At 67.0% G+C, this 43,275-nt stretch carries 35 protein-coding genes; 18 read left to right on the forward strand and 17 right to left on the reverse strand.

Annotation, left to right across the window (positions count from 1 at the left end; translation table 11 throughout):
• Positions 1-141: 141 nt before the first annotated feature.
• From OJI97_RS08565 to OJI97_RS08580, 4 genes are all read left to right on the forward strand, one after another.
• On the forward strand, positions 142-1,386 hold the full coding sequence (locus OJI97_RS08565; RefSeq protein WP_297662639.1) for an MFS transporter: 1,245 nt from the start codon (positions 142-144) through the stop codon (positions 1,384-1,386).
• 98 nt (positions 1,387-1,484) lie between these two features.
• On the forward strand, positions 1,485-2,396 hold the full coding sequence (locus tag OJI97_RS08570; RefSeq protein WP_297662640.1) for an aldo/keto reductase: 912 nt from the start codon (positions 1,485-1,487) through the stop codon (positions 2,394-2,396).
• On the forward strand, positions 2,393-3,460 hold the full coding sequence (locus tag OJI97_RS08575; protein ID WP_297662641.1) for an LLM class flavin-dependent oxidoreductase: 1,068 nt from the start codon (positions 2,393-2,395) through the stop codon (positions 3,458-3,460). Before OJI97_RS08570 ends, OJI97_RS08575 begins: the two co-directional genes overlap by 4 nt.
• Before the next feature lie 186 nt (positions 3,461-3,646).
• Positions 3,647-4,039, forward strand: a complete 393-nt coding sequence (locus tag OJI97_RS08580) for a hypothetical protein (protein ID WP_297662642.1) — start codon at positions 3,647-3,649, stop codon at positions 4,037-4,039.
• Here the strand turns inward: OJI97_RS08580 and OJI97_RS08585 are convergent.
• Positions 4,015-5,211, reverse strand: a complete 1,197-nt coding sequence (locus OJI97_RS08585; RefSeq protein ID WP_297662643.1) for an iron-containing alcohol dehydrogenase — start codon at positions 5,209-5,211, stop codon at positions 4,015-4,017. The two genes, OJI97_RS08580 and OJI97_RS08585, sit on opposite strands and share 25 nt — an antisense overlap.
• Positions 5,208-6,542: an MFS transporter gene (locus OJI97_RS08590; protein WP_297662644.1), complete on the reverse strand. Its 1,335-nt coding sequence runs from the start codon at positions 6,540-6,542 to the stop codon at positions 5,208-5,210. Before OJI97_RS08590 ends, OJI97_RS08585 begins: the two co-directional genes overlap by 4 nt.
• A 180-nt stretch (positions 6,543-6,722) precedes the next feature.
• Here OJI97_RS08590 and OJI97_RS08595 point away from each other — a divergent pair, with 180 nt between their 5' ends.
• Entirely contained in the window at positions 6,723-7,589 is an 867-nt protein-coding gene (locus tag OJI97_RS08595) for a hypothetical protein (protein WP_297662645.1), read from the forward strand.
• 122 nt (positions 7,590-7,711) lie between these two features.
• Here OJI97_RS08595 and OJI97_RS08600 read toward each other — a convergent pair whose 3' ends face one another.
• The 3 genes from OJI97_RS08600 to OJI97_RS08610 all read right to left on the reverse strand — a co-directional run bounded on the left by OJI97_RS08600 (position 7,712) and on the right by OJI97_RS08610 (position 12,209).
• Positions 7,712-9,139: an FGGY-family carbohydrate kinase gene (locus tag OJI97_RS08600; protein WP_297662646.1), complete on the reverse strand. Its 1,428-nt coding sequence runs from the start codon at positions 9,137-9,139 to the stop codon at positions 7,712-7,714.
• A 105-nt stretch (positions 9,140-9,244) separates the two neighbouring features.
• Entirely contained in the window at positions 9,245-10,648 is a 1,404-nt protein-coding gene (locus OJI97_RS08605; RefSeq protein WP_297662648.1) for an FAD-binding oxidoreductase, read from the reverse strand.
• 1 nt (position 10,649) lies between these two features.
• Positions 10,650-12,209, reverse strand: a complete 1,560-nt coding sequence (locus tag OJI97_RS08610; RefSeq protein ID WP_297662650.1) for a glycerol-3-phosphate dehydrogenase/oxidase — start codon at positions 12,207-12,209, stop codon at positions 10,650-10,652.
• Positions 12,210-12,274: 65 nt separating this feature from the next.
• On the opposite strand from OJI97_RS08610, the gene OJI97_RS08615 reads away from it, so the two are divergent.
• Positions 12,275-13,192, forward strand: coding sequence for a LysR family transcriptional regulator (locus tag OJI97_RS08615; protein WP_297662651.1), 918 nt, complete (start codon positions 12,275-12,277; stop codon positions 13,190-13,192).
• Here the strand turns inward: OJI97_RS08615 and OJI97_RS08620 are convergent.
• The 3 genes from OJI97_RS08620 to OJI97_RS08630 form a co-directional block, all read right to left on the reverse strand.
• Positions 13,138-15,147: an alpha-glucosidase gene (locus OJI97_RS08620; RefSeq protein ID WP_297662653.1), complete on the reverse strand. Its 2,010-nt coding sequence runs from the start codon at positions 15,145-15,147 to the stop codon at positions 13,138-13,140. The two genes, OJI97_RS08615 and OJI97_RS08620, sit on opposite strands and share 55 nt — an antisense overlap.
• 162 nt (positions 15,148-15,309) lie before the next feature.
• The gene (locus OJI97_RS08625; protein WP_297662655.1) at positions 15,310-17,628 is read right to left on the reverse strand and encodes a TonB-dependent receptor; all 2,319 of its coding nucleotides are present in this window, start codon (positions 17,626-17,628) and stop codon (positions 15,310-15,312) included.
• Positions 17,629-17,987: 359 nt separating this feature from the next.
• A complete protein-coding gene (locus OJI97_RS08630; RefSeq protein ID WP_297662657.1) occupies positions 17,988-18,908 on the reverse strand; it encodes a LysR substrate-binding domain-containing protein in 921 nt (306 codons plus the stop codon).
• A gap of 100 nt (positions 18,909-19,008) precedes the next feature.
• Here OJI97_RS08630 and OJI97_RS08635 point away from each other — a divergent pair, with 100 nt between their 5' ends.
• Entirely contained in the window at positions 19,009-19,773 is a 765-nt protein-coding gene (locus tag OJI97_RS08635; RefSeq protein ID WP_297662659.1) for a phytanoyl-CoA dioxygenase family protein, read from the forward strand.
• A complete protein-coding gene (locus OJI97_RS08640; RefSeq protein ID WP_297662661.1) occupies positions 19,770-20,387 on the forward strand; it encodes an NADPH-dependent FMN reductase in 618 nt (205 codons plus the stop codon). The genes OJI97_RS08635 and OJI97_RS08640 overlap by 4 nt, the downstream gene beginning before the upstream one ends.
• A gap of 6 nt (positions 20,388-20,393) precedes the next feature.
• On the opposite strand, the gene OJI97_RS08645 is transcribed toward OJI97_RS08640, so the two are convergent.
• Both OJI97_RS08645 and OJI97_RS08650 read right to left on the reverse strand, forming a co-directional pair.
• Positions 20,394-22,079, reverse strand: a complete 1,686-nt coding sequence (locus OJI97_RS08645; protein WP_297662663.1) for an amidohydrolase family protein — start codon at positions 22,077-22,079, stop codon at positions 20,394-20,396.
• A gap of 29 nt (positions 22,080-22,108) precedes the next feature.
• The gene (locus tag OJI97_RS08650; RefSeq protein WP_297662664.1) at positions 22,109-22,732 is read right to left on the reverse strand and encodes an XRE family transcriptional regulator; all 624 of its coding nucleotides are present in this window, start codon (positions 22,730-22,732) and stop codon (positions 22,109-22,111) included.
• A 162-nt stretch (positions 22,733-22,894) separates the two neighbouring features.
• On the opposite strand from OJI97_RS08650, the gene OJI97_RS08655 reads away from it, so the two are divergent.
• The 7 genes from OJI97_RS08655 (at position 22,895) to OJI97_RS08685 (ending at position 33,111) form a co-directional block, all read left to right on the forward strand.
• The gene (locus tag OJI97_RS08655; protein ID WP_297662666.1) at positions 22,895-24,850 is read left to right on the forward strand and encodes a serine hydrolase; all 1,956 of its coding nucleotides are present in this window, start codon (positions 22,895-22,897) and stop codon (positions 24,848-24,850) included.
• Positions 24,850-25,857 (forward strand): dipeptide epimerase, encoded by a 1,008-nt coding sequence (locus OJI97_RS08660; RefSeq protein ID WP_297662668.1) that lies wholly within the window; start codon positions 24,850-24,852, stop codon positions 25,855-25,857. The genes OJI97_RS08655 and OJI97_RS08660 overlap by 1 nt, the downstream gene beginning before the upstream one ends.
• A 124-nt stretch (positions 25,858-25,981) precedes the next feature.
• Positions 25,982-28,171: a TonB-dependent receptor gene (locus OJI97_RS08665; RefSeq protein ID WP_297662669.1), complete on the forward strand. Its 2,190-nt coding sequence runs from the start codon at positions 25,982-25,984 to the stop codon at positions 28,169-28,171.
• A gap of 29 nt (positions 28,172-28,200) precedes the next feature.
• A complete protein-coding gene (locus OJI97_RS08670; RefSeq protein ID WP_297662670.1) occupies positions 28,201-29,232 on the forward strand; it encodes a DUF1611 domain-containing protein in 1,032 nt (343 codons plus the stop codon).
• On the forward strand, positions 29,229-30,362 hold the full coding sequence (locus OJI97_RS08675) for a hypothetical protein (protein ID WP_297662671.1): 1,134 nt from the start codon (positions 29,229-29,231) through the stop codon (positions 30,360-30,362). Before OJI97_RS08670 ends, OJI97_RS08675 begins: the two co-directional genes overlap by 4 nt.
• Entirely contained in the window at positions 30,359-31,936 is a 1,578-nt protein-coding gene (locus OJI97_RS08680) for a serine hydrolase (RefSeq protein ID WP_297662672.1), read from the forward strand. The genes OJI97_RS08675 and OJI97_RS08680 overlap by 4 nt, the downstream gene beginning before the upstream one ends.
• Entirely contained in the window at positions 31,933-33,111 is a 1,179-nt protein-coding gene (locus tag OJI97_RS08685; RefSeq protein ID WP_297662674.1) for a dipeptidase, read from the forward strand. The genes OJI97_RS08680 and OJI97_RS08685 overlap by 4 nt, the downstream gene beginning before the upstream one ends.
• A 36-nt stretch (positions 33,112-33,147) precedes the next feature.
• On the opposite strand, the gene OJI97_RS08690 is transcribed toward OJI97_RS08685, so the two are convergent.
• Both OJI97_RS08690 and OJI97_RS08695 read right to left on the reverse strand, forming a co-directional pair.
• The gene (locus OJI97_RS08690) at positions 33,148-33,426 is read right to left on the reverse strand and encodes a hypothetical protein (protein ID WP_297662676.1); all 279 of its coding nucleotides are present in this window, start codon (positions 33,424-33,426) and stop codon (positions 33,148-33,150) included.
• Positions 33,426-34,478, reverse strand: coding sequence for a Glu/Leu/Phe/Val dehydrogenase dimerization domain-containing protein (locus tag OJI97_RS08695; RefSeq protein WP_297662678.1), 1,053 nt, complete (start codon positions 34,476-34,478; stop codon positions 33,426-33,428). The genes OJI97_RS08690 and OJI97_RS08695 overlap by 1 nt, the downstream gene beginning before the upstream one ends.
• Positions 34,479-34,602: 124 nt before the next feature.
• Here OJI97_RS08695 and OJI97_RS08700 point away from each other — a divergent pair, with 124 nt between their 5' ends.
• Positions 34,603-35,064, forward strand: coding sequence for an Lrp/AsnC family transcriptional regulator (locus OJI97_RS08700; RefSeq protein WP_257548234.1), 462 nt, complete (start codon positions 34,603-34,605; stop codon positions 35,062-35,064).
• A 3-nt stretch (positions 35,065-35,067) separates the two neighbouring features.
• On the opposite strand, the gene OJI97_RS08705 is transcribed toward OJI97_RS08700, so the two are convergent.
• From OJI97_RS08705 to OJI97_RS08720, 4 genes are read right to left on the reverse strand one after another with little or no spacing between them, the layout of a single operon-like run.
• Positions 35,068-35,739, reverse strand: a complete 672-nt coding sequence (locus tag OJI97_RS08705) for an MnmC family methyltransferase (protein WP_297662679.1) — start codon at positions 35,737-35,739, stop codon at positions 35,068-35,070.
• Positions 35,740-35,746: 7 nt separating this feature from the next.
• A complete protein-coding gene (locus tag OJI97_RS08710; protein WP_297662680.1) occupies positions 35,747-36,997 on the reverse strand; it encodes an N-succinylarginine dihydrolase in 1,251 nt (416 codons plus the stop codon).
• A 1-nt stretch (position 36,998) separates the two neighbouring features.
• A complete protein-coding gene (locus tag OJI97_RS08715; RefSeq protein WP_297662682.1) occupies positions 36,999-38,012 on the reverse strand; it encodes an arginine N-succinyltransferase in 1,014 nt (337 codons plus the stop codon).
• A complete protein-coding gene (locus OJI97_RS08720) occupies positions 38,009-39,217 on the reverse strand; it encodes a hydrolase (RefSeq protein WP_297662684.1) in 1,209 nt (402 codons plus the stop codon). The genes OJI97_RS08715 and OJI97_RS08720 overlap by 4 nt, the downstream gene beginning before the upstream one ends.
• A gap of 513 nt (positions 39,218-39,730) precedes the next feature.
• Between OJI97_RS08720 and OJI97_RS08725 the strand changes: the two genes are divergently transcribed.
• Positions 39,731-40,885: a GGDEF domain-containing protein gene (locus OJI97_RS08725; RefSeq protein WP_297662686.1), complete on the forward strand. Its 1,155-nt coding sequence runs from the start codon at positions 39,731-39,733 to the stop codon at positions 40,883-40,885.
• Between the two features lie 18 nt (positions 40,886-40,903).
• Here the strand turns inward: OJI97_RS08725 and OJI97_RS08730 are convergent, their stop codons facing one another.
• Positions 40,904-41,317 (reverse strand): helix-turn-helix domain-containing protein, encoded by a 414-nt coding sequence (locus OJI97_RS08730; protein WP_297662688.1) that lies wholly within the window; start codon positions 41,315-41,317, stop codon positions 40,904-40,906.
• A gap of 140 nt (positions 41,318-41,457) precedes the next feature.
• Here OJI97_RS08730 and OJI97_RS08735 point away from each other — a divergent pair, with 140 nt between their 5' ends.
• The gene (locus tag OJI97_RS08735; protein WP_297662690.1) at positions 41,458-43,200 is read left to right on the forward strand and encodes a chloride channel protein; all 1,743 of its coding nucleotides are present in this window, start codon (positions 41,458-41,460) and stop codon (positions 43,198-43,200) included.
• The last annotated feature ends 75 nt before the right edge of the window (positions 43,201-43,275 follow it).

The following is a 43,275-nucleotide window of genomic DNA, read 5'->3' on the forward strand; positions in this document are numbered from 1 at the left end:
GGTTCCCGCTTTCGCGGGAATGACGAAGGTGGGGAAACGGCAGCTCCCCACCCCATTCCTGCCGTAGTGAAAAAACGTCTGTCCTTTCGGATATGACAGCGTTATCTGATCATAACACGAAAAGAGATTCGGGGAGAGACGATGGTGGCGCAAATCGCCGATAAACGCCGCTGGCTGCTGGTGGGGCTCGTCTTCGTCGCCATCGTCCTCAACTATGTCGATCGCCAGATTCTCGCGCTCCTGAAACCGACCCTCCAGGCCGAGTTCGACTGGACCGACCGCAATTACAGCCACATGGCCTCGGCCTTTCAATTCGCCGCCGCGCTCGCCTTTCTCGGCACCGGCTGGTTCATCGACAAGGTCGGGCTGCGCCGCGGCTTCGCGATCGGGGTGGGGGTGTGGAGCCTCGCGGGCATGGCGCACGCCTTCGTGACCACGGTCGCGGGCTTCGTCACCTCGCGCGCGGTGCTCGGCGCCGCCGAATCGATCGGCACCCCGGCGGCGGTGAAGACCGCCGCGACCTATTTCAACGCCAAGGAACGCTCGGTCGTCCTCGGCCTCGGCGGCATCGCCCCCAATGTGGGGGCGATCCTGACGCCGTTGCTGATTCCGCTGATGGCGCTGATGTGGGGGTGGCAGTCGACCTTTCTAATCGCGGGCGGGCTCGGGCTCGTCTGGGTCGCGGTGTGGCTGATGGTGCGCATCCCCGAACAGCCCGGCGCCGCCGACGCCGCCGCGACGAAGATCGCATGGGGCAGCCTGCTGCGCGACCGCCGCCAATGGGCGGTGATCCTCGGCAAGGCGCTCACCGATCAGGTCTGGTGGTTCCTGCTCTTCTTCATGCCCGACCTCTTCCACCGTGTCTTCGGGCTCAGCCAGGGAACGCTCGGGCTTCCGGTCGCCTTCGTCTATTTCATGGCCGCGCTCGGCGGCATCACCGGCGGCTTTCTGCCGTCGCTGCTGATGACCCGCGGGTGGAGCGTCAACGCCGCGCGCAAGGCGTCGATGCTGATCTATGCCGTGCTGATCCTGCCGGTGCCTTTGCTCGTCCACGCCGACAGCGCGTGGGTCGCCGCCGCGATCCTCGGCCTTGGCCTTTTCGCGCATCAGGGGTTCTCGACCAATCTCTTCGGCCTCACCACCGACGTTTTTCCAGCAAAGATCGTCGGTTCGGCGATCGGCATCGGCGCCTTCGCGGGGAACCTGTCGGGCATGGCGATGATCGAGTTCGCGGGCTGGTCGCTCGACACCGGCCGTGGCTACATGCCGATGATGCTCGTCTGCGCTTTCACCTATCTCGCCGCGCTCGCCGCGATCCACCTTATCCTGCCGCGCATCGTCGCGGTGGACGAGGAGGATGGCGAGGCGCAGGTGTTGGCGCATTGAAGGTAATTCTCGTCATCCCGCGAAAGCGGGGATGACGACGTAAAAGATTAGCTGCACCGTATAGAAACCCGCTTCCCATCCATTCGATCATGGAGTATATGACAGCGATGTCAGATTATCTACCCGCTCCCGCCACCGTGTCTCTCGCCGGCCATGAGGTCGCTCCGATCGCCTGGGGCATGTGGCGCTTCGCCGGTGCCGATGTCGGCACCGCCCGCGCGCGCATCGACGCGGCGTTGGAGGCGGGGGTGACTCTCTTCGACACCGCCGACATCTATGGTTGCGACACCCCCGGCGGCTTCGGCTCGGCCGAGGCGCTGCTCGGCGAGGTCTTCGCCGAAGCGCCGGCCTTGCGCGACAAGATGCTGCTTGCGACCAAGGGCGGGATCATCCTCGGCGTTCCCTACGACAGCAGCGCGCCCTATCTCGGCTCGGCGATCGACATTTCGCTGAAGCGCCTGCGCACCGATCATGTCGAGCTGTGGCAGATCCACCGCCCCGACCTGCTCACCCATCCGCAGGAAGCGGCGCGCGCGCTCGAGGAAGCGCATCGCGCGGGCAAGATCGGCGCGATCGGCGTCTCCAACTTTACGCCGTCGCAGACGGCGGCGCTCGCCAAATTCCTGCCGGTTCCGGTGGTCAGTCACCAGAGCGAATTTTCGCCGCTTCACCTGAACCCGCTGTTCGACGGCATCTTCGACCAGTCGATGGCGGAGGGCATGGCCTTTCTCGCCTGGTCGCCGCTCGGCGGCGGCCGGCTCGGCGATCCGGCCGACGAACGCACGCGCGCCATCGCCGCGCTGCTCGACGCCAAGGCCGCCGAATATGACGTCTCGCGCGCCGCCGCGACCTATAGCTGGGTGATGGCGCATCCCGCGCGCCCGATCCCGATCGTCGGCACCCAAAATCCGGACCGCATCCGGGAAATCCCGCAAGCCTTCGCCCCGCGCTGGACGCGCGCCGAATGGTACGCGGTGCTGCAAATTTCGATGGGGGAGAATCTGCCATGACCGATCGCACGTGCGAAGTTAGCTGGTTTTCGGCGCTTTGCGATGACGACTATGAATTTCTCGGCGTTCCGGACCCGATGCTCAAATCGAGCTGGGAGCATTGCCGCGATATCGTGATGCAGGCGGACAGCCTTGGCTTCGACAATATCCTGCTCCCCTCGGGCTATGCGCTCGGCATCGACACCACCGCCTTCGCCGCGGCGATCGCGACGCTGGTCAAGCGCATCCGCCTGCTGATGGCGGTGCGCATCGGCGAGACATGGCCGCCGCAGCTCGCGCGCCAGATCGCGACGATCGACCGCATTCTGGGCGGCCGGCTGACCGTCAACATCATCTCGTCGGACATGCCGGGCGAGACGATGGAGTCCGAGCCGCGTTACCGCCGCACGGTCGAGGCGATGCATATCCTGAAGACGCTGCTGAACGGCGAGGCGCTCGACCATGACGGCGAGTTCTGGAAGCTGAAGCTCGATCCGCCGCGCATCGGCATGGTGTCGGGCAAGGCGCCGCCGCTCTATTTCGGTGGGCTGTCCCCCGCCGCGCGCGACGCTGCCGCGAAAGGCTGCGACGTCTTCCTGATGTGGCCCGACCGCGAGGAGGTGGTGAAGGAGATCATCGCCGACATGACCGCGCGCGCCGCCGCTTATGGCCGCACGCTCAAATTCGGCTATCGCGCGCACATGATCGTCCGCGATACCGAGGCCGAGGCGCGCACTGCCGCCGACCGCCTGCTCTCGAAGCTCGATGCGGAGAAGGGTGCCGCGATCAAGGCCAAGTCGCTCGATTCGCAAAGCTTCGGCGTCAACGCGCAGGTCGCCTTGCGCGAAGCCGCGTCGGACGACGGCTATGTCGAGGATAGTCTGTGGACCGGCGTCGGCCGCGCCCGCTCGGGCTGCGGCGCCGCGATCGTCGGCGACCCCGACCAGGTGCTTGCGAAGCTCGCCCGCTATCAGGACATGGGGATCGAGGCGTTCATTCTCTCGGGCTACCCCCACGCGGCGGAGGCCGACCTCTTCGCCCGTCATGTGCTGCCGAAGATGCAGCACGGGCCGCTGATACTCTGAACCCCTCCAATGCCCTCGCTTCGTCACCCCGGACTTGATCCGGGGTCCCGCTTCGCTGCATTGCTGAGCGGGACCCCGGATCAAGTCCGGGGTGACGTCGACTTGGGATGCCCCGCCTCCACATCGAGACGTAGGAGAGCGGGAAGCGGGGCGAGCGCGCTTAAGCAGGGCGCGGATTGCCTGTCGATGAACGGGATCAAGGTTGTGGTGCTGGTCATCGCACCGTCACTGTGTAACAACATATCCATGCGGGCCCGCCAAATTGTGATTTTCGCCTCATGCATGGCTCTTCTCTCGTGCGGAGAAGCGCCATCGCCACATGCCGAAAGCTATTGGAGGCTGTCGGTTGAAGGAAGTCCGGAATGCTTGGCGCAACTGACCCGTGCCATGGAACGGAAGGGAATAGCTGTTGCCCGGTTTCCTGAATGGAATGATGGTAGCGGCATAATGGATTTTGGCCCCGTCGCGACGGGTGCGATCGGCGATCTGAGGACGATCATTCGGGCGTCGGGTTGTGCCACGCTGCGCGGAAAGCAATCCAGCTGTTCAGGCGATTATTCGGACGTCGCTGTTTGCTGACGGCTTTCTCCCGCCCATACTTGCGCATAGAGCATCGCCATCTCCTCCTCATCCGGCACCCGCGGGTTGTTCGCGGGCGATCCCGACGCCGCCGCCTGCGCGCACATCGTCGGGACCAGCGCCTCCCAGCGCGCCGCGTCGATGCCCCATGCGGCCGGCCCCGGCACCTCTAGCTCGCGGTTGAGCGCCGCCAGCTCGTCGAGCAGCCGCGCCACCGCCGACTGGTCGCCCTCGGCCTCGTCCGCCACCCCCATCGCCCTTGCGCAGTCGGCGTAGCGGTGGAGCGCCGCGGGCGCCGACCAGGTGGTGACCGCGGGGAGCAGCATCGCGTTCGACAGGCCGTGCGGGACATGGAAATGCGCGCCGATCGGGCGGCTCATCCCGTGGACCAGCGCGACCGAGCTGTTCGAAAAGGCGATCCCCGCCTGCGTCGCACCCAGCATCATCGCTTCGCGCGCCGCCGCATCCATCGGGTCGCGGCATACGCGGCGCAGGTTCGGCGCGATCGCGCGCATCGCGAGCAGCGCCATGCCGTCGCTGAACGGGTTCGCGCGCTTCGATACATAGGCCTCGATCGCGTGGGTCAACGAATCGATCCCGGTGTCGGCGGTCAGCCGCACCGGCTTGGTGAAGGTGAGTTCGTAATCGACCAGCGCCGCGACGGGCAGATAGGCGAGGCCGGGGCACAGCATCTTCTCGTCGGTCGCCTCGTCGGTGATGATCGTGAAGCGCGTCGCTTCCGACCCCGTGCCCGCGGTGGTCGGGATCGCGATCACCGGCAGTCCGGCCTTGTCCTGGACATGCGGCGCCTTGTAATCGGCCATCGCCCCGCCATGCTCGCCCAGCACCGCGATCGCCTTGGCGCTGTCGAGCGGGCTGCCGCCGCCGAAGCCGACGATGCAGTCATGGTCGCCCTCGCGCAGACAGGCGACGCCCGCATCGACCGACGCCACGGTCGGGTCGGGCACCGTGCCGGCAAAGACGCGCGCGGTGATTCCCGCCGCCGCCAGCCCGCCTACCAGTTCCTCGACGCGCCCGCTGCCAAGCAGAAAGGCGTCGGTGACGATCAGCGGCCGCGCCAGTCCCAGCGTCGCCAGCACCTCGGGCAGCTCTTTCGATGCGCCGCCGCCGATGCGCAGGATGCGGGGCAGGGCAATGCTGGCGATACTCAACTGACCATCTCCTCACGGATCGAACTGCGCGCCATCCAGAACAGCGCCGAGGCGAGCGCGCCGAACAGGATGAAGATCATCAGCGACCATCGCACGCCCTCCGCCGACCCTAGCCCCATCGGCCCGCTTAGAAAATCGCTGACCGCGCCGACGCCGAGCGGGCCGAGCCCCAGCCCGATCAGGTTGATGATGAACAGCAGCACCGCCGACGCGGTCGCGCGCGTCTGCGGCCGCACCAGCCCCTGCACCGCGGCATAGCCCGGCCCGTACCAGAGCGTGTTGAGGATCGGCGGAAAGGCGAAGAGGATCAGCGCGGTCACCGCCGAATCGACGAGCAGCGCGGCGACATAGAAAGGGATGCCGAGCAGGGTCGAGATCGCCGGGATGCCGACATAGGCGCGCAGGTCGCGCGCGCCGTAGCGGTCCGCCAGATACCCGCCCATCCACGTCCCGACCGCGCCGGTCAGCCCGAGTACGACGCCGAGTGCGACGCCGAGGAAGCCGGTCAGCCCGAGTCCGAAATCACCCGCGATCGCGGTCAGCTCCTCGGCATGATTGCGAAAGAAGAAGGGCGCGATAAAGGCCGCGGCGCCATAGCCGATGAACGCCTTGATCGCGGCGGCAAAGGCGATCAGCCAGAAGGTGCGCTTGCCGCGGATCTCCGCCATCGCGGTCTTGAAGTCGGGGCGCGCTGCCTTCAGCACGGCGAGGTCGACATGCATCTGCCGCCGCGGCTCGCGCAACGTCGTCCAGGCGACGACCGCCATCAGCAGCCCGGGCAGCCCGGCGACCAGAAAGGCGGTCCGCCAGCCATGAGCGTCGGCGATCAGCCCGCCGAGCGCGAGCCCGAGCAGCCCGCCGAGCGGCGTCCCCAGCGAATAGAAGGCGAGCGCGGAGGCGCGCTTTTCGCGCGGCGTATAATCGGTGATCAGCGAGTGGGCGGGCGGCGTGCAGCCCGCTTCGCCGATCCCGACGCCGATACGGCACAGCGTGAGCTGGACGAAATTCTGCGCATAGCCGCACGAGATGGTGAACAGGCTCCACAGCCCCGCCGCCGCCGCGATGATTCGCGGCCGGTGCCCGGTCTCGGCATGGCGCGCGATCGGAATGCCGAGCACGGTGTAGAAGAGCGCGAAGGCCAGCCCCGTCATCACCCCGAGCTGCCAGTCGGCGAGATGGAGATCGTGCTTGATCGGCTCGGCGAGGATCGAGACGATCTGCCGGTCGAGGAAATTGAGGATATAGATGACGAGCAACACCGTCAGCGCATAGCGCCGATAGGCGGGCGACACCTGCGGAGGGGCGGGTGGGGCGGGGGATTCGCTACTCATGACATCCTCTCGTAATCGTTTCTTATTTCGTCACCCCGGACCCTTCGACTGAGCTCAGGACAGGCTTGATCCGGGGTCCCGCTTTGCCCTTGACGTCAAAAAGCGGGATGCCGGGTCAAGCCCGGCATGACGAAGATTTTGCCTTTTTTAAAGTCAATTGACTCCCACCCCCATCACGATATGACAACGCTGTCTGAAAGGGAAGTCATGCCGCAACTGCTCGTCCTTCAATCGGTCTGGGGGCTCGACAAATGCCCCGGCTTCGACATCGAAAACCGCCTCGACGATGCGCTCGAACGGGTCGTCGCGGCGGGGTTCGACGGCGTCGGGACGAACCTCGCGCGCATCGCGCGCACCGACGGCGTCGCGCGCGTCATGAACCCGCGCGGCCTTGCGTGGGAGGGGCAGGTACTCGTCCATGACGCCGATCAGCTCAGCCATTGGATCGGCGAGGCGGAGCGGCTCGGCGCGCATCATCTTAACGTCCAGATCGCGGGTCCGACGGCCGATTTCGGCGCCGCATTGCGGCTCGTCGATCGCCTCGCCGCCGCGGCGAAGGATGCGCCGCTGCCCGTCTGGTTCGAAACCCACCGCGGCCGCCTCACCAACGATCTCCTCTTCACCCTGCGGCTGATCGAGGAGCGCCCCGGCCTGCCGCTGACCGCCGACCTGTCGCACTATCCGGTCGCGGGCGAGATGGAATTGCCGCTGCGTGATGACCAGCTCGCGGCGATGGAGACGATCCTGCAGGGGAGCCACAATTTCCACGGCCGCGTTTCGACGACGCATCAGGTGCAGGTCGCGCTGGACGCGCCGCAGCACAAGGGCTGGCTCGACCAGCATGTTGCCTGGTGGCGCCGCGGTTTCGAGCTGTGGCTCGAACAGGCGCGCGAGGGCGACGCGCTGACCTTCATGTGCGAGCTCGGCCCGCCGCCCTACGCGATCACGACGCCCGACGGCCGCGAGCTGACGAACCGCTGGGACGAGGCGCAGAGGATGCGCGACATCGTGCGCGGGCTGTGGCGCGAGGTGAGCGGGGCAACATAATAGCCCCTCCCCTTCAGGGGAGGGGTTGGGGGTGGGGGCCATCGGCCTTGCGCAAGGTTTCGAGCCCCCACCCCAACCTCTCCCCTGAAGGGGAGGGGCTTGATATGGCCCAGACGCAAGCATCACACCGTCACCGCCGCCCGCCACCGCGCGAACGCCGCATCGGCTTCATCGCGCCCGACGTTCGGCCAGAACTCGGCATCGTATCGCGCCAGCCTCTGAAGATCGCTTTCCCCGAACAGCCCCGCGCCCATCCCTGCCGCCAGCGCCGCGCCATAGGCGCTCGCCTCGCGCACCGCGTGGCGCCGCACCGGGCGCTGCAACGCATCGGCCTGCAACTGCATCAACGTATCGCTCGCCGACAGCCCGCCCGCGACGGGCAGCGCCTCGGGCACCGGCAGCGCGTCGGCGATCACCTCGGCGATCTCGCGAAAGCGGAAGGCGATGCCCTGCAACGCCGCCCGCGCAACCTCGCCCGGCCCGTCGGCAAAGCTCAGCCCGGCGATCAGCCCGCGCGCTTCGAACTTCCCATGCGGTGCGCCCATGCCCGCCAGCGACGGCCGCACCACGACATTCCCTGCCGTGCTCACCGAAGCCGCCGCTACCTCCATCGCCGCCGGCGACACGAACAGCCCCAGCGTGCCGCACAGCCACTCGATCAGCGATCCGGTCGTGTTCACCATGCCTTCGACGCAGAAGCGCCGCTTGCCGCCCGCAAAGGCCAGCGCCTCGGCGGGCATACTTTTATGCACCTCCTGCGGCGCATCGCCGGTTCCCGCCATCAGCACGCCCGACGTGCCATAAGTCGCCTTCCAGTCGCCGCGCGCCAGTGCGCCGTGCGCGACCATCGCCGCCTCCTGGTCGGCGATCAGCGCGGTGATCGGCACCCGCGCGCCGAGTATGGCGGGGTCGGTCTCGGCAATCGCGCCCCAGCTTTGGGTCTGCGCCGGGAACAGGCTCGCGGGCAGGCGCTGGTGCGCCAGCAAGGCCGCGTCCCACCCGCTCCCGCGCGCAAAATCATAATAGCCCGTCAGCCAGCCCGCCGAGGCATCGGTGACATGCGCGCCGCTCAGCTTGTAGGTCAGCCAGCTATCGAGCGTCCCCCATTGCAAGTCCTTGGGATCGCGCCCCGACAGTGCGATCGCCGCGGGCAGCTTGGCGGAGGGCACCTGCGGCCAGGCGGTGAAGCCCGCCGCGCGCAGCGCCTTATATTCGTCCATCCCGCGCAGGTCGCTCCACACGAGCATCGGCGCGACCGGCTCGCCGCTGGCGCGGTCCCACAGGACCACGCTCGCGCGCTGCGTCGTCACGCCGATCGCCGCGACGTCGGCGATGCTGCGCCCGGCGGCGGCCAGCGCGCCATCGATCACCGCGCGGCAGATGTCCCACACCGCGCCCGCATCCTGCTCGACCAGCCCGGGGGCGGGGAAGCGGTTGGCGATCGGCCTCTTGTCGATACCCAGCACCGCCCCCGCCGGATCGACGAGCATCGCGCGGGCGCCCGTGGTGCCCGCATCGAGCGCGAGGAGGAGAGGGCCGTGGCTATTCACCTGAAATCCCAGCAAGCGTCATTGCGAGCGGCGAAGCCGCGCGGCAATCCAGAGGTGGCGTAAACCGCTCTGGATTGCTTCGCTCCGCTCGCAATGACGGCATGCTCACGCATCGGGTATCAGATTGCCCGGATTCATCATCCCCTCCGGATCGAGAGCATCCTTCACCCGTCGCAGCAACGCCACGCCATTCTCGCCCAGATCATGGTGCAGATAAGGCTTCCTCAATCGCCCCGCGCCATGATGGTGCGCGACCCCGCCGCCATGTTTCGCGGTCGCTTCCATGATCGCGCGCCAGCCCGCGAAATAGGCGGGCTCCATCTTCGCGCTATCCTCGAAGGTCGCGGCGAAGCTGAAATAGAGGTTGATCCCCGATCGATAGACATGGCTGCTGTGCGCCGACGCGTTGATGACGCCGGGGATCGCGTTCAGCGCCGCGATGCTGTCGTCATAGATCGCGCCGATCTCGCTCCAGCGCCCCGAAATCTCGACCGTGTCGGCGACATAGCCGCGCTCGAACATGTCGCGCCAACTCGGCACATGGTTGCGCTTTTCGATCCATTGCTTCGCCGCCATCGGATCGCCCGCCTCGAGGCCCGCGCTCGCGCAAATCTCGCGCATCGCCGCAAGCTCGGCCTCGACGCGCGCCTGCGGCCCTTCGTGAACCATCAGCAGCATCGCCTTGCCGTCGCGTTCGTAATCGCGGAACAGCCGCCGCACCTCGCGCCCGTCATATTGGCGCATCACCGGCGGGCGCCAGTCGGCGCGGACGATCCGCCGCTGCGCCTCGAACCCGGCGCGCATGTCGTTCGCATAGAAGATGCTGTAATCGCGGTGCGGCGCCTTCGCGCGCAGCGAGAACGTCACGCCGGTGATGACGCCCATCGTTCCTTCGGCGCCCATCAGCAGGTGGCGGAGGTCGGGCCCGGCGGCGGCGCGCACCGCCTTGCCCAGCGTCACCAGTTCGCCGTTCGGCAGCACCGCCTCGATCGAATGGATGATGTCCTCGATATTGCCATAGGCGGTCGAAAATTGCCCCGACGCGCGCGTCGACACCCAGCCGCCGACGCTGCTGATCGCGATCGACTGCGGCCAATGCCCGATCGTCAGGCCGTGGGCCGCGACCGCTTCTTCGGCTTCCATGCCGTTGAGCCCGGCATCGAAGCTCGCCAGCAGATCGTCGCTGTCGATAAACCGCACCCGGTTCATCGCGCTCATGTCGAGCAGGATCGCGTCCGGCGTCGGCTCGATCCCGCCGCACACCCCGCTGCCGAGGCCGTAGGGGATCAGCGGCACGCAGCGCTCGGCGGCAAGGCGCACGACCTTCTGCACATCCTCCACCGATTGCGGCCGCACGACGCAGCCCGGCGCGGGCACGGCTTCGCCGCGCCAGTCGCGCAGATGCTTGACCGCCCACTGGTCGTAACGCCGCGCATTCAGTGTATCGGCGTCGCTCGCGACGCGGTCGGCGCCGATGGCGCTGGCAAGGGCTTCGGCAATCGAACTCATCTCACTCTCCCAAAAGCCTGCGGCTTTCATCGTTGATCCGCTGGCAATGCGCGATCTCGGCCGCCCTGGCGGCATCATCCCATCCGAGCAGCGCCCCCATCGCCTCGGCGGCGGGCGCCAGCGCGGCAAGGCCCGCGTCCCGGTCGAACCAGGCGCGCGCGCTGCGGCGCACCCAATAATCCTCGAGCCTTGCCGCGCCTTCGTGCGTCACCGCGCGCGCCGCTTCGGCCGCGACATCGCCGCCCGCGATCAGTATCTCGCTCGCTTCGTCGCCATAAAGCCCGGCCAGCCGCTCGGCGGCGCGCGGATCGAGGCGGCTCAGGCTGTCGCCGACGCTCCGCGATCCGCCCGGCAGCGGGGCGTCGGCGGTCGAGCAGGGCAGGGCGTTCCTGCCCAGCCGGCCCGCGACCAGATCGACCACCCGCTCGGCCATCGCGCGATAGGCGCTGAGCTTGCCCCCCGCGATCGAGACCAGTCCGCTTGGCGAGGTCCAGATCTCATCCTTGCGCGACACCTCGTTCGCTTTCTTCCCCGGCTGCGCGATCAACGGTCGCACCCCCGACCAGAGCGAGACGATCTCGGCATCCCCGATCGGGTCGATGCTCAGCGCCGCTTCGGTGGCGCGCAGCAGATAGTCGATGTCGTCGCGCGTCGGCGCGGGCCAGTAATCGGCGCCGTCGTGGAACACGTCGGTCGTACCGATATAGGTGAAGGCGCCGCGCGGCACCGCGAAGATACTGCGCTTGTCGGGCGCGCGGATGATCAGGGTGGCGTTGATGGGGAGCCGCTCGCGCGGCAGCACCAGATGGATGCCGCGGCTTAGCGACAGCCGCGCATCGCCTTCGCCCGCTTCGAGCCCGCGCACCGCGTCGACCCACGCGCCCGCGGCGTTCACGACCAGCTTCGCCCTGATCCGCGCGCCGAGATTATCGCCCAGCGTCGAGGTTGCGACCAGGCCGTCGCTCGTCAGGTCCGACGCCGCCGCATGGTTGACCACCACCGCGCCCGCACCCTGCGCGCTGCGGATATTGGCCAGCACCAGCCGTGCGTCGTCGGTCAGGAACTCGGGATAGAGCACCGCGCCGTTCAGCCGGTCGGTGCGCATCAGCGGCTCGCGCCGCTGCAATTCGGTAAGGCCGATCACCTCATGCTTCTCGGCCTCGGGCACCCCGCCGAGCTTCTCGAAGGTCCACAGCCCCGTGCGCAGCTTCGCGGTCATCGCCATGTTCGTTGTCGGGATCAGGAACGGCGACAGCCGCGTCAGATGCGGCGCGATCCGCCGTAGCACCTGCCGTTCCGACGCCGCTTCCTTGACCAGCGCGATGTCGCCCTGCGCCAGATAGCGGAGGCCACCGTGTATCATCTTGGAGCTTCGGCTGCTCGTCCCGCTCGCATAGTCACGCGCCTCGACCAGCGCCACCGACAGCCCGCGCATCGCGGCATCGCGCGCGATCCCCGCGCCCGTAATCCCGCCGCCGATCACCGCAAGATCGAACGTCCGCGATTCCAGCTCGGCAAAGATTTGCGCACGCCGCCGCGCATCGAGTTGGGTGCTGCTCATGGCGTCACGCTATGCGAATGACCGGGGCATTGGTATTGCATAATGGGAATGATATGGTGCGCGGCATGAACCTCCGCCGCCTGCGCCATTTCGACACGCTCTACCGTCTCGGCAGCTATGCGCGCGCCGCCGACGAACTCGGCCTGACGCAATCGGCGCTGACCCGGTCGATCCAGAAGCTCGAGGGGGAGTTGGACGCCACGCTGTTCGACCGCACCACCCATTATGTCCGCCCGACGAGCGACGCCGACCGCCTGATCCGCTCGGCGCGCGATGTCATCGCCGCTTCGGCGAACCTCGAACAGGAAGCGCGCGGGCTCGGCCAGCCGAGCAGCGGCACCGTCGCGGTCGGCGCCGGTCCCTATCCGCTGCAACCTTTGCTCACCGACGCGATCGCGCGCTTCGCCGAAAGACACCCCGGCGTCCGCGTCACCGTCACCGGCGGGCCGTCCGAGCAATTGCTCGAAACCCTCGTCGACCGCCGCCTCGATCTCGTCGTCTGCAACCGCGCGAAATTCGCCACGTCCGCCCACGCCGACGAAGTGCTGTGCATCCCGCTGCCGCCCGAGCCGCTGGTGCTCGTCTGCGCGCCCGATCACCCGCTCGCGCGGGGGGAGGGCGACAGTGGCGATTTTCCCTGGGCGCTCCCGCGCCCCGCGCCGGGCAGCAATTTTCCGCGCGCGATCCGCGCCCGCTTCGCTGCCGGACGATTCCCCGATTACGAGCTCGATTCCACCGCCGCCTGCCTCGACATGGCAAAGAGCGGTCGCGCGATCACCGTCGTGCCGCGGCGTCTGGCGCTGCGCAGCGGCCTCGCGATGATCGCGCTCCCGCCGTCGGAGGTCACCCGCGACGCCATCCACCTCCTGCGCAACCGCAGTCGCAGCGCGCTGGTCGCCGCCTTCGTCGCGGTGCTGAAGGATGCCGCTCAGGCCGACGGGATCGCGTCGAACAGCGCCGCATCCGGCGACCCGGCGCGATAAAAGACCGGCGGCTCCCCGAACGGCGCCGCCACGGTCACGTCGCCGCCGCCCGCATAGGTCTGCTTCGACCAGACATGCACCCACTCGGCCCCCGCGGGTAGATAGGTCGTCCACTCGCTTTTCCCCGCCGCGATCACCGGCGCGACGAGCAGGTCGGGGCCGAGCAGATACGACGTCTGGATCGCATAGGTTTCGGGGTCGTCCTCGAAATGCAGAAACAACGCCCGCTGCACCGGCAGCCCGGTCTCCGACGCTTCCCGCGACAAGCGCCGGATATAGGGCGCCAGATGCGCGTAAATCCGCGTCATCTTCGCGAAATGCGCGAGCAGTTCGGGACTGTCGTCATATTGGACATTCTGCCGCGGCCGGTTGCCTTCATGGGTGCGGATCATCGATGTGAAGGCCGACATTTCGGCCCAGCGCATCGCCAGTTCGGCATGGCGCACCGTGTCGAACAGGCTGGTATAGCCGCCGCAATCGCTGTGATGATGCGCGTTGCCGAGCATCCCCGCCGACAGCGCCGCGCAGATCACCGTGCCGATCCCGTCGTGACGGCTGAAATCGACCGCCTGGTCGCCCGCCCACAGCATCGGACAATGCCCCTGCACCCCGGCGGCGCCCGAGCGCATGAACACCATCATCTCGCCCGTCTGGCCGCGTCCTGCGATCCCCTTCGCATTCACCTCGCCCCACAGCGCCGGCCAGCGGTTGTGCGCGGTCATCCCGCTCTCGCCGTTCGCCAGCCGGACATCGACGGGCAGATATTCGCCGAAGTCGGCCATCCAGCCCGACAGGCCGAAATCGATCATCTTCTCGCCGATGATCGTGTCGGCGAACCAGTCCGCCGCCGCCGGATTGGTGAAGTCGACATGCGCGCAATCGAATTCGCCGAAATCGATCACATAAGGCTCGTCGCGGTCGGGCCGCATCACCAGCAGGCCCAGTGCTGCCGCCTCGGCATAGAGCGGTCCGTCGACCGCGAGATAGGGATTCACATAGCCGAGGAAGCGAATGCCGCGTTCGCGCAATTCCGCGATCCGTGCAGGCAGATCGGGATAGCGCTTCGCATTCCATTGCCAGTCCCAGAACAACCGGTTGCCGAAGCTGGTGATGCGCAGGCCGACCCAATCCTCGCACCACAGCCCCGACACTGCGACCCCGGCGTCCTCAAAGGCCTTGAGGCGCGTAAAGCTCTCGTCGCCGTCCTTGAGCCCGATCACCGCGCCCTTGAGCAGCCATTCGGGCAGCGGCGGCTGGCGCCCGAAGCGCGCCGACAGCGCCGAGACGAGATCGGTGAAACGCGGCCGCGCCCACAGCTCGATCCGCGCCGGAATCTCCCAGACCTCGACTTCGTGATAATCGGCATTGCGAAAATCGAACGCCGCATAGGCGAAGCTGTCGACATGCAGCGCATAGCGCCGCGAACTCACATAGGTCGGCTGCGGATAATTGGTGTGGGCATAGCTGCCGCCGCCGCCCTTGCGATGCGCCTCGACCTGCCGGAACAGCGGCGAGGACGGGTCGCGGCCGTTGCCGGGTTCGCTCGACCACAAAGGAAAATGCCGGCCGCGAAGGTCGAAATAGGAAAATTGCTCGCCGCCGCCCCAGACATGCTCGCCCGCCTCCGCGGGAACGCGCAGCCACAGCCGGTTGAGCGCCGGGTCGAGCGCTTTCAGGGTGATCGTAGCATCGTCTCCGTCGCCCGACACCGCCGCTTCGAGCAGGCAGGGCGCGCCTTCGCTTTCGGCAAAGCGCACGACATCGCCTTGAACCTCGGCATAGGCCAGCGCGCGCCGTTCGATCACGTCCTGCGTTACGTCGAAATGGCCGAGCGCCCCGTGGACATGCGGCTCGCCGCGCCCGACGAAAAAACAGGGGGCGTCCTCGCGGTGCGACAGGATCGTCCGCCCGCCGAGGCGGAGGGCAAAGCCTGTGTCGAGCGCGTCGAGCGCCATGGGCGAATTTCCTTTCATCGCGAATCTTTGATCGCCGCCCCGCCCTCCCCCGCCGCCGGCGGCGGCGCCCTTGCTGGGGCCGACTTTTAAACTTTTCCTGGGGGTCCGCAAAACTCCCCCCCGCCGCGGGGTGGGCCCGCCCCGCGCGCCGGGGCAGGGGGCTTAGAAGTTCACCCGCCCGGTGACGCCGACATAGCGTTCGGCATCGCGCGGGGTGATCTGGCGCATGAACGAGGTGCCGTTCGGGATGCGCTGGATGACGAACTGCTTGTCGGTGATGTTCTTGACCAGGAACGACAGCGCATATTTGTCGTCGGCGGTGCGCAGCGTGATCCCCGCATCCCAGATCGCATAGGGGCTCTGGAAGGCGTTGGGGTTCTGGTTGATGTCGAAATTGGTCTTGCTCTGATAGGTGAGCGAGCTGTTCAGATCGACATTGAAGCCGTCGAGGTTCAGCGGCAGGCGCCAGTCCATCGTCACCGTGCCCTTGTATTTGGGGGCAAAGGGCAGCGGCTTGCCGTTGATCGCGTCGGCGCAGGTGACCGCCGCGCCGGTCGGGCAGATGAAGGTGTTGATGTGGGCGTCGGTGTAGTTGAAGCCGCCCGAAAGCTGGAAATCGTCGGTGATCGCGGCGTTGAAATCCATCTCGATGCCGCGCGTCGACACCGAACCGGCATTGGTCAGGCGGGTGACGACCTGTCCCGCGACGATGTCGAGGAAGTTCGCCTGATAATTATTATATTTGGCGTAGAAGGCCGCGAGGTTCAGCGTCAGCTTGCGGTCGAACAGCCGCATCTTGAGCCCCGCCTCATAGGCATTCGACTTTTCGGGATCGATGCGGCCGGTGTCGCGCGCCTGCATGTTGAAGAAGACGTTGAGCGCCGGTCCCTTGTAGCCGCGGGTATACATGCCATAGGCCATGATGTCGTCGGACACGTCATATTGCAGGCCGGCATTGCCCGACCAGCCATGATCCTTGATCGACCCGTCTGCGCTGAAGGCCGGATTCACCCCGCTGAACGCGGTCGTCTGGGTCGAGGTGCGGGCGAAGTCATAGCTGACCTTGTCCTCGGTATAGCGCAGGCCCAGGATGCCGCGGAAGGCGTCGGTGAAGTTGAGCGTGCCCTGGCCGAACGCCGAATAGCTGGTCAGCGTCGTGGTGAAGTCGGCGTTGCCCTCGTTGGTCGTATAGGTCGACGACCCGGCGGCGCACGGCGTCAGCCCGCCCACCGTCGGCAGCGTCGAGGCGGTGCAGGCGGTGACCGTGCGGTTGAAGAAGTCGACTTCCTTCGTGTGGTAATAATAGAGGCCCGCGACATATTCGAAGAATTGCGGGTTCGACGAGGCGATGCGCAATTCCTGCGTGAACTGGTCGAACTTCAGGTCGCCGCGGTCGTGCGAGCGCACGTCGCCCGACGCGGTGCCGGTATTGACGTAGGACGGCGCGTCCGAGCGGAAATCGCCGTCGCGGACCTGGAAATTATACCAGTGGCGATAGGCGGTGATCGAGGTCAGCGTTACGCCGCCGAAATCATAGTCGATCTGCCCCGACACACCGCTGTTCTTGTCCTTGGTATAGGGGTCGAGGTCGTTGTCGATGTCCTTGTTCTTGCCGTCGAGCGTCAGCGGCGCGAGGCTCGGCTTGAACACCGCATCGTTGAACGCGGAGGAAAAGACGGTGCCGATGCTGTCGGCATAGCCATTGTCGCTGTTCTTCGAATAGTCGGCGATCAGCGTGATCTTCAGCGCGTCGGTGGGTTCGGCGATCAGCTTGCCGCGCACGCCCCAATGTTCATAGCCGTTGACCTTGTGGCCGTTGAACACGTTGCGGCCGTTGCCGTCATATTGCGACCAGAAGCCGGTGAGCGACGCCTTGACGCCGTCGCCGAGCGCGCCGCCGACGCTGCCGCGGATGCGATATTCATTGCCCTCGTACCAGGCGGCATCGACATAGCCGCCCAGCGCGTCGTCGGGTTCGCGCGTCACGATATTGATGACACCGGCCGATGCGTTCTTGCCGAACAGGCTGCCCTGCGGCCCGCGCAGCACTTCGATGCGCTCGACATCAAGGAAGTCCGACGTCTGCTGCCCGGTGCGGGCATAGACGACGCCGTCGATCACCGTCGAGACGGAGGGTTCGACCCCCGACGAGAAACTGATCGTGCCGACGCCGCGGATCGACAGCGCCGAATCCTTGTTTGTGTTGCCCTTGCGGAAGGTCAGCGTCGGGACACGCTGGAAAAGCTGTTCGGCCGAATTGACGTTGGCGCGCTCGAGCATGTCGCCCGACACGACCGAGATGGCGACGGGCACGTCCTGCAGATTCTGCGCGCGCTTCTGCGCGGTGACGATGATGTCGTTGTTGGCGAAGGGCGCGTCGGCCGCTGCCGCGGCGTCCTGCGCGACGGCGGGCGCGGCCAAGGCGGCGGCGCCCAGCACCGATGACAGGAGCAGCGATTTTTTGAACGGCGAAAACTTCATTTCATCCTCCCCAAGAAGCGGCAGCGGATCTGCGTCCGCTCATGCATCGAGTAGGAGGCTCGGCACGCCTCCTAATATCTACTCATTCAATTGACAATGCGGTCAATCTGCCAGCCTAGGGATGACCGCTAAAATCATTGCAGTCCAATCGAGAAATATCGGTGAATTATGTCCAAATGCTATGGCTTGGATGAAAGGCGGCTATTGACCGATTGCGGACGCCCGGCATCTCCTAACTTTGTCATCCCCGCGAAAGCGGGGACCCAGAGCGTGCGTCGGCTAATCCCACGCTGGGTTCCCGCTTTCGCGGGAATGACGAAGGTGGGGAACGACGGCTTTCCACCACAAACCTGCCCCCACTACCGCGCCGCCACCACTTTCCGCACATGCGCCAGGCACGCCGCGGTCTCGCGCGCGACGTCGGCGTTCAGCCAGGCGACGATCTCGGGCGTCGGGCCGATGTCGGGTTCGAGCAGACCGAAGTCGAGTTCGACCGGCGGGGTGAAGGGACGAATCGCGACGCCCAGCCGGTGGAACAGCGGTGCGCTGAACGGTTCGGCGATCGATACGCCCAGCCCCGCTTCGATGAAGGCATAAAGGGTGTGCGACTGCTGCGTCTCGAGCCGGCGTGAGATCGCGATGCCCGCGGTTTCGAGCACGACGTCGATCCTGTTCCACAGCGCATCGGCCTCGTGCATCGGGCCGATGAATTCCTCGCCCGCCAGATCCTCGACTGTCACACGCTCGCGCGCCGCCAGCGGATGATTGGCCGGAAGCGCGCAGACATATTCGGCGCGTGCGAGCGGAGTCGATCTTATGCCCTCGCGGCCCGGCACGTCGATCCCGATGCCCAGGTCGGCCTGCCCCAGGAACACCCGCTCCTCGATCGCGCGCTGGCCGAGCGCTTCGACCGTGATCTTGATCTCGGGATAAAGGATGCGAAAGCGCGCGATCACCGCGGGCAGGATCGCCGTCGCGATCGCCGCCAGCGCCGCGATCCGCACCGTGCCGACCGGGTGCGCGCGGATGCGCCGCGCCGCCTGGTCGAGCAGGTCGAGCCCGGCATAGCTTCGCCGCACCGCTTCATAGAGCGCCTGCGCCTGCGCGGTCGGGTGAACGCGCGCGCCGCGCCGGTCGAACAGGCGAAAGCCGACCGCGCGCTCCATGTCGGCGATCAGCCGGCTCACCGACGGCTGGCTGATGTTGAGCATCGTCGCGGCGGCGGTAATGCCCCCGCTCATCATCACGGCGCGAAACGCCTCGACCTGTCTCATTCGCATAAGCCATAGTATAGACGTATGATCGATGGATGCAATTCGATTGGATGCGATGGATGACTCCGCGCTATGGGACACGTCAGACAAGATCGGGAGAGTGAAGATGGATTTCTCCGCCCAGCGCGAACACTATGCCGCCGAAGGCTATGCGGTCTTCGAACGTATCCTCGAAGGCCCGCTGCTCGATCTGCTGCGCGAGGAATGCGGCCGCGTGATCGAACGCGAAGATGCCCGCCTCGACGCGCTCGGGGTCGAGGTCGACGGCATCAGTCACAAGGGCAAGCGCTATTTCGCCGGCGAATGCCAGCGCCGCGAGCCTGACCTGCGTAAGATGCTGTTCAGCGAGACGATGGCCGCCGTCTGCCGCGCGACGCTCGGCGACGACGCCTATTTCTTCTACGACCAATATGTCGTGAAGGGCGCCAGCGAAGGCATGCCGTTCAGCTGGCATCAGGATTCGGGTTATGTCGTCGGCAACGGCGGCCCCGCCGATCACAAGCCCTATCTCACCTGCTGGTGCACGCTCGACGACACGACGGTCGCGAACGGCACCGTGCGCATCCTGCCTTTTTCGCAGGCGCCCGGAACGCGCGAGGGCATCGTCCCGCATAGCCGTCAGCCGGGCAGCAACGACCTCGTCGGCTACACCGGCGACAGCGAGGGGGTGACGCTCGAAGTCCCGGCGGGCAGCGTCGTCGCTTTCTCCAGCCTCGCGCTCCATGCGACGGGATCGAACTCGACCCCGAACATGCGCCGCGTCTATCTGGCGCAATATTCGCCCGAGCCGATCCTCAATCCCGGCACCAACCACCTGCGCCGCAACGCGATCGCCTTCCTGCGCGGCGGCAGCCAGGTCACTTTCAGTTGACAGGGCAGACGACCGGCGCGCGCCCGCGCATCGTCGCGCTCGGCGGCAACGCGACCGCCGGCGGTTCGGCCGAGCGGCTGCTGCGCCATGCGCTCGCGTGCTGTGAGGCGCGGGGCGCCGACAGCCTGCTGCTCGCGGGCGATGCGATCGACCTTCCGCTCTATGCGCCGCATCTCAGCGACCGCTGCGACAAGGCGCGGGCGCTGGTCGCGGCGCTTCGCGGCGCCGACGGGGTCATCGTCGCGTCGCCCGCCTATCACGGCACCGTGTCGGGGGTGGTGAAGAATGCCCTCGACTATGCGCAGGATCTGGTTGCCGACGCGCAGCCCTATTTCGACGGCCGCGCCGTCGGGCTGATCGCGGTCGCGGGCGGATGGCAGGCAGCGGGCAGCACGCTCGCAACCTTGCGCTCGATTACCCACGCCCTGCGCGGCTGGCCGACGCCGATGGCGGTGACCGCCAATTCGAGCCAGCTGCTTTTCGATCCCGACGGCCTGCTCGCCGATCAGGCGATCGCGGCGCAGCTCGACATCATGACCGGCCAGGTCGTCGACTTCGCGCGGATGAAGCGCGCTTATGCCGCCAATCGGGACAAGGCGGCGGTCTTCGCCTGAGCGTCCTCAGCGGCAATGATTCCACGCCGGACCGCGCACCGCGCGCCCGGGGGTCGCGCCGCTGTGCTCGCCATCCTTGAGCACCGCGACGCCGTTCACATAGACGTCGCGCATCCCGACCGCATATTGCTGCGGTTGCTCGAAGGTCGCGCGGTCGGCGATCGTCGCCGGATCGAACACCACGACATCGGCATAATAGCCGGGCTTCAGCGCCCCGCGCCCGGCAAGGCCGAGGTTCGTCGCGGGAAGCGAGGTGAGGCGGCGCACCGCTTCCTCGAGCGGGATCAGCTTCTCGTCGCGGACATAGCGGCCGAGCAGGCGCGCGACATTGCCGTAAGCGCGCGGATGCGTGCTCGATTTCAGAAACACGCCCTCGGGTGCCTGCGATTCGGCGTCCGAGCCGAAGCTCATCCATGGCAGCTGGATCTGCTTGCGGACATTGTCCTCGGACATCAGGAAATAGATGGTGCCGACGCGCGAGCCGTCCTCCACGACCAGGTCCATCGCGGTTTCCTCAGGGGACTTGCCGCGCATCGCCGCGACTTCGGCGAGCGTCTTGCCGGTCAGCGGCTTGAGCGCGTCATTCTTGAAGCCCGCAAGGATCATCTTGTCGGCGCCCGCGCCGAGATAGAGATTTTCCCAGTCGCTGCCGGGCTTCTGCATCTCGGCGGCGACGCGCGCGCGGATCGCGGGGTCTTTCAGCCGCTCGATCCACGCTTCCAGCCCGCCCGCCTGCACCCAGGTCGGCATCGCGGCGTCGAGCCCGGTCGCACCGGCGGTATAGGTGTACATGTCGGTGGTGATCCGCAGCCCCTCGGCGCGGGCATCCTCGATCTTCTTCACGATGGCGTCGAGCTTGTCCCAATTGCCGCGGCCCGCCATTTTGAGGTGATAGATTTCGGCGGGCGCCCCCGATTGGCGCGCGATCTCGATCAGCTCGTCGACCGCTTCCCCGATCCGGTCGCCCTCCGAGCGCATGTGGCTGATATACATGCCGCCGCATTTTCCAGCCTCGGTCATCAGCGCGACCAGTTCGGGGGTCTCGGCATAGGAGCCGGGCGCATAGATCAGCGAGCTGCCGACGCCGAGCGCGCCCTCGTTCATCGCCTGCCGGACGAGCAGTTTCATGCGGCCGAGCTGCTCGGGGTTCGGGTCGACGTCGCCTTCGCCCAGTTCGTGGACGCGCACCGTCGCGGCGCCGACGAAACTCGCGATGTTCGTCGCGATGCCGCGCTTTTCCAGATAGGCGAAATAATCGCCGAGGCTGGTCCATTCGATCGGATATTTGATGTCGCCCTGACGCCGGGTTTCCAGCGTCTTCATCGTTGCGCTCAGCGGTCCCATCGACCAGCCTTCGCCCATCACCTCCAGCGTGACGCCCTGCCGGATATCGCTCTGGCTGCGCGGGTCGGCGATCAGCGATTCGGTCGCCCAGCTCAGCATGTTGATGAAGCCCGGCGCGACCGCCATGCCCTTGGCCGCGACTTCGGTCCGGCCTTTGCCCGCGACCTTGCCGACCGCGACGATGCGGTCGCCCTTGATCGCCACGTCGCCGACGACCGGCGCCTGGCCCGACCCGTCGTAAAGTGTGCCGCCGCGGATCACGACGTCATAGGCGGGCTCGGCGGCCGCTGCGGTCGCCGCGCCGGCGAGCAGCGCCAGCGCGAGGGTGAAGGTCCGACCGGGTGGCATGCGTCTCTCCTGTGCTTTTTCCGAAAATCTCAGCCGTGCAGGCTCATCAGCGAATCCATGAGGCCCTCGTCGGCGCTCGAACAGACCCCCAGCACCAGCGCTTCCTCGCAGCCTTCGGCGACGACGTAGGCGTGACCCATCGATGAATCGATGTAGATGCCCTGGCCGACCTCGAGCGTGACGGGGTCATAGAATTCGCTGTGAACCTCGATCCGCCCTTCGAGGACATAGATGAATTCCTCACCCTGATGGCGGACGAGATCGCCGAACTCGCGCGCGCTGTGCGCGCGGATGCGGGTGACGATCGGGATCATCCGCTTCTGGCGAAGGTCGGTGCAGAGATAATGATAATCGTAATTGTCGGTCGTGACGCGCGCCGCCCGGTCGATCGTTCCGATGCTGCGGCGGCCGGTGACGCGCGGCGCGCTCTCTTCCTCGTCCTCGGCGAACAGGTCCGACATGCGAATCTGGAGCCGCTGGCTGAGCTGCTGGAGCTTGTCATAGCTGAGCGTCAGCCGGTCGTGTTCGACCTTCGACAGCGTCGATACCGGAATCCCCGACTTCGCGCTCATCTCCTTGAGCGTCCAGCCGTTTCGCGAGCGGATGCCGCGCATCACCGCGCCGAGCGTCGGTGGGCTGGGACGGTCCGCCATCAGTTCTTCCATTCCATATTTGACAATTTTCTAATCAGGATCATTATGTCCCCATTGGGTCAAGAGGTGCCGTCCCTTGGTAAGGGGTCGCGCGGCTTGCCGCAAGGGTCAGCAGACCCGCCTGACAAAGAGGGGAAGAGGATGCGTTTACTCCATAAAGCCATGATCGGGCTTGCCGCGATCGCGGCGGTTCCGCTCGCGGCGCAGGGCCCGGTCCCCGCGCCCGCCGCCAGGACGGTCGAGGCACCGCCCTTGCCGCCATCGAAACCCACGCAGGCGGCGACGCTCAACGCGACCGATCTCGAAGCCTTTCTCGACGGCTTCCTGCCCTATGCGCTCGACCGCGCGCGCATTCCTGGGGCGGTCGTCGTCGTCGTGCGCGGCGACGGGGTCGTGCTCGAAAAGGGCTATGGCTATGCCGACGTCGCGACGCACAAGCCCGTGTCGGCGGAAACCACGCTGTTCCGGCCGGGATCGGTGTCGAAGCTCTTCACCTGGACCGCAGTGATGCAGCAGGTCGAGGCGGGCAAGCTCGACCTCGACAAGGATGTGAACACCTATCTCGACTTCAAGATTCCGCCTTTCCAGGGCAAGCCGGTCACGCTGCGCAACATCATGACGCACACCGCAGGTTTCGAGGAATCGGTGCGCTACCTGATCAGCAACGATCCGAAGGCGGCGATGCCGCTCAAGAAGCTGTTGCCGATTGCGCTGCCCGAGCGCGTGTTCGCGCCCGGAACGACGCCCGCTTACTCGAACTATGCGACCGCGCTCGCGGGCTATATCGTCGAGCGCGTCAGCGGCGAGCCCTTTGACGATTATATCGACAATCATATCTTCAAGCCGCTCGGCATGGCGCATGCGACCTTCCGCCAGCCGCTTCCGAAGGCGCTCGTTCCCGATATGGCGAGCGGCTATCCCGACATTACGCAGAAGGCGCGGCCGTTCGAAATGGTGATTCCGGCGCCCGCGGGCAGCCTGTCGGCGAGCGGCGCCGACATGGGCAAGTTCATGATCGCGCATCTGAACGACGGCGCGGGGCTGCTGAAGCCCGAAACCGCGAAGCTGATGCACGATTACAAGGCGCCCGGCGTCGGCCCGCTCAACAGCATGGCGCTCGGCTTCTACGAACAATGGGTCAACGGCCACCGCGCGATCGCGCACGGCGGCGACACCGTCTGGTTCCACTCCTATCTGTGGCTGTTCCCCGACGCGGACGTCGGCGTCTTCATCTCGATGAACAGCCCGGGCAAGGAAGGCGGCGCGGGCGCGGTGCGCAGCGCGCTGTTCCATGAATTTGCCGACCGCTACCTGCCCGGCCCCGCGCCGACGGGGCGGGTCGACGCGAAGACCGCGAAGCAGCATGCCGAAATGATGGTCGGGCATTATGTCACCAGCCGCGGATCGTTCACCAATTTCATGAGTCTGTTCGGCCTGCTCGGCCAGCCGACGGTGACGCTGACCGAGGACGGCAAGATCAGCGTGCCGGGGCTCGACGGCCTCAGCGCCGGCGCGCGCGACTGGGTGGAGGTCGAGCCCTTCGTCTGGCGCGACACCGGCACCGGCGAACGCCTCGCCGCCGACGTCAAGGACGGCAAGGTCGTGCGCTGGAGCCTCGACGCCGGATCGCCCTTCATGGTCTTCGATCCCGCGCCAGCCGGCACCAATGCGGCGTGGCTGATGCCCGCGCTGATCGCGGCGCTCGGCATCGCGCTGCTCGCCGCGCTCGCCTGGCCGGTGCGCGCGCTGGTGCGGCGCCGCTTCGGCGCGAGCTTCGCGCTCGAGGGCAAGCCGCTCCGCGCGTATCGCCTGTCGCGCGTCTTCGCGTGGCTGGCGCTGGCCGCGGTCGCGGGCTGGTTCGGCCTGATCGCGGCCTTCTCCGCCGATATCGGCAGCATCGGCGGGCCGCTCGACTGGCTGATCCAGCTGCTGCGCGTCCTGACGCCGCTCGCTGCCTTCGGGCTGCTGGCGACCGCCGCCTGGCACCTGTGGCTCAGCATCCAGGGCAAGCGCAAATGGACGATGAAGCTCGGCGCGGTGCTGCTCGTCCTCGCCGGGCTGGTCCTCGTCTGGGTGACGCTCGCCTACCATCTCTATGGCTTCGGGATGGTCTATTGATGGCGGCGCAGGGCCTTCGCGGATTGACGCTCGACCTTCGGGTCGAGCGTTTTCCCTATCACCAGCCGTTCCGCATCGCGGGCCATGTCTTTACCGAGACGGCGCTGCTCGTCGCCGAGCTTTCGGACGGGACGCACGCCGGGCGCGGCGAGGGGGCCGGGGTCTATTATCTCGGCGACGATATCGACCATATGGTCGCCGAAGCGGCCGCAGTGCGCGGCGCGATCGAGCAGGGGGCGACGCGCGCGGACCTTCAGACCTTGTTGCCGCCCGGCGGTGCGCGCAACGCGCTCGACTGCGCTTTCTGGGATCTCGAGGCGAAGCAGCAGGGGCGGCCGGTGTGGGAACTGGCGGGGCTGAATGCGCCGCAGCCGCTGCGCTCGACGCTGACGCTCGGCGCCGACGACCCGGATATCATGGCGAAGGCCGCGCTCGCGATCGATCCGGAGGCGCCGGTGAAGGTCAAGCTGACCGGCGACCTCGGCGACGATATCGCGCGCGTCGCCGCGATCCGCGCCGCGCGCCCCGATGCCTGGATCGGCGTCGATGCGAACCAGGGCTATGATGTCGGCACGCTCGCCGACCTGCTGCCGGTGCTGGTCGAGGCGCGCGTCGCGCAGCTCGAACAGCCGTTGAAACGCGGGCGCGAGGCCGATCTCGACGGGCTCAAGCGACCCTTGCCCTTCGTCGCCGACGAGAGCGCGCTGTCGCTCGCCGATACCGCCTCGCTCGTCGGGCGCTTCGACGTCGTCAATATCAAGCTCGATAAATGCGGCGGGCTGACCGAGGGGCTCGCGATCGCGCGGCAGGCGAAAAGGCTCGGGCTCGACGTGATGGTCGGCAACATGATGGGCACCAGTCTGTCGATGGCGCCCTCTTATCTCGTCGGGCAGCTTTGCGACATCGTCGATCTCGACGGGCCGACCTTCCTTGCGTGCGACCGCGACCCCGGCGTCGTCTATCGCGGCGGCATGATCGACTGTCCCGACGCGGTGTGGGGGAATTAAGTTGTATGTCCTAATCGGATTGACAATTTTCTGATTAGGACAATAAATACTCCATCGGCAATTTTTGAAGCATGGGACTCGCTTTGCAGAGCCCGGCGCTCAGCGGAAAAATTGGGGGCACGTCATGAAACAAGATTTTCTGGTCGCCGGCAGCATCATCGCCCTGGTCATCAGCCTGCCGGCGCAGGCTCAGGAGCGCGACGAGGCCGAAATCGTCGTTACCGCGCAAAAGCGCGAGCAGGCGCTGATCGACGTGCCGCAATCGGTATCGGTGGTGAGCGGCGCTACGCTCGAGAAGCAGCAGGCGGTGACCTTTCAGGATTTCGCAAAGCTCGTTCCCGGGTTGCAGCTCGAACAGAGCAATGCCGGCGAGGGGCGCCTGGTGCTGCGCGGCGTCAACACCGGCGGCGTTGCCTCGACCGTATCGACCTATATTGACGAGACGCCTTTCGGTTCGTCGAGCGGCCAGAACAACGGTGCGATCCTGGCGGGTGAGTTCGATACCTTCGACGTCGATCGCGTCGAAGTGCTTCGCGGACCGCAAGGCACATTGTACGGAGCGAGCTCGCTGGGCGGGGTTCTCAAATTCGTGACCAACCGGCCCGATCCCGGCGCCTTCGAGGCGCGGGTCAGGGGGACGGCCGAAACCACCGACGGCGGCGCCATGTCCTATATGGGGCAGGCGCTGATCAACCTGCCGCTCTCCGACAAGGCGGCGCTACGCGCATCGGGTTTCTATCGATCCTATGGCGGATACATCGACTCGGTCGGGACGGCCGGGTCCGATGTCGAAAAGAATATCAACGGATCGAAGAGCTACGGTGGCCGTATCTCCGCATTGATCGCGCCCAGCGAACGCTTCTCGATCCGGCTGACGGCGCTGCTGCAGGATTTCGACAGCGATAGCGGAAGCACGATCGATGCCGATCCGGCAACGCTCAGCCCGCTTTACGGCGGCCTGACCAAATCGCAATATGTGCCAGAGTTCACCAAGGTCAAATATCGCCTCTACAACGGCACCCTTGACTGGGATTTCGGATTCGCCGAACTGCTATCCTCGACCAGCTATGCCATCCAGGACGTCACGCTTCGTGACGATCTGACCACCGCTTATGGCGCGGCGCTCGGTGTTCCAAGCGACATTGGTCTGGCCCAGATGACCAACCTCACCAAGTGGACGCAGGAAATCCGGCTCCAGTCGCCGGTCGACGACAGCTTCGAATGGCTCGTCGGCGGCTATTACACCCGCGAGAAGGGCGGTATCTTCCAGCGGATCGATCTTTTCGAACCGGGGACGCTCAATGTCGATCCGTTGATGCCGGACGTCGCCGACATCTTCACCACCTCGACCTATAAGGAATATGCGGCCTTCGGTAACGCGACGGTCCACATCGGTCCGCGCTTCGATATCACGCTGGGCGGGCGCTACAGCCATAACAAGCAGTTCGCCGACCAGGGCGGCACCGGGCTGCTTGCGCCCCCGCCGCTCGAATCTACCTCGTCCGAGAATGTTTTCACCTGGTCGGGTTCGGCGAAATACAAGCTGTCGAGCAATATCGCGCTCTACACGCGGGTCGCGAAGGGGTTTCGCCCGGGCGGACCCAACCTGCTGCCACCCAATGTGCCGGCCGGCACGCCGCGAACCTATAGTTCGGATTCGCTGATCAGTTACGAAGCCGGCATCAAGGCGGAGACGGCCGATCGCAGCTTTTCGATCGATGCCGCTGCTTTTCATATCGACTGGACCGACATTCAGCTATTCACGGTGATCAACAATTTCGGCCTCAATGCGAATGGCGGTAAAGCGAAGAGCGACGGGTTCGAATTGACCGCCACGTTCAGGCCGACGCGTGGCTTCGTCTTCTCGCTCAACGGGGCTTATACCAACGCCCGGCTCAAGACCGATACCGATCCCAACGTCGGCGGTCTCGCGGGCGACCGCTTGCCGTTCACGCCGAAGTTTAACGTCAACGCCAATGTCGATTACAACTGGAGCCTCGGCGCCGACAGCGAGGCCTTCGTCGGCGCGTCGCTGCGATCACTCTCGAAGCAGCGCGCCAATTTCGACGCTGGTTTTGGGGCGCTATATGGTCTTGATCGGCCCGTCGTCCCTTCCTACGAAGTGATCGACCTGCGCGCAGGCGTCGATTTCGGGCGTTTCTCGGTCGAAGTCTTTGCGAAAAATCTGGGTAACAGCCGCGGCATCACCGATGTCGGCACGGGCGGCGGCTTGCCCGTCGCACCGAATGGTGCGATCACCACCGGCGTCATCCGGCCACGGACCGTAGGTGTGACGCTGGGGGCCGGATTCTAGATATGTCCATTCCGAAGATCGAGCTATCGATGTCTTCCGGGCCGGAGGGCGTTCCCGCCCTGCCGCAGCCCTATCTCCTCTTCCTCGGCGATACGGTCGAGGCCGGCTATGCCAAGACCGCCTTCGGGCTGGCCGACTGGGCGGCCGACCGCTGCGTCGGCGAATGGTCGGTCGCGGGCTGCACCGTCACCACCGGCCTGCCGCCGATGGCGCCCGCCGAAGCGCGGGCGGCGGGAGCGCGGTCGCTGGTGATCGGGGTCGCCAACCAGGGCGGGGTGATCGGCGAAAGCTGGATCGCAGCGCTCGTCGAGGCGATGGAGGCGGGACTTGACATCGTCAGCGGGCTCCACGCTCGCCTCGCGAGCGTGCCCGCGCTGGCCGAGGCGGCGCGGCGCACCGGACGGCGGCTGATCGACGTCCGCACCCCGCCGCCATCGATCCCGGTCGGCAATGGGCGGAAACGCAGCGGCAAGAGGTTGCTGACGGTCGGCACCGACTGCGCGCTGGGGAAGAAATATACCGCGCTCGCGCTGCACCGCGCTTTCCTCGAACGCGGGATCGCCGCCGATTTCCGCGCGACCGGCCAGACCGGCATCATGATTGCGGGCGGCGGGATGCCGATGGACGCCGTGGTCTCGGATTTCGAGGCGGGCGCGGCGGAGATGCTGAGCCCCGACGCGGCGGCGGACCATTGGGACCTGATCGAGGGGCAGGGGTCGATCTTCAATCCCGCCTATGCCGCGGTGTCGCTCGGCCTGCTTCATGGCAGCCAGCCAGACGTCTTCGTCGTCTGCCATGATCCGACGCGCAAGGTGATCCTGGGGATGGAGAGTTTCGCGCTGCCGACGATCGAGGAGGTGATCGACCTGACGATCCGCCTCGGCAGCCGGACGAACCCGGCGATCCGCTGCGGCGGGGTCTGCCTCAATACCGCGAGCTTCGACGCCGACGGCGCCGAGGCGCTGATGGCGGCCGAGCGCGCGCGGCTCGGGCTGCCGGTCGCCGATCCGATCCGCGGCGGCGCGGGGTTCGACGCGCTCGTGGATGCCATCCTCGCATGACGGCCGGCGCGGCGAACCCCAGCCGGTTCCAGCGCTTCCTGCTCCCCGGCTTCGCGCTGAAGGCCGTGATCATCGGCGGCGGCTATGCGACCGGCCGCGAGCTCGCCGAATATTTCGTGCCCTCGGGGCCGTGGGGCGGGCTTGCCGCGATGCTGCTCGCGACCGGCATCTGGAGCCTCGTCGCCGCGCTGACCTTCGCGCTCGCGCGCCAGCTCGGCGCTTATGACTATCGCGCCTTCTTCAAGGGGCTGCTCGGCCCCGGCTGGATCGCGTTCGAGGCGGCGTATATCATCTTCGTCATCCTGATCCTCGCGGTGTTCGGCGCGGCGGCGGCGGCGATCGGCGCTGCGACCTTCGGCTGGCCCGAATGGGCGGGCGCGCTGCTGCTCGCCGTCCTGATCGTCGCGGTGACCGCGCGCGGGACCGGCGTCGTCGAGCAGATGTTCAAATATGTCTCGATCCTCCTCTACACCGTCTATGCGCTGTTCCTGATCCTCGCGCTCGCGCGCTTCGGCGGGCCGATTGCGGAGGGGTTCGCCGCCGCGCCGCCGCCTTCGGGCGACTGGATGGCGGGGGGCGTCACCTATGCGAGCTATAATATCGTCGGCGCGGTGGTGATCCTGCCGGTGCTTCGGCACCTGACCAGCCAGCGCGACGCGGTGGTCGCGGGGCTGATCGCGGGGCCGCTGTCGATGCTGCCCGCGGTGCTCTTCTTCGTCGCGATGATGGCCTTCTATCCCGCGATCGGCGCCGAGACGCTGCCGTCCGATTTCCTGCTTCGCCAGATGAACGTGCCGGGCTTTCACATCCTGTTTCAGGTGATGATCCTCGCGGCGCTGCTCGAAAGCGGCGCGGGCGCGGTGCACGCGATCAACGAGCGTATCTCGGGCGCTGTCGAGAGCCGTGGGCGCCCCGCGCTCGGCGCCGGGGCGCGGGCGCTGATCGGCGCGGCGATCCTTACCGGCTGCATGTTCGTCGCCGGCGAAATCGGCCTCGTCGACCTGATCGCGAGCGGATATCGCTTCCTTGCCTGGCTGTTCCTCGCCGTCTTCGTCGTGCCGCTGCTCACGCTCGGCACCTGGCGCCTGCTGCGCCCTTCGTCCGCTCCCCCATTGGAGGCCCTGCCATGAAAGTGCTTCGTCTGCTCGCCCTGCCGCTGCTGCTGTCCGTTGCCGCGCCCGCCTGGGCCGACCCGCCCGCCGACATCGGCGAAAGCGTCGAGGCGCTGCGGCAAAAGGTCGGCGCGCCCGGCGTGTCGATCGCGATCGTCGAGGACGGCAAGACCACGCTCGCGCGCGGCTGGGGCGTGCGCAAGCTCGGCGAGAGCGCGCCCATCGACGGCGAGACCATCTTCCAGACCGGGTCGACCGGCAAGGCGATGACCGCCGCGGTGCTGGCGGTGCTCGTCGACGAGGGCCGGATCGCGTGGGACGATCCGGTCATCAAGCATATGCCCTGGTTCCGCATGTACGACCCGTGGGTGACGCGCGAGATCACGATCCGCGACCTGCTCGTCCATCGCAGCGGGCTAGGGCTGGGGCAGGGCGACCTGATGTTCGTGCCGCGCACCAACCTCACCCGCAAGCAGACCGCCGAGCATGTCGCTTTCCTCAAGCCCCGGACGAGTTTCCGTTCGGCCTATGCCTATGACAATATCCTCTACGCCGTCGCGGGGCAGCTCATCGAGGAGGTCACGGGGCAGCGCTGGGAGGATTTCATCCGCGAGCGCGTGCTGCGCGCGGGCGGCATGAAGAATGCGACGAGCGACAGCGAGGATCGCTTCCGCATCCCCAACCGGAGCTGGCCGCACGCGCGCCTGTCGGGCGTGCTGCGCGGGATCGGGCCGCAGCAGGTGCTCGACGAGCGCGACGAACTCGGCCGCAACGGCGCGCCCGCGGGCGGGCTCGCGCTCAGCGCCGAGGATATGGCGGCGTGGCTCAAGATCCAGCTCGCGCACGGCGCGCTCCCCGACGGCAAGCGATTGTTCAGCGAGAAGCAGGCGGCCGAAATGTGGGCGCCGGTGACGCCGATGCCGATCACCCCGCTGCCTGACGCGCTGAAGCCCGCGCAGCCGACGCAGCAGGCCTATGCGCTCGGCTGGCAGGTGCAGGATTATCGCGGCCACCGCATCATCCAGCACGGCGGCGGCGTCTTCGGATCGATCACGCGGGTCGTGATGATCCCCGACAAAAATGTCGGCTTCGCGATCATGATGAACAGCGAGGACAGCGGCATGCTGCTCGGCCTGACTTACGAACTGCTCGACCATTATCTGGACCAGCCCGACTATGGCTGGACCCGGAAATGGGAGGATTGGTATCAGGCGCGGCTCGCGGGCGGGGTCGAATATCTCAAGCAGGCGAAGGCGTCGCCCGCCAAATCGGGGCCGTCGCTGCCGCTCGCGGGCTATGCGGGGCGCTACCGCGATCCCTGGTACGGCGATGTGGTGATCGGGTCGGGGGCGAAGGGGCTGACGATCGATTTCACCTCGACGCCGCGCATGGCAGGGCGGCTCAAGCATTGGCAATATGACAGCTTCATTACCGATTTCGACGATCCGGCGATCGAGCCCGCCTATGTGACCTTCGCGCTCGACGCCGAGGGCAAAGTGACTGGCGTGACGATGAAGGCGGTCAGCCAGATCGCCGATTTCAGCTGGGACTATCAGGACCTCGACCTGAAGCCCGTGGAGGACAAGAAATGAAACGCATCGCCATTCTGCTCGCCGCGACCGCGCTCGCCGCCTGTTCGAGCGGCGGCGACAAGCCGAAGCCGTCCGAAGCGCCGCTGCACAGCCGGATGCTCGTGCTCGACACCCACCTCGACACCCCGCTCCATTTCGAGCGGCAGGGGTGGAATTTCGCCGATCGCCACGACCTCGCGACCGACCTGTCGCAGCTCGACATCCCGCGGATGAAGGACGGCAATCTCGATGGCGGCTTCTTCGCGATCTACACCGATCAGGGACCGCTGACCGCCGCAGGCTATGCGGCGGCGCTCGCCCATGCCCGCAAGCGGTCGGATGCGATCGACAAGATGATCGCCGACAATAGCGGTGCGATCGGTGCCGCGCGCACCGCCGACGATGCGCGACGGCTGAACAAGGAAGGCAAGCTCGTCGCCTTCAAGTCGATCGAGAACAGCTATCCGCTGGGCGAGGATCTGTCGCTGCTCAAGGAGTTCTACGACAAGGGCGTTCGGCTCGCGGGGCCGGTGCACGGGGCGAACAACCAGTTCGCCGACAGCGCGACCGACAAGCCGCGCTGGAACGGTCTCAGCCCGCTCGGCAAGCAATGGGTCGCGGAGATGAACCGGCTCGGCATCGTCATCGACGCGAGCCATTCGTCCGACGCGACCTTCGACCAGCTTCTCGCGCTGTCGAAATATCCGATCCTCCTCTCGCACTCGAGCCTGCGCTCGGCGCATAATCACCCGCGCAACCTCGATGAGGGGCGGCTGAAGGCGCTCGCGGCGAAGGGCGGCGCGATGTGCATCTCGACCATCTATATGTCGGAGATGATCCTGTCGCCCGCGCGCGCGAAGCTGTTCGCCGACTATGAGCGGATCGGCGAGTTGAGCCCCGCAGCGCAGGCCGACCTCACCCGCCAATGGCGCGAACTCGACAAGACCGAAACGATGTGGGCGGCGGACTTCGAGGATTATATGAAGATGGTGCTGCGCGCGATCGAGGTCGGCGGCGTCGATCATATCTGCTTCGGCGCCGACTGGGACGGCGGCGGCGGCCTCAAAGGCATCGAGGACATCACCGCGCTCCCCAAGGTCACCGAGCGGCTGAAGGCGGCGGGCTATTCGGACGCCGACATCGAGAAGATGTGGAGCGGCAACATCCTCCGCGTCCTCGCGGCGCAAGGGAAATAACTCTCATCCGCCGAAAGGCCGATGACTCACCGTGTTTCAAGCGGCTGCGGCGAGATTCCGGCCTTCGCCGGAATGACGAATATCGTCTTCCGTGCACAGCTCTATTGTGACGACCGCGACCGTCTCGCCCAGCTTGGCGGCGATGACGGCGGCGCGGGTGTCGTCGAGACCGGCGACGGCTACCTCGATTTGCAGGCACCCGCTGCCTGCCTCCATCCGCATCACCGACGGCACGATCGCCCGCTGCGCGAAGACGCCCGCGATGCGCGGAAGCGATTGCGGATCGGGAAGCGCGTCGATCCGAAACCGATGCATCAGGCCGCGACCCGCTCGGCGCCCGCGATGACCTCTTCGGCCATTTCGTCGGCGACCGCCGCGGGCGAGCGGCCCTCGCGCACGGCGCGGTCGAGCAGCGCGGCGACGCGCGGCGCGATCTGTCCCACGCGGGCTTCGACGTCGCTTTCGTCCTCGCCCAGATATTCGGCCGATACGCTGATGATCCCGCCCGCGTTGACGACATAGTCGGGCGCATAGGCGATGCCGCGGTCGCGCAGCATGTCGCCGACTTCGGGCGCGGCGAGCTGGTTGTTCGCCGCGCCGCAGACGAGCTTCGCCTTCATCGCGCGGACGCTGTCGCGATTGAGCACGCCGCCGAGCGCGCAGGGCGCGAAGATTTCGGCCTGCACCGACGCGATCGCATCGACGTCGACGACCTTGGCGCCCAGGATTGCGGCGAGCCGGTCGCGGCGCGCCGGGTTCGGATCGGCGATCACCAGCCGCGCGCCCGCATCGGACAGGCGGCGGCACAGGTCGGCGCCGACATTCCCCGTTCCCTGCACCGCGACCGTCAGCCCGGCGAGGTCGGTGTCGAGCGCGAAACGCGCCGCCGCGCGCATCGATTCGAAGACTCCGCGCGCGGTCCACGGCGACGGATCGCCCCCGGCGCGGCCAGCGGCGGGCGGGAGGCCCGCGACGTGGCGCGTCGTGCCGGCGACTTCCTGCATGTCGGCGACCGACGTCCCGACATCCTCGGCGGTTACATAGAGGCCGCCGAGCTGCTCGACCGCGCGGCCGAAGGCGCGGAACAGCTTGGCGCGGTCGAAATCGCCCGCGGGTTTGCGCAGCACCGCCTTGGCGCCGCCCAGCGGCAGGCCGGCGAGGGCATTCTTGTAGCTCATGCCCTCGGCGAGGCGCAGCGCGTCGGCGAGCGCTTCGTCGATACCGGCATAGGTCCAGAAGCGGCAGCCGCCGGCGCCGGGGCCGAGCGTCGTCGAATGGATCGCAATCACGCCGTCGAGCCCGCTCTCGGCATCGTGCAGGCGGACGCATTCGACCGGCGGGGTCAGGCGGGCGGGGCGGGCAACCATGAATCTCTCCTTTGATGAGGCGCGGAAGATGGCATGGGTGCTGCGGGTAATCTCGGTCGCTTTTCGGGGCGGACTGGCAAAATATGGGATGTTTATTCCTAAATATTTGTCATATAGGAAATGAATGACCGATCTTGATCCGTTCGAGATAAAAATCCTCCGCGAGATGCAGCGTGACGCGAGCCAGACGACCGCCGAGATCGCCGAGCGCGTCGGCCTGTCGGTGTCACCCTGCTGGCGCCGCATCGACCGGCTCGAGCGCGAGGGCTTCATCCGCAAGCGTGTCGCGCTGATCGACCGGCGCCGCGTCGGGCTCAACGCGCATGTCTTCGCGCAGGTGAAGCTCAACGCCCACGGCCGCGCCAATCTCGACGAATTCAGCGCGGCGATCCGCGGCTTTCCCGAAGTGCTCGATGCCTATGTGCTGATGGGCACGACCGATTTCATGCTGCGCATCGTCGCGAAGGACATCGACGCCTATGAGCGTTTCTTCTTCGACCAGCTCAGCAAATTGCCGGGCATTCAGGAGATCAACTCGACCGTCGCGCTGTCAGAGATCAAGGCGACGACCGAATTGCCGCTGTAAGGTCTATCCTGCCCGCGCGAACCAGATGACGTGCCGCGCCCCCTTGCCGCTCGCGCGGGCGCGGACACCGACCTCCTCGACCCGAAAGCCCGCCGCCGTGAGGCGCTTCGCGAAGCGTGCGTCGGGGGCGGCCGACCAGATCGCCAATAGTCCGCCCGGCCGCAGCGCCGCCTTTGCCTTCGCCAGACCTGCGGGCGAATAAAGGCGGTCGTTCGCGGGGTGCGTCAGCCCGTCGGGGCCGTTGTCGACGTCGAGCAGGATTGCGTCGTAGCGGCCGGACGCTGCCGCGATCGCCGCGCCGACATCCTGGATGACCAACTCGACGCGCGGATCATCGAGGCACCCCGCCGCCAGCTCCGCCATCGGCCCGCGCGCCCAGTCGACGATCGCGGGGACCAGTTCGGCGACGGTGACCTTCGCTTTCGGGCCCAGCATCGCCAGCGCGGCGCGCAGCGTGAAGCCCATGCCATAGCCGCCGATCAGCAGATGCGCGGTATCGGGATCGCGCAACCGTTCGCAGCTCATCACCGCGAGCGCTTCCTCCGAACCGCTCATCCGGCTGCTCATCAGCTCGTTGCCGCCGATCGCGATGATATGGTCGCCGCCGCGCCGGAACAGGCGCAGCGTCTCGCCGCCCGGGATCGCGGCGGTATCGATCAGCTCGCGGATTTTCACCCGGCGGTCAGTTCAGTTCGCCAAGACCGAGCGCATCCAGCAGCGCCGCGCGCGCCTGCCGCACGTCGGCGACGAGCGCCGCCGATGCGAGGTCGCCGGGCGCGATCGCCTCGGGCCAACGCGTCGTCACCACCTCGGCGATGCGATCGAGCTTGGCCGCGTCGGCGAGGAAGCGCGGATCGACGCGCGCCGGATCGGCGACGACGCGCAGGCGCAGGCAGGCAGGACCGCCGCCGTTCGCCATCGACTGGCGGACGTCGACAGGCAGCAGGCGGCGGATCGGCCCGTTGCCCGCGACATGCGCCTCAAGCCAGTCCCAGACCGGCTTGATTTCGCGCGCCTCGGTCGGCAGCACCAGCCCCATGCCACCGTTATCGGGCAGGCTGACGAGCTGCGCATTGAACAGATAGGATTTGATCGCCTCGGGCAGGCTGACCGCGCTCGCGGGCACCTCGACGATCTCGACCTCGGGAAAGGCGGCGCGGATTTGCGCGTGCGCGCCTTCGCGGTCCTCGAACGCGGTCTCGTGGGTGAACAGCACCCGCTCGTTCGCGACCGCGACGACGTCGTTGTGGAAAGCACCGCCCTGGATCGCGGTGTCCGACTGGCGGATGAAGAGCGTGCGCGCGGGGTCGAGCCGATGCTTGCGCGCGATCGCTTTCGACGCGTCGAGATGCTGGCGTGCCGGAAAGCGGCCGCCGCCGACGCCATAGACGAAAATCTCGACCCCCGGCGATCCGTGTCCGGCGCAGAGTCGCATATGGTTCGCCGCGCCTTCGTCGCCGAAGGGGGCGGGGATGGGGCCGTGCACGACGAACGCCGGATCGGCGAAGGCGAGGCGAAGCTGCGCGAGCGTTCCCGGCCATTCGTGGCTGCGATGCGGCATGGTGACGAGGTTGGCCACGGTCAGATGACATTTGCCGTCGGAGCTGTCGGGGGCGGGGGAGACGGTCGCGGCGTTCGCCGCCCACATCGACGAGGCCGACCAGGCCTGCGCACGGAGATGCGCTTCCGCGCCGTCGAGCGTCGTGCCGAGGGTTTCGAGCCACGGCGCGTCGGGACGATCCAGCGGCATGAAGAAGCCCTGCGGCAGGCCGAGCGCGATATTGTGGCGCATCTTCTCGATGCCCTGCAGCGCCGCGGCGCGCGGCTGCGACACGTCGCCGGCGTTGCTCGCCGAGGCGATATTGCCGCGGCTGAGGCCGGCATAATTGTGGGTCGGGCCGATGATCCCGTCGAAATTGATTTCGGTGAGCATGTCAGCGCTCGATCCAGCTTATCGCGTCACCGACCCCGACACCCAATATCCGCGCTGCCTCGGCGTCGATCGTGCCGTCGGCGCCCATGCGTCCGAAGCAGCAGCGGAAATCGGCGAGCTGGCCGGTGGCGATCAGGGCGTCCGCGACGCCCCCGTCTCCACCATCGCCGATCGCCGTCACCGCGACATGCTTCGCATCGCGGATGCTCGCGACCTGATCGGTGCGCGCGGTCATCGTCGGACCGCCGTCGAAGATGTCGATATAATTTTCGAAGGCGAAGCCCTCATTCTCCAGCATCCGCATCGCGGCGCGGCCCGTCGGATGCGGAACGCCGATCACCGCGCGCGCGGTTTCGGGGAGCATCGCGATATAGACGGGATGCTTGGGCATCAGGTCGGCGATAAACTGGTTGCCGTGCACCGCGTTGAACTGATCGGCCTCCTGGAAATTCATCCCGAAGAATTTGCCCGCGACCCCGTCCCAGAAGGGCGAGCCGCCCGCTTCGTCGATCACGCCGCGCAGCTCGGCGAGGATGCGGTCGGCGAAGCGCGCGCGGTGGCGCGCGATGAACAGATAGCGCGAGCGCGCGAGCAGCAGCCCGAGCCCGCCGGCGCGCGCCGCGGGGTGAAGGAACAGCCCGCCGACCTCGCTCGCGCCGTTAAGGTCGTTGCTGAGCATCAGCACCTGCGCGTGGAAGGTCCGGTCGAGTTGCTCGCTATGCTTGCTGTCGGTGCCGATGCGATAGGAATAGAATGGCCAGCGCTGGCCGACCTGCCCGAAGATCTGGCAGGTGCCGCGCACCTCGCCGTTGTCCATGTCCTCGAGCACCATCAGATAAAGGTCGTCGCCGGGCTGGTCCTTGTCCGACGCAAAACCGGCCTCGGCGCGCTCGAGCTTGGCGCGCAGCGCCTGCCGGTCGGGGGGCAGGTTGGTAAAGCCGCCGCCGGTCAGCTTCGCCATTTCGTAGATGCTTTGGAGATCGCCCGGTTTGGCCGCCCGGATCACATAGGTCACACAGTCCCCCGTTCCGCTATTTTCAACAAGGTGAGCGCCGACAGCCGCGCCCGTTCGGCGAGGCTGTCGACGATCAGAAATTCGTCCGACGAATGGATGGCGCCGCCGCGCGGACCCATGGTGTCGACGACGGGCACCCCGCACGCCGCGATGTTATTGCCGTCGCAGACGCCGCCGGTCGCGTTCCAGCCGATCGTCAGGCCGAGCGTCGCGCCGCAGTCGCGTACCAATTCGAAGAGGCGCGTCGCGGCGGGATCGAGCGGTTTGGGCGGGCGGTTGAAATTGCCGTGGAGGTGGCAATGCACGTCATGGTCGCGCGAGATGGCGGCGATCGCATCGCGTAGCGCCGCTTCGGCGGCGGCCATGGCATCGGGGGTCATCGGGCGCATGTTGACGCGGAGGATCGCCTGATCGGGAACGACATTGTTCGGCCCGCCACCGTCGATCTTGGCCGGATTGACCTTGAGGTCCGCGGATTTCAGTGCGTTCAGCCGCAGCGCGAGGTCGGCGGCGGCGACGAGCGCGTTGCGTCCCTCGTCGGGATTGCGCCCGGCGTGCGCCGAACGGCCGTGGATCAGCACCGAAAAATTGCCGCTTCCCGGCCGCGCACCCGCGAGCGTGCCGTCGGGAAGCGCGGGTTCGTATGTCAGCGCCGCGGTCTTGCCTCTTGCCAGCTCGGCGATCAGCGCTGCTGAGGCGTGGCTGCCGGTCTCCTCGTCGCTGTTGATCATCACGTCATAGCCGACGCGCGCCGCGAGCGGCGAGGCTTCGAGCGCGCTCAGCGCCGCGAGGATCACCGCGATACCGCCCTTCATGTCGGCGGTGCCGGGGCCGTTCAGCACGCCGGGCTCCAGCCATTGCAGCGACTGGAAGGGGTGATCGGCGGCGAACACCGTGTCCATATGGCCGGTGAGCAGCAGTTGCACCGGCGCCTCGGGCCGGACGCGGAGGTGAAGATGATCGCCGCGCTGGGTCGTCCGGACGGTCCCGGCGGCATCGACGCTCTCGACCGGGTCGGGTGCGACGAGCCGCACCGCGCCGGGCAAGACCGCGAAGGCGTCGGCAAGCAGGCCCGCGACGGTCCCCAGCCCGGCCAGATTGCCGGTGCCGCTGTTCACCGCCGCCCATTGCTCGACCTGCGCCAGCATCGGGGCATCGGCGGCGCGTTCGAGGGTCGCGCTTTCGCTTGCGGTGAGGGTGGTCATGGCGTGGCTATAGCGGGCGGCGAGAGGCTTTTGCACCCCCGCCCGGCATTTTGTTGCCGCGATACCGTAAGTCACTGATGCCGCGCGCCCGCGCCCTTAATCCCCCCCTTGCGAATCCTCTGCCGATCGACGCCGTTAACCAAAAGTTCGTGGCCGTTCCGATAGGGTCAGGACCCGTTCAATAGGCGTTCGAGGTTTGAAGCGATTTTGCTCAGGGCGAGGAGGCAAGGCGTAGGAATATGTCGATATTTCAAGACTTGCCGACGAAGCCATGGGCAAAATCGATCAAATCGCGAAGGGACGCCGAAATGGCTTCGATCTCGGGTCCGCGCGGCCTTGCGGGTAGCGATGCTACCCGCTGCACCCACCCGAACCCGATACCTTCGCCATTTCGACGCCTCGAACGCCTATTGAACGGGTCCTGACCCTCGCCGCGCCGGAGCAATGATGAGTGGATCGATGACTGCTGCCTTCGTGCTTGGCATCAATATGGCCGTTGCGGGCATCTTTGCCGTGGCTTTCGCCGTTGTCGCGGCAACGAACCGGAGCGCGCGCGGCGCGCGGTGGCTGGCGCTCGGCTGCGGCATGGGAATCGTCAATGCCGGGCTGGAGTTTCTGCTCCGGCAACAGGCCGATCCGGTGCCGGTCGGCATCTGCATCTTCCTCGTCTTTCTGTCGGCGCTCAGCTTCGCGCTGATCGGGGTCGCGCGCCACTATCGCGTTCGGCCGCCGTGGACCGCGATGACGGCGATCTGGATCGTCACGATCCTGCTGGTGCCGGTCATTTTCAGCATGACCTATGGTTCGCTGTTGTGGCGGGCGCTCTATCAGCTTCCCTATTTCGCCATGCAGGCGCTGTTCGGTATCATGATCTGGCGCTCGGGCTGCCGGCAGCCGCTCGACCTTCTGCTGGTCGCGCTGCAGGCGGTCGCGGCGGTGATTTATCTGCTCAAGCCGCTGTTCGCCATGCTGGTGGGGACAGCGCGCACCCCGCAGGATTATATGGCGACGACCTATGCTGCGATCTCGCAAAGCGGCAGCGTGGTGGTGCTGATCGCGACCGGACTCGTCATGCTGTTGGTGATGATGCGCGACACGACGGCCGAGATGATCGCCCGTTCCGAAACCGATCCGCTGTCGGGCGTTCTGAACCGGCGTGGCTTCGAACGTCATACCGAAGCCGCGCTCACGCGGGCCGGCGAGAGTGGGGGCAATGGCGGGGACGATGATCGGGGCAAGGCGGTGCTGATCGCCGCCGACCTCGATCATTTCAAGCAGATCAACGACAGTTTCGGCCATGCGGCGGGCGACGGCGTGATCGCGCATTTCGCCGCGATGCTGGCCGAGGCCGCGCCGCCCGGCGCCATCGTCGGCCGCGTCGGGGGAGAAGAGTTCGCCGTCCTGCTGCCCGGCGCCTTATTGTCCGACGGCCGGCTCTATGCCGAGGCGGTGCGCGCGGCCTTCGCCGCGGCGGAACTGCCGGTGCTCGGCGTCGATCGCCGGTTCAGCGCTTCCTTCGGCGTCGCGCAATTGCTGCCGGCGGAGGCCTTGCCCGGCCTGTTCCACCGCGCCGACACCGCGCTCTACCGCGCGAAGGCGGGCGGGCGGAACCGCGTCCGCGTCGCGCTCGGCGACCTGCCGCCGACGCCGGTGCGCGGCGCCGCCTGACTGGGGTTTTCCCCCGCCTTATCCGATCGCCGCGAGCATGGTTTCCAGCATTGGGCGCATTCGCCGGATTTCGTCCCGATGCGCCGCCGACAGCGCCGCCAGCGCGTCGCGCGCCTTGCCGGTCAGCCGCAGCCGCGCGCGGCGCCGGTCGTCGGTCGCGGCGATCCGTTCGATCCAGCCCTGATCGGCCAAGCGGCCCACCAGCCCCGTCGCGCTGTGCGGTTTGAGCATCAGCCGCCGCGCGACGTCACCGATCGTCGGCAGATCCGGCCCGGCGCCGCGAATCGCGAGCAGCGCCTGATGCTGCTGCGGGGTCAGTCCCTGTTCGATCGCGCGCGCCTCGCTGAAGGCATGGAATTGCCGCAGCGCGTGGCGGAACTCGGCAAGCGCGGCATAATCGGGATCGGTCAGCGGGGCGGTCGGGTCGACCATTGGCGAAGCTCCATTGAATTATATCGTATTGCGATATAATGGCGCCGGCATTCATAGGATATGGTGATTTTGGACTGATATCTCGGTCCATTCGTGTCGAGCGAAGTCACCATGCTCCCGCAACCAGCTTTGGAATCGACATGCCCGCACCCCCCTCCGCCGCCTATAAACTCGCGGATCACAGCGCCGACCGGCGGATGCTGCTGCTCGCGGGGCTGGCGCTCGCGATCGGGGCGGGCGCTGCGGGCGGTGCCTGGGTGCTGCTCAAATCGATCGCGCTCGCAACCAACCTTTTCTGGTTCGGCCGCTTCTCCTTCGCCGCAACCGCGATCACCGACGCGTCGGTCGGCCTGTTCATCGTCGTCATTCCGGTGATCGGGGCGCTGATGATCGGGGTGATGGCGCGCTTTGGCTCGGACAAGATCCGCGGCCACGGCATTCCCGAAGCGATCGAGGCGATCCTTTATGGCCAGAGCCGCCTGTCGCCGAAGGTCGCGGTGCTGAAACCGATCTCGGCGGCGATCTCGATCGGCAGCGGCGGGCCGTTCGGCGCGGAGGGGCCGATCATCATGACCGGCGGTGCGATCGGCTCGCTGTTCGCGCAGCGCTTCCGCCTCAGCGCCGCCGAGCGCAAGACGCTGCTGGTGGCGGGCGCCGGGGCGGGGATGACCGCGATCTTCGGCACCCCGCTCGCGGCGATCCTGCTGGCGCTGGAGGTGTTGCTGTTCGAATGGAAGCCGCGCAGCTTCGTCCCCGTCGTCGTCGCTGTGCTCGTCGCGATGGGCGTCCGCCCGCTGCTGATCGGCAGCGAGCCGATGTTCCCGCTCGCCGCATCGCTGCCGCCCGCCGGATCGGCGCTGCCGGTCGCGGCGATCCTCGGCATCGCCGTCGGGCTGGAGGCGGCGCTGCTGTCGGTGCTGCTTTACCGGATCGAGGACGGCTTTCATCGCCTGCCGGTCCACTGGATGTGGTGGCCCGCGATCGGCGCGGTGGTGGTCGGGCTGGGCGGGCTGATCGACGCGCATGTCCTCGGCGCCGGCTATGGCAGTATCCAGGCGCTGCTCGACGGAACGCTCGCGATGCGCGTCGTCGTCGCGCTGCTGGTGGTCAAGGCGGTGGTGTGGCTCTTCGCACTGGGATCGGGGACGTCGGGCGGCATCCTCGCGCCGCTGCTGATCCTCGGCGGTGCGGCGGGGGCGCTCGCGGGGCATATGTGGCTCGGCAATCCGGGCGTCTGGGCGCTGGTCGGCATGGCCGGAATCCTGAGCGGCGCGATGCGCGCGCCGCTGACCGGCGCGCTGTTCGCGGTCGAGGTGACGGGCATGTACGGCGCGCTGCCGCTGACCATCGCGGCCGCGTGCGGCGCCTATGCGGTCAGCGTGCTCCTGATGCAGCGCTCGATCCTCACCGAGAAGATCGCGCGGCGCGGGCGGCATATCCGGCAGGAATATGTCGTCGACCCGATGGATCTGGTGCAGGCGCGCGACTTGATGACGCCGCAGCCCGCGACGCTGCCCGGAACGATGGCGGCGGGCGACGTCCTCGACTTCTTCGCCGAAAGCGCCGAACATCGCAGCTATCCGGTGGTCGATGACCAGGGACGGCTGCTTGGCCTGGTGTCGCGCAGCGACGTGCTCGAATGGCGCGTGGCCGACATGCCGTCCGACCGCACCCTCGCCGACCTCGTCTCCGACGCCGCGCAGCCGGTCGCCCACGCCGACGCGCCGATCGGGCAGATCGCCGACATGATCGTCGAAACCGGGGTGGGGCGCATTCCGATCGTCGATCCGGCGACGCGCAAGGTGCTGGGCATATTGTCGCGCCACGATTTGCTCAAGGCGCGCCGCGACCATCGGAGGGCGGAGACGGCGCGGTCGCGATAGGGTGATCGATTTTGTTTCTTCGTCACCCCGGACTTGATCCGGGGTCCCGCTCAGCGACGGTGACAAGCGGGACCC

Source organism: Sphingopyxis sp. (assembly GCF_025869345.1).
Lineage (GTDB): Bacteria > Pseudomonadota > Alphaproteobacteria > Sphingomonadales > Sphingomonadaceae > Sphingopyxis.

What these genes read in the sequence shown, in the direction of transcription:
- OJI97_RS08630 (WP_297662657.1), bottom strand. Translation starts at nt 18,908, where the DNA reads ATGCGAATGAGACAGGTCGAGGCGTTTCGCGCCGTGATGATGAGCGGG.
- OJI97_RS08680 (WP_297662672.1), top strand. Translation starts at nt 30,359, where the DNA reads ATGAAAGTGCTTCGTCTGCTCGCCCTGCCGCTGCTGCTGTCCGTTGCC.
- OJI97_RS08665 (WP_297662669.1), top strand. Translation starts at nt 25,982, where the DNA reads ATGAAACAAGATTTTCTGGTCGCCGGCAGCATCATCGCCCTGGTCATC.
- OJI97_RS08695 (WP_297662678.1), bottom strand. Translation starts at nt 34,478, where the DNA reads ATGGTTGCCCGCCCCGCCCGCCTGACCCCGCCGGTCGAATGCGTCCGC.
- OJI97_RS08660 (WP_297662668.1), top strand. Translation starts at nt 24,850, where the DNA reads ATGGCGGCGCAGGGCCTTCGCGGATTGACGCTCGACCTTCGGGTCGAG.
- OJI97_RS08595 (WP_297662645.1), top strand. Translation starts at nt 6,723, where the DNA reads ATGACAACGCTGTCTGAAAGGGAAGTCATGCCGCAACTGCTCGTCCTT.
- OJI97_RS08575 (WP_297662641.1), top strand. Translation starts at nt 2,393, where the DNA reads ATGACCGATCGCACGTGCGAAGTTAGCTGGTTTTCGGCGCTTTGCGAT.
- OJI97_RS08590 (WP_297662644.1), bottom strand. Translation starts at nt 6,542, where the DNA reads ATGAGTAGCGAATCCCCCGCCCCACCCGCCCCTCCGCAGGTGTCGCCC.
- OJI97_RS08730 (WP_297662688.1), bottom strand. Translation starts at nt 41,317, where the DNA reads ATGGTCGACCCGACCGCCCCGCTGACCGATCCCGATTATGCCGCGCTT.
- OJI97_RS08690 (WP_297662676.1), bottom strand. Translation starts at nt 33,426, where the DNA reads ATGCATCGGTTTCGGATCGACGCGCTTCCCGATCCGCAATCGCTTCCG.
- OJI97_RS08700 (WP_257548234.1), top strand. Translation starts at nt 34,603, where the DNA reads ATGACCGATCTTGATCCGTTCGAGATAAAAATCCTCCGCGAGATGCAG.
- OJI97_RS08565 (WP_297662639.1), top strand. Translation starts at nt 142, where the DNA reads ATGGTGGCGCAAATCGCCGATAAACGCCGCTGGCTGCTGGTGGGGCTC.
- OJI97_RS08635 (WP_297662659.1), top strand. Translation starts at nt 19,009, where the DNA reads ATGGATTTCTCCGCCCAGCGCGAACACTATGCCGCCGAAGGCTATGCG.
- OJI97_RS08650 (WP_297662664.1), bottom strand. Translation starts at nt 22,732, where the DNA reads ATGGCGGACCGTCCCAGCCCACCGACGCTCGGCGCGGTGATGCGCGGC.
- OJI97_RS08570 (WP_297662640.1), top strand. Translation starts at nt 1,485, where the DNA reads ATGACAGCGATGTCAGATTATCTACCCGCTCCCGCCACCGTGTCTCTC.
- OJI97_RS08670 (WP_297662670.1), top strand. Translation starts at nt 28,201, where the DNA reads ATGTCTTCCGGGCCGGAGGGCGTTCCCGCCCTGCCGCAGCCCTATCTC.
- OJI97_RS08610 (WP_297662650.1), bottom strand. Translation starts at nt 12,209, where the DNA reads ATGAGCAGCACCCAACTCGATGCGCGGCGGCGTGCGCAAATCTTTGCC.
- OJI97_RS08720 (WP_297662684.1), bottom strand. Translation starts at nt 39,217, where the DNA reads ATGACCACCCTCACCGCAAGCGAAAGCGCGACCCTCGAACGCGCCGCC.
- OJI97_RS08625 (WP_297662655.1), bottom strand. Translation starts at nt 17,628, where the DNA reads ATGAAGTTTTCGCCGTTCAAAAAATCGCTGCTCCTGTCATCGGTGCTG.
- OJI97_RS08645 (WP_297662663.1), bottom strand. Translation starts at nt 22,079, where the DNA reads ATGCCACCCGGTCGGACCTTCACCCTCGCGCTGGCGCTGCTCGCCGGC.
- OJI97_RS08655 (WP_297662666.1), top strand. Translation starts at nt 22,895, where the DNA reads ATGATCGGGCTTGCCGCGATCGCGGCGGTTCCGCTCGCGGCGCAGGGC.
- OJI97_RS08675 (WP_297662671.1), top strand. Translation starts at nt 29,229, where the DNA reads ATGACGGCCGGCGCGGCGAACCCCAGCCGGTTCCAGCGCTTCCTGCTC.
- OJI97_RS08710 (WP_297662680.1), bottom strand. Translation starts at nt 36,997, where the DNA reads ATGCTCACCGAAATCAATTTCGACGGGATCATCGGCCCGACCCACAAT.
- OJI97_RS08605 (WP_297662648.1), bottom strand. Translation starts at nt 10,648, where the DNA reads ATGAGTTCGATTGCCGAAGCCCTTGCCAGCGCCATCGGCGCCGACCGC.
- OJI97_RS08735 (WP_297662690.1), top strand. Translation starts at nt 41,458, where the DNA reads ATGCCCGCACCCCCCTCCGCCGCCTATAAACTCGCGGATCACAGCGCC.
- OJI97_RS08615 (WP_297662651.1), top strand. Translation starts at nt 12,275, where the DNA reads ATGAACCTCCGCCGCCTGCGCCATTTCGACACGCTCTACCGTCTCGGC.
- OJI97_RS08620 (WP_297662653.1), bottom strand. Translation starts at nt 15,147, where the DNA reads ATGGCGCTCGACGCGCTCGACACAGGCTTTGCCCTCCGCCTCGGCGGG.
- OJI97_RS08580 (WP_297662642.1), top strand. Translation starts at nt 3,647, where the DNA reads ATGAACGGGATCAAGGTTGTGGTGCTGGTCATCGCACCGTCACTGTGT.
- OJI97_RS08685 (WP_297662674.1), top strand. Translation starts at nt 31,933, where the DNA reads ATGAAACGCATCGCCATTCTGCTCGCCGCGACCGCGCTCGCCGCCTGT.